Source organism: Streptomyces sp. NBC_00631, assembly GCF_045206895.1.
Lineage (GTDB): Bacteria > Actinomycetota > Actinomycetes > Streptomycetales > Streptomycetaceae > Streptomyces.
In genome coordinates this window covers 9,934,841-9,992,511 of the sequence record NZ_CP107734.1, presented here as the reverse complement: position 1 = coordinate 9,992,511, position 57,671 = coordinate 9,934,841, and the positions used below count along the sequence as shown (strand labels likewise).

The following is a 57,671-nucleotide window of genomic DNA, read 5'->3' as shown; positions in this document are numbered from 1 at the left end:
GGGCCTGGCTGACCGCGGCGCGCTACACGGACGAGGTGGACCGCATGCTGTGCGCCGCCGCCTGGAACGGGTGACCGGGCACGACGACGACCGGAGGCGGGCCGCCGCTCCCCCGTGCCGGCGGCCCGCGTGACCGGAGGCGTCCAGTCCGGTGCCGGTTCCGGTTGAAGCATGCGGCACCCGGCCGCCGCATGGGTATGCGTACAACTGCGTAGGGGCACGAGCGGAGAGGAACACGTGGTACACGAGCTGGACAGGGCCTACGAACGCCTCACCGGACTGGCCGTTGCCGCGCTCGGCGAACGCGAGCCCGAACGGCTCTGGCCGCTGCTCGCGGACGCGGTGACCGGTCTGTGCGGCGGGGAGACGCTGATCTACAAGCTGGACGACTGGAGCGAGAGCAAGGGCACGCTCGGCCTGTCGTCCGCCGCGGCGGACGCGTTGGGCCGGCTCGGCGACGAGGCGCTGGGGGTGTTGCGCTCGGGCTACCCGTTCGCCCACCACTACGCGGCCGGCCCCGGACGTACACCGGTCACGGCCCGTCGGCTCGCGGGCCGCGCCTGGCCGGTGAGCGAGACCGCGCGGGTGCTCGGTGCCGGACTCGACCTGGACCAGGTACTCGCGCTTCCGCTGCCCGGTACGGTCGCGCCGGTGACGGGCTGTCTGGTCTACCGCTCCGGCGCGGACTTCACCGACGACCAGGTGCGGATCGCCGAGCGCGCGCAACCGCTGCTGGCCGCCGTCGAGCAGCAGCGCCGGCTCCTGGAGCAGTGGCGCCGGCTGTCCGCGCGGGCCGGCGAGTCCCAGGAGAGCGCGGCGGACTGTGCGCTGACGCCTCGGGAACTCACCGTCCTCCTCCTGCTCACCGACGCCCTGACCGCCGACGCGATCGGCCGCCGGCTGGGCATCTCGGCGCGCACGGTGCACAAGCACGTCGAGAACATCTACCGCAAACTCGGCACCCGCGACCGTCTCAGCACGGTGCTGCGCGCCCAGCGGCTGGGACTGGTGCCGACGCCGGGTCAGGCGCCGGGCGGCGGAGGGCAGGTGGCCGGCGACCGGTAATCCCGTGGACAGCGTCTTCACCCCCGGGAACAGTGGCGGATCGTGACGACCAGTGAACTGTGGAGCCAGGCCGAAGCCGACCGCTACGACGGCGAGGCGAACGAGATGTCCTCGGCGGCGGTGCTCGGACCGGCCGTCGACTTCCTTGCCGAACTCGCCGGAGACGGACGGGCGTTGGAGTTCGCCATCGGCACGGGACGGGTCGGTGTCCCGCTCCGGGAGCGCGGCGTGCCCGTGGCGGGCATCGAGTTCTCCGAGCACATGGCGGCGGTCCTGCGGCGGAAGGCCGACGAGGAGACCCTGCCGGTCGTGATCGGGGACATGGCCACGGCCACCGTGCCCGGTGAGTTCGCCCTGGTCTATCTCGTCTACAACACGATCTCGAACCTGCTCACCCAGGACGAGCAGGTCGAGTGCTTCCGCAACGCGGCCCGGCATCTGCGGCCCGGCGGCCGGTTCCTGATCGAACTGGGGGTGCCGCCGTTGCGGCTGCTGCCGCCCGGCCAGGTCGCGGTGCCGTTCGACGTCTCGGCCGGGCACCTCGGCTTCGACACCTTCGATCTGGTCGAGCAGATCCTCGTCTCCCACCACCTCACCCGTGACGGCGAGGACGGCCGCTACCGCCGGGACGCCTCCCGCCACCGGTACGCGTGGCCCGCGGAGTTGGACCTGATGGCCCGGATCGCGGGCCTCGTGCTGGAGCGCCGGGTGGCCGACTGGGACGGCTCGCCCTTCACGCAGGACTCCACGAAGCACATCTCGGTATGGCGCAAACCGGCGTGAGGGGTCAGGACCGGTGTGCGTGAATCTCGCCGTGATCCGAGTCGGGCTCTCGTGATGTCGGTGCACCGGTTCATCAGTGACCACCAGCGAATGATCAGCCGTTCACCGGCGTCCACTGGATCCGTGTGCTGCACAGCGAGACCACCACAGCCGCCGCCGCGACGACCGCGAGGCCCCACACCAGGCTGCTCGAACTCGCCACCAATCCGATGATCGGCGGCCCGGCCAGCAGGCCCGTGGTGCCCATGGCCGCGACCAGTGCCAGCGCCTGCGAGCCCTGTTTCGCCGCGGCGACGTAGACGCACGGGGTCACCGCCGCACAGCCGAGTCCTACGCAGGCGAACCCGAAGAGCGCCGCCGCCACTCCCCCGCTGAGCAGGGCGAAGGCCAGCCCCGCGGCGGCGAGGGCGCTGCCGAGCAGAACGACACGGCCGTCGCCCCAGCGGCTGCGCCAGCCGTCGGCGAAGACGCGGGCCACCACCATCATGCCGGAGACCACGGCGATCCCCATCGGCGCCAACTCCGCGGATGCCTTGGCGACTTCGCGCAGGTAGAGGGCGGACCAGTCGTTCATGGCGCCCTCGGTCACGGTGCCGAAGGCCATGGCGCAGCACATCCAGAGCGTCATGCGGGAGGGAAGGCTCCATCCGGTGCGGCTCCCGTTCTGCTTCTCCTCCGCGGGAGCCTCGTCTTCGAGAAGGCCGGGGCGTGCCAGGGCGGCCAGCAGGACGAGGACGACGGCGGCCACGCAGAAGTGGGCCGCGACGGATGAGGTGGCCGCGTTCATGCCGGAGGCGAGCAGCGCGGCGAGCAGGGAGCCTGCGCTGAACGTCGCGTGCAGTCTGGCCATGGTGTTGCGCGCGTACCGGGTCTCCAGGGCCGTTCCCTGTGCGTTCATGGCCACGTTCAGGCATCCCACGCTCACCCCGTCGGCCACCATGACCAGCAGGGCGACCGGATAGTCCGGCGCGAACGCGAGCGCCAGGAGCAGCAGGGTCAGGCAGAGGGCGGACAGCAGTGCCAGCCGGGCGGAGCCCAGCCGTCTCATGGCCACCGGCACCAGGGGGAACGACGCCACGGCGCCGATGCCGGCCGCCATCAGCAGCACCCCCACCTCCGCCGCGGTCAGCCCGAGGTCCGCTTTGACGGCGGGGATCCGCGAGGCCCAGGTGGCGTACTGGAAGCCGAGGGAGCAGAACAGCGCGGCGATGGCCAGCCGGCTGCGCTGGAAGGGATCACGGACAGGGAACACGCAGATCAACTCGCTTCGTCGGCTCGGCCGTCGTACGGGACATGTAGCGGGCGTTCACGCCGTAACCGTCCGGGGAGATCCCGGGGTACGCGGTGAACCCGCGTGCCGACCAGAACGGTTCACTGCGGCCGACGGCGATCAGTGAGATCCGTTCGAATCCGCGTGCGGCGGCGGTCAGGGTGAGGTGGTCGAGGAGACGCTCGCCCAAGCCCCTGCCGCGCAGCCGCTCCGCGACGACGATGTCGTGCAGATGCAGGTTGCGTGACGGGGGCGAGGGCACCGAGGGCTCCTCCGCCCGTTCGAGATCCGGGTATCCGAAGGCCGGATACGGCAGTGCCAGCACGTATCCGGCCGGCTGGGGGCCGGCGTCCAGGACGAAACAGGTCTCCGGCGAGGCGTCCGCCCTGGAGCGCAGGGCCGCGCGCCCCTCCGAGAGGCCGAGGTCCGCATAGGCCCGGGACTCCATCGCGGCGATGGCGTCCCAGTCGGCGTCGGCGATGTGGCGTATGCGTATGCCGTCGCCGTTCACGGGTGTCCCCCGTCGATGCAGGTGTACGGGAGCGGGGCGAAGCCGTTGAAGCCCTGGGTGGTGTAGCTGAGCGCGTAGGCGCCGCTGGAGAGCACCCAGACGGGGTCGCCTGACGCCAGGTCCCGGGGGACGTGGACGAGGGCGTGCCCCTGGGGGTAGGCGTCGTCGCTGTCGCAGGTGGGACCCGCTACGACGGCGGGAACGTAGTCGGCATCGGGGTGGGTGGGGAAGACGAGGGGGTACTGAAGGGCGTCCATCTCGTAGAGGCCGTTGAACCTGCCGCAGCTCAGGTAGAGCCAGTGCTGCCGGTCGCCGTCGGGTCGGCGTCGCTCGGCCAGGCGGGCCACCTGGGCGCGGACGGCCCCGTGGTCGGCGACGAGGTGGCGCCCCGGCTCCATGACGAACGCGAGGTGTTCGCCGTGGACCTGTCTGAGGTGACGCATGCCCTCACGGATCACGGCGAAGATCTTGTCCAGCGGAGGGTCCAGGGGCAGGCCGTGCCGGTCGAGGTATCCCAGGGCGGGCAGGCCGCCGCCGAGATTGACGTGGTCCAGGGCGATGCCGCGCCGGCCCAGGGCGGTCAGGACGTCCGCCAGGCACTCGACGGCGCTGTGCCAGGCGTCGGCCGTCATCTGCTGGGAGCCGACGTGCACGGACAGTCCGGAGGGCGTCAGGCCCATGCCCCGGGCCGCCGCAAGGATCCGTACCGCGTCCGCGGGCGAGCAGCCGAACTTGTGGCTCAGTCCCCACAGCGCCCCGGCACCGCTCGTCGCCAGCCGGCAGAAGACGCGGGCTCCGGGTGCGTGGGCCGCGACGGCCGCCAGGTCCTCGACGCTGTCGGTCGCGAAGTCCCGGACGCCGAGGCGGTGTGCGTCGGCGATGTCCCGGTCGGACTTGACGGTGTTGCCGTAGTGCGTTCTGCCGACCGGCACACCTGCGCGCACCGCCTGCTCCAGTTCGCCGGGGCTCGCCCCGTCGACTCCCGCGCCCCTGCTCGCGAGGCAGGCGAGCACCTCGTCCACGGGGCAGGACTTCATGGCGAACCGGACGTCGACGCCCGGCAGTTCACGCAGGAGCGTGTCGTAGCCGCGCTGGATTCCGGCCAGGTCGAAGAAGATCCCGTCCTCGGTGGCACCCGCCAGGGCGGCGCGCAGGGGTGCGGAGAGGTGGGCCGTGGCCGCCGTCACGGTCGCTGCCCGGGCGTTCGGGGTACGTGGCTGCGGCGGGCCGCGTCGACCAGCGGCTCCCAGCTCTCCGTCAGCAGGGCGAAGTCCTCGATGTCGCCGCGTGCCTCGTCGAGGAGGCGTTCACGGCGTCGGCCGAGAAGGTCGGCGAACTCGGCGTACCGGCCACCGAGTTTTCGGTACGCGGTGTCGAGGACGTCCAGCCGGTGGACGTTCTCGCTCCGGTCGAGCCCCGCGCTCCGTCTCACCAGCCGGGCCACGGCGGATGCCCGCACCTGCCCCTGCGCGTCGAGCAACGATGTTCCCGCGCGGGCCATGTGGTCGTAGACGGAGTTGAAGTAGAGCATCGACAGCAGGAACTTGACGAAGCGCAGTTGGTAGGCCGTGAACCCGGAGTCGGTCCGGCGTTCGCCGGTGTAGAAGTTGACGATGTTCCGGTTGTGCAGGACGCCGGGCAGCGCGGCGTCGTGGACGAGGTGGATCAGGAAGTAGTCGCTGCCGATCGTGTCGGTCGCCGGCGGCAGGGGCACGTGTTCGTGCACGCCGTGGAAGGCGATGTTGCACATGTCCACGCGCATGGGGTCGACCACGGTCAGTGTGGAGTGGTCCGCGGTGAAGGCGTCGGTGCCGGCGCCGCGGAAGGACTCGTCGGCGAGGTGCCGCTTCTGCTCGGACGACCAGTCCATGGGAGCCCACAGACCGACCATGTCGTGGTACACGCCGGGGTCGACCCGGTGTATCTCGCCGATGTCCACGGAGAGTTCGCCGACGAAGGAGCTGCCGACCATGGCCACCCGCCGGTTCATGCGGTCGGCCGTGAGTGCGGTCTCGGTGACATGGCGGGCGGCGTCGGCCGCGGGCCTGCCGAGTGACAGCAGTTCGTGGTGGACGGGGAAGACGGGCTCGCCGCCGACGACCTGGTAGCGGCTGTCGGAGTCCCTGCGGTGCACGGACTCGCAGCCGAGCGCGGCGGCGAGGAGGAAGGCGCGGTTGGTGCAGGCGCCGTAGGAGAGCCCGGCCGGGAGCATCAGCTCCAGCAGGAGGTCGGGCTTCACGGCCGCGGACCGGTCGATCGCGCGCCGGAGGAAGTCCCGCTGCCGCGGCTCGTCGAGGTGGTGGACGACGATCCGCGGGTCGTCCGGTATCCGGCGCACGGTCTCGGCGTGTTCGGCGTAGGCCGGTGCGGCGCAGGAGTCCAGGATCAGCAGGTGCACCTCGGCGTCGAAGTGCCGGACGGCATAGGCCGCTTCCTCGGCCACGGCCGTGATCGTCGCCGCGCAGGGCCTGTTGGTCGGCAGGGTCAGGCAGATTCGGCGCATGTCTCTTCTCCGGCCGGCTGTTCCAGGTCCGCCCCGGTCCAGGAGGTGAGGCCCAGCAGCCTGGCGCCGAGTTCGTCGAGGGTGGCCCTCCCGTACCTCAGGGACTCGTGCCGGGTGGCGTCGCCCAGCAGCGTCGCGTTCCAGTCGGGCGTGGCGAGGGTCCGCCATGACTCGACCCGGGAGCGTCGCAGCGCATGGTGGGACTCCAGCGCCGGCATCATCGACAGGTACTGGACCGCGCGCACCGTCTGCTCGGAGGTGTTCGGCGCCACGCCGTGCGCCAGCAGCCCGTTGAAGATCAGCAGGTCGCCGGCCTCCAGCTCCGGTCGCACCACGGGGAACTCGGCACGGTCGATGCTGGGCCGGATCGGGTCGCGGTCCTCGGGCTGGAACGCCTTCCACTGGTCGAAACGCTTGAACAGCTCGGGGCAGCACTGGAAGCCGCCCAGCTCCGGCCTGGTGTCGGTCAGGGCGATGATCCCCTGGACCCGCTGCGGCGGTACGCCGAGCGTGGTGTCGACGTCCCAGTGCAGCTCGATGTCGAAGCCCTCCGCCGTGCCCGGGATCAGGGCCCGGTCACGGTTCTTGATGTTGGGCGGGTTCAGGTTGAGCCGGTCGAGCGTCACCCACAGCTCTTCGCAGTCCCAGACGTCGACGAACGCGTCGTAGACCCGGCGGGTCTGGCGGCTGTCCCAGATGAGCTGGTGGTGGTAGGCCTCGACGAAGCCGTAGATGTGCAGATCCCGGTCCAGGTCGGAGCGGTACTCGCGCTCCTCGTACCAGGTCTCCGGTCGCTCGGGGTCCAGTCCCTGGAACTCCCAGGCGAAGTCCAGCAGTCGGCCGGCCGCGGCGGCAGGGATGGCCTGCTTCACCACCACGTAGCCGTACGTCTGCCAGAAGGCGAGGTCCTCCTCGGAGAGGACTCGCAGCGGGCGGGTCTTGGTCAGGTCCCGCAGGGGTGTCTGGGCGAGGTAGGTCTCGCCGTCGGAGCTGAAGTAGGGGATGTCCGAGGGGGCTCGATGGAGATAACGGTCAGTCGTGGGCATACGGTGCTCCACACCTCGATCTCAGGTACCGGCGGCCCGACCGGGTCGCCAACTGCGCGGAGTGAGGGCCGGGGACCGTTTCGGCAGGGTCACTGCACCACGGGCCGCACCAGCCCCTCTTCGAACTCGCGTACCTCCAACTTGGACTAGACCAACTCATCCTGTCAAACACCCCAGTTGAGGGCGCGTTTCACCAACGGGGCGCCATCCAGGCCCACTTGACACGAGCGGTTAGCCTGACGGGGACGCATTGGTCTGTACCAACAGGAGGGCGCACGCTATGGTCTCCACCAAGCACAGCGAGGAGTTGCGACGACTGGCGCGCTCCGTCCTGCAGCCGGGATTCGTGGGCACCGAGGCCCCCGACTGGGTGCTTCGCGAGATCGGGGACGGGCTGGCATCGGTCGTGCTCTTCTCCCGCAACATCGTCACGCCCGGACAGGTCGCCCGCCTCACCGGTCGACTGCGCGCGGAGAACCCGGAGTTGATCATCGCGATCGACGAGGAGGCCGGGGACGTCACCCGGATCGAGTCGGCGACCGGCTCCACCCGGCCGGGCAACTTCGCACTCGGAACCGTCGACGACACCGAGCTCACCGAGTCCGTCGCCGCCGACCTGGGCCGCCAGCTGCGCGCGGCCGGTGTGAGCCTCGACTACGCACCGAGCGCGGACGTGAACTCCAACCCCGACAACCCGATCATCGGCGTCCGGTCCTTCGGCGTCGACGCCAAGGTGGTGGCACGGCACACCCACGCGTGGATCCGCGGACTGCAGTCGGCCGGTGTCGCCGCCTGCGCCAAGCACTTCCCCGGCCACGGCGACGTGACCGTGGACTCCCACCACGGGCTGCCCGTCTACGACGCCGACCGCGCCCTGATCGCCGAGCAGGCCCTGCCACCGTTCCGTGCCGCCCTCGACGCCGGTGTCCGCGCGGTGATGAGCGGCCACCTGCTGGTCCCCGCCTACGACCCCGACCTGCCCGCCACGCTGAGCCCGCGCATCCTGGACGAACTGCTCCGTCAGGAGCTGGGGTTCGACGGCGTCATCGTCACCGACGCCATCGAGATGGGTGCCGTGACCGGCCGCTACGGGATCGGCGGAGCCACGGTCAGGGCCGTCGCCGCCGGTGCCGACGCCGTCTGCGTCGGCGGCGAGAACGCAGAGGAGGCCACCACCGCCCTGCTCGTGAACGCCCTCGCGGACGCCGTCCTGGCAGGCGGCCTGCCGGAGGAGCGGCTCGCCGAAGCAAGCCTTCGCGTCAGGGAGTTCGCGGTGTGGTCGGCGGGTCTCACGCCGGCCGGCTCAGCCGTCTGGGACGCCGACGGCATCGGCTTCACGGCGGCCCGCCGCGCCATCCGGCTGACGGGAGCCGTACGGCACGCACTGCCCCTGGTCAACGCGCCGCACGTGGTGGAACTGGTGCCCACCACCAACCTGGCCATCGGCAAGGAGACCCCCTGGGGCGTGGCCGCCCCACTGGGCGAGCGGCTGCCCGGGACCACCTCCGTCCGGGTGAGCCGCGAGGAACTGCTGTCCCCGGCCGGCACGCTGGAGACGCGGGCGCTCGCGCCCGCCTCGGGACGGCCCCTGGTCGTGGTGGTGCGCGATGCCGCCCGGCACGCGTGGATGGCACAGGCCCTCACGGAACTCGTCGCCGCCCGCCCGGACGCGATCGTCGTGGAGATGGGCCTGCCGGGCACTGTCGTCCCCTCGGCCGCCCAGATCTTCACGCACGGCGCCACGGCCGCCTCCGGGGTGGCCGCCGCGGAGGTGCTCGCGGGTGCCCTTTAGCGCAGACCTGAGTGCAGCTTGGTACGGACCTGAGTGCAACGTCCGTACCCGCGCGCAACGTTGACGCTTCCGCTCACCTTCCCTACGTTCCGAGAGCGCTACGTTCCGAGAGCGCTCTCACATCGGCACCTCGAAGCAGGGAGTTCCCATGCCCTCCGCGCGCAGACCGAGAAGCCGCTCCCTGCGCCGTCTGGCGGCGGCGCTCGCTACGGCCCTGTTCACCGCCCTCCTGACCGTCTCGCCCCCGGCAGCGGCCGCCGGCACCACCGCGGCGGCCGTCATCTGCAACAAGTACTGCGACACCCGTGACCCCGCGCTCTCCCCGGGTGACCGCACACCGGTCACGGCGAGCATCTACTCCCGGTCGGTCGTCCTGCACTTCGACGACGCCGACGCCATGGGCTGGGCCTCCATCGACAACGGCAGTCCGGGCGACGAGGTGTGGCTCGACCGCTCCTTCGACGGCGGCCGCACCTGGAGCTCGGGCAGCAGGCTGGGTGACACCGGCGTGCCCACCGGTCAGCGCGGCTGGCGCACGCTCATGTACAACGTGGACGACTGGAACAACCTCGGCGTCGGCGCCCTGCGCGCCTGCGGAAAGGCCGGTGACCGCGCCGAGATCGCGTGCACCCCCTGGGCCCGCACCACCTGGAACGCGGGCGAGCCGCGCACCGCCGCGGCCACCGGCCTGATGGCCTTCTACGACTACGGAACCGGCCTGTTCGACACCACCGGCTGGTGGAACTCCGCGAACGCCCTGACCGCGGTCATCGACAACATCCGCGTGACGGGCATGGGCAGTTACCAGTACGCGATCGCCCGCACCTACGACCTCAACATCAACGCGCAGGGCGGTCAGTTCCGCAACGACTACATCGACGACACCGGCTGGTGGGGGCTCGCCTGGGTGGCCGCCTACGACCTGACCGGAGACAGCCGCTACCTGGACACGGCCCGCGCGGACGCCGACCACATGGCCGCCTACTGGGACGGCACCTGTGGCGGCGGAGTGTGGTGGAGCACGGCGAAGACGTACAAGAACGCGATCGCCAACTCCCTCTACATCCAGCTCAACGCGGCTCTCCACAACCGTGTCCAGGGCGACACGACGTACCTCGGCCGGGCCCGGGCCGGCTGGTCCTGGTTCCAGGCCACCGGCATGATCAACGGCTCGCACCTGGTCAACGACGGCATCGACCTGTCCACCTGCGGCAACAACGGGCAGGCCGTCTGGTCGTACAACCAGGGCGTCCTCCTCGGCGCCCTCGCCGAGCTGTACCGGGCCACTGGTGACGGCCAACTGCTCACCAGCGCACGGCAGATCGCCGACGCCGCGACCACGACCTCCCAGCTCCACACCTCCGACGGCATCCTGCGCGATCCGTGCGAGAGCGGTGACTGCGGAGGCGACGGGCCGTCCTTCAAGGGCGCGGCCGTGCGCGGCCTCGGCACGCTCAACTCGGTGCTGCCGGACCACCCTTACACCGCCTACCTCAAACGCCAGGCGGACCGCGCCTACGCGAGCGACCGCAACGACCTCGACCAGTACGGGCTGCACTGGTACGGACCGCTCGACCAGACGGACGCCGCCCGCCAGCAGAGTGCCGTCGATCTGCTGGACGCGGCGTCCTGACCGTCCGACGACGCTGTCCGGATCGCATCCGGTGTACCAACTCCCATGAGACCGCCCAAAGCATGGGCTTTCCCCCGCACGGACCTCGCGATCGAAGACGGCCGAAAGCCCCTGCGCAGCGAACACCTTCAGCCGGCGCCGTGCGCGTCGATCGCCTCGGCCGACGCACCGCGACCGAGGAGACACCACCCGGTCGCGGCCTTGACGGCCCCTCAGAGACCGGCACCGGCCGCCCCGGGACCCCGACGGAGTCAAGCCAAGTCGTCCAACAGGCGTGGAAACAGAACAGCACAAGGAAGGACGCCCTCTGGACACCCACGCCGACAAGTCTCAACATGGATAAGTAGACATCCGCCGTAACGTGAGCGCACCGCGTCCTCGGCGGTGGGGGGGAGGCGCAGAGGGGTCAGCCATGTCCCAGGTCTGTTGGACCTCAGGCCGGCCGCCCGGGCGGCTACGACCGCGCACCGCTGGCACCGATGGAAGGTTCGGCCGTGCCGTGAGTCGGTGATCTCCGGCCCCTCCGCCGACATCCTTCCTCAGAGAACTGCGTCCTGAATATTTGTTCCAACGGGGTGAATATCTTGAACCAGTCGTCAGCGGCACATGACGCATCGCATGATCCGAGGATCGAGAGAGTTCCCATATCCTCCCTTCTGCCCGGTGATTCCCCGCGCTCCGAGGGACAGGACCAGAAGCACATCGCCCGGTTAGCCGAGATCGAGGAGCCACTGCCACCGATCCTCGTCGAACGCCGCAGCATGCGGGTGATAGACGGGATTCATCGCCTTCTCGCCATGGTGCTGAGAGGGCAGGAGACGATCGAGGTCGAGTTCTTCGACGGCAGTACGGAGGACGCTTTCCTCCGCGGGGTCACGGCCAATGTGACGCATGGACTTCCGCTGTCGCACGCCGACCGGAAAGCGGCGGCCGCACGGATCGTCACATCGCACCCGCATATGTCCGATCGGGCCATCGCGCGGGCCTCGGGCCTCGGGGCCAAGACCGTCGCTGCCATCCGGCGCATGTCCAGTGACGCGGGGACCTGCGTGAACGCGCGGGTCGGGAGCGACGGCAAGGTGCGTCCGCTCAACAGCGCGGAGGGACGCCTCAAGGCCGCCGAAGTGCTGGCCGAACGCCCGGAAGCCTCGTTACGAGAGGTGGCGCGGCTGGCCGGAATATCCCCGGCGACGGTGAGTGATGTACGCAAACGCATCGCGCTCGGCGAACTGCCGGTCACCGTACGGGCCGACGCGCCCGCCCCGCACAAGGACACGGATACGCCCGCCCAGGAACCGGGCGTCCGAGGCAACCGGGGCCCGAGGCGGCTCGAACAGGTCGATCCCACCCCCGTGCTCAAGAAACTCCTGCGGGATCCCTCGCTGCGCCACAACGAAGAGGGACGGAACCTGCTGCGGCTGCTCCAGCAGAACGCGCTCGCCATGTCGTCGGAACTGACCGTCGTCGTACCGCCGCATTGCCGGGAACTGGTGGTGAAGCTGGCCCGGCAATACGCCGAGACCTGGTACGAGTTCGCCATGGAACTGGACAAGCGCACGCAGGACGCGTCCCGCCGGGAGGCGTGAGCCGCCCCTCTCATCACCACCATCACCACCGCCACCACCAGGCATGATCACGTACAGCGACGGGTCCGGGTGGGGCCTCGGTTGACTCCTGTGACGGCTAACCGCTATTCATGAGCTAGCCGTTAGGGGGACGCATGCAAGACGTGGTGCTGGCGATGCTCGCGAAGGAGCCGTCGCACGGATACCACCTGCGTGAGTGGCTGCGGCGGGCGCTCGGTCCGCTCGGAGAGTCGATGAACGCGGGCCAGATCTACGTGACCCTGGCCCGCCTGGAACGAGCGGGACTGGTCGTCCGCGAACGAACGGAAGGGCCGTCCGACCGGAAGGTGTACGCACTGACACCGGCCGGACAGCAGCGGGTGACCACCTGGCTGACCGAGGTGAGCTGGCCGAAGCAGGACCTGGCCGAGCTGCACCTCAAACTCGCGGCGGCGCGAGTCGCCCGGCTCGCCGATCCGGTGGAACTGGTGGCCGCGCACCGCCGCGAGTTACTGGGGCGCCTGCGGCAGGCACAGCGCGCGCTGCTGGCCGAGCCGGACGGCTCGGCCGCCGGCCTGCTGCTGGAGGGCGTCGCTCTGCGGCTGCAGGCGGATCTGCGGTGGCTGCGGGCCTGCGAGCAATTCTGGGCAAGGGTCGAGAACAAAGCTGAGGACGAATGAACCAGTTCCACGCGGTGCTGCAGGCCCGCGACCTGTTAAGGACCCATGGCCGGGGGGAGAGCCTGGTTCACGCGGTGGACGGCGTCGACCTGGACGTCCAGGCGGGCCAGATGCTGGCCGTCATGGGCCCCAGCGGCTGCGGCAAGTCCACCCTGCTGCACCTGCTGGGCGGCCTGGAGCGGCCCACCGACGGAGAGGTGTGGCTGGACGGCCGGCGCATCGACACCCTCAGTGAACGGGCCCTGGCCCAACTGCGCCGCAAGTCGGTGGGTTTCGTCTTCCAGGCCTTCCACCTGGTCGAGGAACTGTCGGCGGCGGAGAACGTGGAACTGCCCGTGCTGCTGGCCGGACGCTCGCTGCGCACGGCCCGCCGTCGCGCGGACCAGTTGCTGGAGCAGGTGGGGCTGGACGACCGTGCCCGGCATCTGCCCTGGCAACTGTCCGGCGGGCAGCGCCAGCGGGTGGCCATCGCCCGCGCCCTGGCCAACGAGCCACTGGTGCTGCTGGCCGACGAGCCGACCGGAAACCTGGACACCGCGGCCACCCTGGACGTGCTGCGGCTCTTCGAGGACCTGCGTGCCGCGGGCCAGACCCTCGTGATCGTCACGCACGACGAGCGGGTCGCGGCCACCGCGGACCGGCTCGTGTCGATGCGCGACGGCAGACTCGTCGACGACACCTGGATGGCGGACCGCAGGCAGCCGGTGGACGGCATGCACGGATGGGAGAGCTGACCGTCATGGGCCGCATCCTGCTCGTGTTCCGTCTCGTCTGGTCCGACGTGCGCCGCCATCCCGGCCAGGCCGCGATGCTTCTCCTCTCCCTCACGGTCGCCACCGGCATGCTGGCCCTGGGCGGGTCACTGGGCGGGGCGACCGAGGCCCTCTACCGCCACACCCGCGCCGCCACGGCCGGTCCGGACGTGGTGGCGGTCTCCCCCGACAACTCCGCGGCCACGGCCCGCACTCAGGACGCGTTGACCAGCGACCCCACGGTCGTCGCGCACAGCGGTCCGTACCTCCAGTACTACTCGAAGCTCTCGGCGAAGGGCTCCACCTCGCACGTGGTGGTGACCGGCGCCGACGCCGAACCGGGCAAGGTGGACCACCCCCTGGTCACCTCCGGCACCTGGGTACGCACCGGAGGTGTCGTGGTCGAACGCGGCTTCGCCATCGCGCTGGGCGTCCACGTCGGCGACCACGTCACCGTCGCCGGCCGCTCGATGCCGGTCGTCGGGACAGCCGTGAGCGCCGCCACCACCGTCTACCCGTTCGCACAGCTGACCGGTCCCGACGGCGGGCCTAGCGACTACAGCGGCCTGGTCTGGATGAGCAAACAGGACACCAAGGCCCTGGCCGGCAAGCATCTCTCGGTGTCCTCGCTCCTCTATCTGAAACTTCGCGACCCGGACGCGACCCAGGCGTTCGTGAACGCGCACCGCGGCCCCGCGGTGTACGCGAACTTCCAGAGCTGGCAGTTCATGATCGGCCAGGACGCCACGATCATCGAGGGCAGCCAGCCCATCCTGGTCATCGGCAGCTGGCTGCTGAGCTTCCTCGCCATCGCCGGCGTGGCCACCCTCGCCGCGGGACGCGCCGCCAAGCAGACCCGCCGCGTGGGACTGCTCAAGGCCGTCGGCGCCTCCCCCGGCCTCATCGCCGCCGTCCTGCTCACCGAATACGTGACGCTGGCGCTCCTCGCCGACGCCCTCGGTCTGCTGGCCGCGCGGTTCACCCAGCCCACCATCGTCAACCCCACCGCCAGTCTGCTCACCACCACCGCCGGACCGAGCACCGGCACCATCGTCCTCACGACTGTCGTCGCCCTGGGCGTGGCCGTCCTCACCACCCTCGGCCCGACCCTGCGGGCGCTGCGCACCGAGACGGTCGCCGCGCTGTCCGACACCGCACGCCAACCCGAGCACCGGGCCCGCCTGACCCGGCTGTCCGCGATGCTGCCGGTCCCGGTCCTGCTCGGGGTGCGCCTGATCGCCCGCCGGCCCGGCCGCGCTTTCCTGCAGGCGTGCAGCATCGCCACCACCGTCATCACGATCACAGCGCTGCTGATCATCTTCGTCCAGCGCCAGGTGAGCTACGGAATCGACTCGCCCCACCTGGGCAACCTGAAGGACGCCCAGAGCCGGCACATGATAGTCGTCGTGGCCGCCGCCCTGATGATCCTCGCCGGTGTGAACACGCTGACGACCACGTGGACCACGGCGCTGGAGGCCCGGCACACCATGGCCGTCGCCCGCACGCTCGGCGCCACCCCAGGGCAGGTCACGGCCGGGCTGTCCGCCGCGCAGCTCCTGCCCACCGTGCCCGGCGCCGTCGTCGGCATCCCGCTGGGGATCGCGTTCATCTGGCCCTTCAGTGCCGCGGGGACGGTCTACCCCCCGGCGTGGTGGCTGTTGGGCGCCGCACTCGCGGTGGTCGTGACCACGGCGGCGCTCACCGCCCTGCCTGCCCGCATCGCGGCCCGGCGATCCGTCGCGGAGACCCTCAGCGCGGAAATCACCTGAACCATCCGGCCCCCGGCCCACGCTCGGGCCGGGGGCCGGCCGGTCAGGGCGCTGTCCGGCGGATGGTGGCCAGCCAGGCATGAGCCTTCGTGCCGAACCTGGGGGCGATCGCGAAGGTCTCCGGGACGATGCCGGCCACCTCCCAGCCGTCGTCGAACGCCTGGCGCAGCTCGGCCTGTGTGATGCGCCGAGGGCCGAGCGCACCCGGCTGGCGGTCGCTGAAGCACATCAGATGGCATGTGCCGCCCGACTCCGTCACGGACGTGAGGCTGCTGACATACCGCCGGCGTTCCTCGTCGTCGAGGACATGGAACATCCCCACGTCGACCACCGTGTCGTAGGTCGTGCCGAGGCTGCCGAGATCGAGCACGTCACCAACCTCCAGGCGGACCTTCAGTCCGCGTTCGTCGGCCTTCCGGCGCGCCCTGCCGACAGCGGTCGCCGAGCAGTCGATCCCGGTGACGTCGGCACCGTGCAGGGCGGCCAGCAGTGTGTGCTCGCCGGTGCCGCAGCCCGCGTCGAGCACGCGTCCGGAGAGCAGGCCGCTCTCGGCGAGCCGGACGAACGCCTCCTGAGGACGCCCGGCCTCCCAGGGCGCCTGCTCCGATGCCTGATATATCGAGTCCCAGTCCGCCGACCGTGTCACCACGCCGCAACCTCCTTCGCTACCGCCCCGGTTCCTCCGAACCGGCGGCGTTGCCCAGGCCGAGCCAGTCCGAAATGCAGGCCCAGACCTGCGCCAGCGTTTCGGGACGAGCCATCTCTGTGTGCTTGCAGGAAACGAAGAACTCCGCTACCTCACCGGAGACATGGGGCTGCCAGGCGGCCGCGCTCGACGCTTCGTCCCCCTTGTCCTCGGTGGCGGTCACGAGCAGCATGTTTCCGTCGAAGCTGCCGATTTCATGCCCAAAACTCAACGTCGCGGCGTTCCGCAGCATGCGCAGGGCGCCGGGCCTGCGATTGTTCTCCTCCCCGGCGAACTCCGCCGCGGCGACGCCATCAGGATCGGTCCGCGTCTCTTCTCGGACCTGGCCGGCGGGTTCCGGGTCGCCCTTCTTGAACGGCACGGCGTCCATGGAGACCAGCGCGCCGACCTCATGGCCTGCCGCTCGCAACTGGACGGCGATCTCGTGGGCGATGATTCCGCCGAACGACCATCCCAGCAGGTGGTAGGGGCCGGATTCCTGCACCGACCGCATCTGCCTGATGTAGTCGGCCGCCATTTCCTTGACCGAGCCCGCCAGGTCGCCCGTGTCGTTCACGCCGCGGGCCTGGAGACCGTAGAGCGGATACTCTTCCGGCGCGTAATGGGTCAGCGGTATGTAGCACCAGCTGAGTCCGCCGGCCGGGTGGACGCAGAAGAACGGTGGTTTGGTCCCCGAGGGCCGAATCGGGAAGAGGACATCGAACTCGTTGCCCTCGTACGGCAGATCCATTCGGGTGACGAGCCCAGCGGGGGTCGGGGCCTCGAACACCGCGCGTACGGAGAGGTTGAATCCGTGCAGGCGTAGTCGCTGTGTCAGTGATATCGCCAGAAGCGAGTGCCCGCCGAGTTCGAAGAAGCTGTCGTCGGCGTTGACGCGGTCGACACCGAGAACGTCGGCGAAGACCTCGCACATGAGCTCTTCGGCCGCTGTCACCGGCGCACGGCCGCTGCCGACGGTTCCGTATTCCGGTGCGGGGAGTGCGGCGCGGTCGAGTTTGCCGTGGGCGGTCAGTGGCAGGTCGTCCAGGAGCACGACCGCGGCGGGCACCATGTACTCCGGCAACCGCTCAGCGGCGAACGCCCGCAACACACCCGGCAGACCACCAGACGCAGCCCCCTCGGCCGCCACCACATACGCCACCAGCCGCTTGTCCCCCGGCACATCCTCACGCGCCACCACCACCGCCCGGCCCACCCCCTCATGAGCCACCAACACCGCCTCGACCTCCCCCGGCTCCACCCGCCGCCCCCGCACCTTCACCTGATCATCCGCCCGACCCACAAAGACAAGCTCACCCCCAGCAGTCCACCGCACCAGATCACCCGTCCGATACATCCGCTCACCCACCCCACCGAACGGACACGCCACAAACCGCTCCGCCGTCAACCCCCCACGACCCAGATACCCCCGCGCCAACCCCACCCCCGCCACATACAACTCCCCCACCACACCCGGAGGCACCAACCCCAACCCACCATCCAGCACAAACACCCGCGTCCCGAACACCGGACCACCGATCGCCACCCGCCCAGCCGACACATCACACCGCCACAACGACACATCAACCGTCGTCTCCGTCGGCCCATACGAATTGAACATCACCCGCCCCGCCGACCACCGCTCCATCACCTCACGCGGACACTCCTCACCCGCAGCGATCACCACCACACCCGACCCCACACTCCCCTCATCCATCACCGCCAACACCGCCGGCGGCAACGTCACATGCGTCACCCCCTCCCGACCCAAAAACTCCGCCAACCCCTCACCCAACCGCTCCTCCTCCGGCACCACCACCAACACCGCCCCCGTCAACAACCCCATCGACCACTCCCACCCGAACGTGTCAAAACCCGGCGACGCAAACTGCCCCACCCGACACCCCGGACCCACCCCCAACAACCCCCGATGACCCGCCACCAAACTCCCAAACCCCCCATGAGACACCACCACACCCTTCGGCACCCCCGTCGACCCCGACGTATACAACACATACGCCGCCGAACCAGCCGACACCACCACCGACCCCACCCCACCCACATCCACACCCGCCAACTCCGCCACCACCACCGGATCATCCACACACACCACCGGCACACCCGAATCCCGCGGAACCACCCCCACCACACCAGAAACCGACACCACACACACCGGCCCCGCATCCGCCAGCATGAACGCGACCCGCTCCACCGGATACGACGGATCCACCAGCAAATACGCACCCCCCGCCTTCAACACCCCCAACAACGCCACAAACAGGTCAACCGACCGCTCCATCACGATCGCCACCACCGACTCAAGCCCCACCCCACGCCCCACCAACAACCCCGCCAACCGCGACGCCCGCTCATCCAACTCCCCATACGACAACTCCTCACCCCCACACACCACCGCCACCGCACCCGGAGCACGCCCCACCTGCTCAGCAAACAACTCCGCCACCGACACGCCCGAAACCAACTCCGTGTCATTCCACTCGGTGAGAATCTGCCGTCGCTCGCTCTCCGACAGCACCTCCACCTCGCTCAGCCCCACTCCGGCACCCTCGTCGCCCAGTGCCGTCACCAGCCCGTCCACCACGGTCCGCAGCAGACCGCACACCAAACCCGCATCCCCCGGCTCCACGACATCCACCGTCACCCCAAAACCAACCCCGAGATCATCAACCGCCACGGCCAACGGATAGTTGGTCCGTTCCAGGGTGAGGAGAGTTCTCATTCCGGCCAGACCACCGGCCGCGCCGCCGTTCCCGCGGCCCGTCGGCCGGCTCGTGTAGCGGTAGTTGAAGAGTGAGGTGAACAGGGGAGTCGAGGGCTGGACACCGCTGGCTTGCTGCGCCAGGGCCAAGGGGGCGTGTTCATGCACCAGCAGACCTGCCAGCTGGGACTGCATGGCCCTGATCGCGTCGACCGCGCCATGAGCCGCGGTGTCCAGCCGTACCGGCAGGGTGTTCATGAACGGGCCGGGGATCCGCTCCGCGCCCCGACCCGCGTTCATGCGGCCCAGCAGCACCGTCCCGAACACCACGTCCGTACGGCCGGACAGGCTCGCCAGCACCCGCGCCCACGCCACATGGAACAGCGTCGCCGGACTCACGCCGAGCCGGCTTGCCTGTTCCCGGATCCGCTCGGCCAGTCCGTCCTCCAGGGTCAGCCGCGCCGACCGCACTCCGGTTCCGTCGCCATGGGCGTCGGACAGGCCGAACGGCAGCGTCGGCTCCGTCACGTCACCCAGCAGACCCGCGAAGTACTCCTCGTGCTCCTGACGGGACACGCCCAGCCGGGCCTGTGCCACGAAGTCACGGAACGGCAAGGGCTCCGGCAACTCGTCACCGCGTCCGGCCATGAACGCGGCGACCTCACCGAGGACCACTTCCAGCGCGGTGTGGTCCTGGAGCAGGTGATGCACCTGCACCAACGCCAGCCACCGGTCGCCGCCCGGCTCCGCCGCCACATGCACCCGCAGCAACGGCGCCCGCCGAAGATCAAGCCATTCGCCCGCCACGGCCAGCAACCCGGCCACCGGATCAGCCTCGTTCGCCGGCAGCGTCACCTCCGTCACCGGGACGACCGCACGACGCCGCACCACCTGCACCGGCTCCGGCAACCCCTCCCACACCAACGCCGTCCGGTAGATGTCATGCCGGTCCACGACCCGCTGCAACGCCGACAGGAACCCGTCCAGCCGCTCACGACCGTCGAAGGCCACCACTGTCGGGACCAGGTACACGTCCGCCTCACCAGGACGGGCGAACAGATGGTGAAAGAAGATGCCTTCCTGTACGGGCGCCAGCGGATACACGTCCGCCACGTTCGCCGCGCCGCCCTCGACCGCCGCACAGACCAACTCCACCTGCGCGGGCGACAGATCAACGAGCGGGAGCATCTCCGGCGTGATCGCCTCCGCACCGTCCGGGATCCCGTTCGCCGGCACCTCCACCACACCACCGACGCCACCAGCCGCGGCCAGCGCCGCCGGAGTGGGCGACTCGAACAACACCCGCACCGACACCCCGAACCCGCGCTCACGCAACCGCTGCACCAACGACACCGCCAACAGCGAATGCCCACCCAACTCGAAGAAGTTGTCCTCCACCCCCACCCGCTCAAGACCCAGCACCTCGGCGAAGACCGCGCACACGAGTTCCTCAGCCACCGTGGCGGGCCCCCGACCACCAGCCGAGCCGTACTCCGGCTCCGGCAGAGCGGCCCGGTCCACCTTCCCGTTCACCATCAGCGGCAGTGCGTCCAGCACCATCACCGCCGACGGCACCATGTACTCCGGCAACCGCCGGCCCGCATACGCACGCAGCTCACCGGACAGGTCATCGTCCGCCCCGGTGACACCGTCGGGAACGACATAGGCGACCAGGCGCCTGTCGTTGAGGGCGTCCTCGCGGGCGACCACCAGTGCCTGCGACACCGCCGGATGCGTCGCCAAGGCGGACGCGACCTCACCCGGCTCGATCCGGAACCCCCGTACCTTCACCTGATCATCAGCGCGTCCCACGAAGACGAGCTGGCCCTCTGAGGTCCAGCGCGCCAGATCCCCGGTCCGGTACATCCGCTCACCCGGCCCACCGAACGGACACGCCACGAACCGCTCCGCCGTCAATCCCGTACGGCCGTGGTATCCCCGGGCCAGGCCTGTCCCCGCGATGTACAACTCCCCGGCCACACCGGGCGCCACCGGCTGCAAGAACCGGTCGAGGAGGTAGACGCGAGCGTTGTCGACGGGCCGGCCGATCGGGACACTGCCGCCCTCGGCTCCCGGAAGACCGGCGTGCCAGGAAGTCGTGTCGACGGTGGCCTCGGTGGGCCCGTACAGGTTGTGCACGGCCACGTCCAGCAGACCCGTGATCCGCTCGTACAACCCGCTCGACAGCGCCTCGCCACCGGAGAGCACCATCCGCAGGCTTCGGCAGTCCGCCGCCGCGGGCTCGGCCGCGAACGCCGTCAGCAGGGAAGGAACGAAGTGCGCGGCGGTGACCCGCTCACGCCGGATCAGATCCGCGAGGTAGGCCGGATCACGGTGTTCTCCCGGTGCGGCGACCACGAGTGCCGCCCCTGCCATCAGCGGCCACCACAGTTCCCACACCGAGGCGTCGAACCCGAACGGCGTCTTGTACAGCACGCGGTCCTGCGGCTCCAGGTCGAACTGCCGTTGCGCCCACATCAGGTGGTTGGCCAATCCGCCGTGTGTGACGACCACGCCCTTCGGCCGGCCCGTCGACCCCGACGTGTACATCACATACGCCGCATCCCCCGGCTCCGGCACCACCCCCACCGGTGCCATCGGCCTTTCAGCCACCTCCGTACCATCCACCACCACCGCAAGCCCGTCCGGCAACCGGTCCGCCAACCCCCCGCTCACCACCACACACACCGGCCCCGCATCACCCAACATGAACTCCAAACGCTCCGCCGGATACTCCGGATCCACCGGCAGATACGCGGCACCCGCCTTCCACACCCCCAGCAACGCCACCACCACATCCACCGACCGCTCCACCATCACCCCCACCACCGACTCACGCCCCACCCCACGCGCCACCAACACCCCAGCCAGCCGCGACGCCCGCTCGTCCAACTCCGCATACGTCACCTGCTCATCCCCATCCACCACCGCCACCGCATCCGGAGTCCGCACCACCTGCTCTCCGAAACGCACCGGCGCCACATCCGCCGCCCCCACCACACCCGTGTCGTTCCAACCCACCAGCACCCGGTTCCGCTCGCCCTGCGACAACACGTCGACCTCGTGAACCCGCAGGTGCGCGTTGGCCGCCACGGCCGTCAACGCCCGCACATACCGATCAGCGAACGCCTCCACAGTGGCCGGATCGAACAGATCCGCCGACCCGGTCAACGAACCCCGCACCCCGCCGGGACGGCCCTCCACCGTGACCTCGCCCAAGGTCACGTTCATGTCGAACCTCGCCGCCATCTCACCGGCAGTGAGCGGTGCGGCCCGCAGGTCGCCCAGGTCAAGGCTGGCGCCGGCGATGTTCTGCACAGTGAGCATCACCTGGAACAGCGGATGCCGTACCAGCGACCGGTCGGGGGCCAGCAGCTCCACCAGCCGCTCGAACGGCACCTCCTGGTGGTCGAGGGCCGCAAGGCTTGTTTCGCGCACCCGCTCCAGCAACTCGGCGAACGTCGGATCGCCCGAGACATCGGTCCGCAGTACCAGCGTGTTCACGAAGAACCCGACGAGGTCGTCCAGCGCCTGATCGGTCCGTCCGGCCACCGCAGTGCCGACCGGGATGTCCTCCCCCGCACCCAGCCGTGACAGCAGCACCGCCAGACCGGCCTGGAGCAGCATGAACATCGTCACGCCGTGCTCGCGAGCAAGTGCGGACAACTGCGCGTGCACCTCCGCGGGGATGTCGAGGGCGACGGTGTGACCGCGGTGGGAGACAGTGGTCGGACGAGGCCGGTCCAGAGGCAGGGCGAGTTCCGCGGGAGCCCCCGCCAGTGCCTCCCGCCAGTAACCGACCTGGCCGGCGAGCAGGCTGTCCGGGTCTTCTTCGCTGCCGAGCAGGTCCCGCTGCCACAGGGTGTAGTCCGCGTACTGCACCGGCAGCGGCTCCCACTCCGGCGCCCGGCCCTCACACCGCGCCGCGTACGCCCTGGACACGTCACGGGCCAGCGGACCCATCGACCAGCCGTCCCCTGCGATGTGATGCAACACCACCACCAGCACCGTCGAGTCCGAACCCATCCGGATCAACAGCGCACGGAGCGGAATCTCCACCGACAGGTCGAAGCCGTGCCGGGTCTCGACCGCCACCAGCTCGTCGGCCTCCTCCCGGCCGGCGGCCTCCGCGACCCGTACGATCTCTCCGATCTCGGCCACGTCACGCACCCGCTGGTACGGTTCGCCGTCGTCGCCGGGGAACACCGTGCGCAACACTTCATGCCGCGCGGCGACATCCGTCAGCGCCATCGTCAGCGCGGCGACGTTCACCTGGCCGTCCAGGCGCAGCACCACCGGCAGGTTGTACGTCGGACTCGGCCCCTCCAACTGCGCCAGAAACCACAACCGCCGCTGCGCGAACGACAACGGCACCCGCTCAGGCCGCTCCCGAGGCGCCAGACTCACCCGCGCCGACCCCGCACCACCGACCCGCACCGCCAACTCGGCCGGAGTCGGCGCCTCGAACAGCTCCCGCACGCCCAACTCGACACCGAACACCGACCGGGCCCGCGACACCAGTCGCGTCGCCAACAGCGAATGCCCACCGAGTTCGAAGAAGTTGTCCTCCGCCCCCACCTGTTCAAGGCCGAGGACCTCGGCGAAGACCCCACACATGAGCTCTTCGGCCACAGTGGCGGGCCCCCGCCCGCGGCCGGACCCCGAGTACTCCGGTGCGGGGAGTGCGGCGCGGTCGAGTTTGCCGTGGGCGGTCAGTGGCAGGTCGTCCAGGAGCACGACCGCGGCGGGCACCATGTACTCCGGCAACCGCTCAGCGGCGAACGCCCGCAACACACCCGGCAGACCACCAGACGCAGCCCCCTCGGCCGCCACCACATACGCCACCAGCCGCTTGTCCCCCGGCACATCCTCACGCGCCACCACCACCGCCCGGCCCACCCCCTCATGAGCCACCAACACCGCCTCGACCTCCCCCGGCTCCACCCGCCGCCCCCGCACCTTCACCTGATCATCCGCCCGACCCACAAAGACAAGCTCACCCCCAGCAGTCCACCGCACCAGATCACCCGTCCGATACATCCGCTCACCCACCCCACCGAACGGACACGCCACAAACCGCTCCGCCGTCAACCCCCCACGACCCAGATACCCCCGCGCCAACCCCACCCCCGCCACATACAACTCCCCCACCACACCCGGAGGCACCAACCCCAACCCACCATCCAGCACAAACACCCGCGTCCCGAACACCGGACCACCGATCGCCACCCGCCCAGCCGACACATCACACCGCCACAACGACACATCAACCGTCGTCTCCGTCGGCCCATACGAATTGAACATCACCCGCCCCGCCGACCACCGCTCCATCACCTCACGCGGACACTCCTCACCCGCAGCAATCACCACCACACCCGACCCCACACTCCCCTCATCCATCACCGCCAACACCGCCGGCGGCAACGTCACATGCGTCACCCCCTCCCGACCCAAAAACTCCGCCAACCCCTCACCCAACCGCTCCTCCTCCGGCACCACCACCAACACCGCCCCCGTCAACAACCCCATCGACCACTCCCACCCGAACGTGTCAAAACCCGGCGACGCAAACTGCCCCACCCGACACCCCGGACCCACCCCCAACAACCCCCGATGACCCGCCACCAAACTCCCAAACCCCCCATGAGACACCACCACACCCTTCGGCACCCCCGTCGACCCCGACGTATACAACACATACGCCGCCGAACCAGCCGACACCACCACCGACCCCACCCCACCCACATCCACACCCGCCAACTCCGCCACCACCACCGGATCATCCACACACACCACCGGCACACCCACCGGAAGACCCCCCGCGCCCGCCCGCGTCGTCACCACACACACCGGCCCCGCATCCGCCAGCATGAACGCGACCCGCTCCACCGGATACGACGGATCCACCAGCAAATACGCACCCCCCGCCTTCAACACCCCCAACAACGCCACAAACAGGTCAACCGACCGCTCCATCACGATCGCCACCACCGACTCAAGCCCCACCCCACGCCCCACCAACAACCCCGCCAACCGCGACGCCCGCTCATCCAACTCCCCATACGACAACTCCTCACCCCCACACACCACCGCCACCGCACCCGGAGCACGCCCCACCTGCTCAGCAAACAACTCCGCCACCGATGCCCCGGACCCCGGACCCCCATCACCCCACTCGGTCAGCACCCGCCCACGCTCGCCCTCCGGCAACACACCCATCCCGGCCAACGGCGCCCCAGCCGCCTCAGCGCCCAGTGCCGTCACCAGCCCCTCCACCACGGTCCGCAGCAGACCGCACACCAACCCCGCATCCCCCGGCTCCACGACATCCACCGTCACCCCAAAACCAACCCCCAGATCATCAACCGCCACAGCCAACGGGTAATTGGTGCGTTCCTGGGCCAGGAACATCCGCATCCCCTGACCTCCGACCGGCCTGTCGGTGTCCCTGGTGCGCCCGCTGTGGCGGTAGTTGAACAGGGAGGTGAACAGCGGAGCCGGCGCGGGTACACCGCTGGCCTTCTGCGCGAGCACCAGCGGCGCGTGCTCATGCACCAGCAGACCTGCCAGCTGGGACTGCATGGCCCTGACCGCGTCGACCGCGCCATGAGCCGCGGTGTCCAGCCGTACCGGCAGGGTGTTCATGAACGGGCCGGGGATCCGCTCCGCGCCCCGACCCGCGTTCATGCGGCCCAGCAGCACCGTCCCGAACACCACGTCCGTACGGCCGGACAGACTCGCCAGCACCCGCGCCCACGCCACATGGAACAACGTCGCCGGACTCACTCCCAGCCCACGGGCCACCTCACGCACCTGCTCCGCGAGACCGTCCTCCAGGGTCAACCGAGCCTGCTTCAGGCCGGTACCGTCACCATGGGCGTCGGACAGGCCGAACGGCAGCGTCGGCTCCGTCACATCACCCAGCAGACCCGCGAAGTACTCCTCGTGCTCCTGACGGGACACGCCCAGCCGCGCCTGCGCCACGAAGTCACGGAACGGCAGCGGCACCGGCAACTCGTCCCCACGCCCCGCCATCAGCGCCGCGACCTCACCCATCACCACTTCCAGCCCGGTGTGGTCCTGGAGCAGGTGATGCACCTGCACCAACGCCAGCCACCGGCCACTTCCCGGCTCCGCCGCCACATGCACCCGCAGCAACGGCGCCCGCCGAAGATCAAGCCACTCGCCCGCCACGGCCAGCAACCCGGCCACCGGATCCGCCCCGTTCGCCGGCAGCGTCACCTCCGTCACCGGGACGACCGCACGACGCCGCACCACCTGCACCGGCTCCGGCAACCCCTCCCACACCACGCCTGTCCGGTAGATGTCATGCCGGTCCACGACCCGCTGCAACGCCGACAGGAACCCGTCCAGCCGCGCACGCCCGTCGAACGCAAGCGTCATCGGCGCCAGGTACACATCCGCAGTGCCAGGCCCGGCCATCAGGTGGTGGAAGAAGATGCCCTCCTGCAACGGGGCCAGCGGATACACGTCCGCCACGTTCGCCGCCCCACCCTCCACCGCCGCACACACCAACTCCACCTGCGCGGGCGACAGATCCACCAACGGCAGCATCTCCGGCGCGATCACCTCCGCACCCTCCGGGATCCCGTTCGCCGGCACCTCCACCACACCACCGACACCACCACCACCACCCGCCACCGCCAACCGCTCCGGCGTAGGCGCCTCGAACAACGCCCGCACCGACACCCCCACCCCCCGCTCACGCAACCGCTGCACCAACGACACCGCCAACAGCGAATGCCCACCCAACTCGAAGAAGTTGTCCTCCACCCCCACCCGCTCAAGACCCAGCACCTCAGCAAACGCCTCGCAGACGATCTCCTCAGCCACTGTGACAGGACCCCGACCGCCACCAGCCGAGCCGTACTCCGGCGCCGGCAGAGCGGCCCGGTCCACCTTCCCGTTCACCGACAACGGCACCGCGTCCAGCACCACCACCGCCGACGGCACCATGTACTCCGGCAACCGATCAGCGGCGAACGCCCGCACCCCCGCAGGCAGACCGTCGGCAGCAGCCCCCTCGGCCGCCACCACGTACGCCACCAACTGCCTGCCGCCAACATCCTCACGAGCCACCACCACCGCCTGTCCCACCTGCGGATGAGCAGCCACCACCGCCTCGACCTCGCCCGGCTCCACCCGGAACCCCCGCACCTTCACCTGATCATCCACGCGCCCAACGAACACCAGCTCACCATCCGCGGACCAGCGCGCCAGATCCCCCGTCCGGTACATCCGCTCACCCGGCCCACCGAACGGACACGCCACAAACCGCTCCGCCGTCAACGCCGGACGACCCAGATACCCCCGCGCCAGACCCGCCCCGGCCACATACAGCTCCCCCGCCACTCCCGGCGGAACCGGCCGCAGCCACCGGTCCAACACATACGTGCGCATGTTCGCCACGGGCCTGCCGACCGGCGGTGCGACAACGGGATCGCCCTCCACCGAGGTGGTGGTGACCATGACCGTCGCCTCGGTCGGCCCGTACGTGTTGACCAGGTGCCGACCGTCCGCCCACACCCGCGCCAGCTCGGCGGTGAGCAACTCGCCGCCCACCAGCACACGTCGCAGGGAAGCCACCGCGTCCGGGTCCATGACTGCCAGCAGCGAGGGAACCACACTCGCCACCGACACCTCCGCCCTGTTCACTGCGTCCGCCAGCAGCACGGGGTCCCCGCGTTCCGCCGTGGTCGCCACCATCAGCCGCCCGCCGGACGCCAGTGTCACGGCCATGTCCAACACCGAGCCGTCAAAGCCGAACGACGCGAACTGGAGCATCCCCGTCCCGGGCCCGACCCCGGCCACCGGACCCAGGGCCGCCACCAGATGCACCACGGCGGTGTGAGAGACCACCACGCCCTTCGGCCGTCCCGTCGAGCCCGACGTGTACATCACGTACGCCGCCGCATCCGGCCGTCCCGGCAGCGGCTCCTTGGCGGGTTCCGCCGCCTGCCCGAGCTCGTCCACCCGCAGTACCGGTGCGGAGATCTCCGGCGGCAGCGTCTCCGCCAGGTCGCTGGTGGTCACCACGCACGCGGGCCCCGCGTCCGCCAGTATCGCCGCCACCCGCCCTGCCGGGAGCGACGGATCAGCGAACAGATAGGCGCCTCCCGCCTTCCACACCCCTACCATCGCGGCCACCACGTCCGCCGACCGCCGCATCACCAGGGCCACCAGCGACTCGGCGCCGACGCCCAGTTCGGTCAGCGCCGCCGCCAGCCGCGATGCCCGCTCGTCGATCTCCGCGTACGTCAACTGCTCATCCCCGCAGATCACCGCCACCGCACCTGGATCAGCAGCCACCCGCTGGGCGAACAACACCGGCCAGGTCACCTCCGCGACCGGCACCGCAGTGTCGTTCCAGTCCGTCACCACCTGCTGCCGTTCGGCAGCCGACAGTACCGGCACCCGGCTGACCCGCACCTGAACGTCGGTGGCAACGGCCTCCAGTACCCGTGCCAGTCGCTCGGTGAGCAGGGTGACCGTCTCCGCGTCGAACAGGTCCGCCGCCCCGGTCACCGACCCCCGCAGCCCCAGCTGACGGCCCTCGTCGTCGACCACCTCACTGACCGTCACATCCAGATCGAACTTCGCCGGCGCCGGGCCGGCGGCCATCGGCGCCACCTGGAGGCCGGGCAGCTCCAGGCTGGCCTGCCCCAGGTTCTGGACGGTGAGCATGACCTGGAACAGCGGGTGGCGAGAGAGCGACCGGTCCGGGGCCAGCAGTTCCACCAGCCGCTCGAACGGCACATCCTGATGCTCCACAGCGGCCAGGCTGGTCTCCCGCACCCGCTCCAGCAGCCCCGCGAAGGTGGGGTCACCCGACACATCGGTGCGCAGCGCGAGTGTGTTGACGAAGAACCCCACGAGGTCTTCCAGCGCCTGGTCCGTGCGGCCCGCCACCGCCGTACCGATCGGGATGTCCTCACCCGCGCCCAGCCGGGACAGCAGTACCGCCAGCGCCGCCTGCACCACCATGAACAGCGTGACACCCTGCTCACGCGCCAACGCGACCAGCCGCGCATGCACCTCGGCAGGAACATCGAGAGCCACCGTGTGACCCCGGTGCGACGCCACCACCGGACGCGGCCGGTCCACCGGCAGCTCCAGCTCCTGCGGAGTCTCCGCGAGCGACTTCCGCCAGTACGTCACCTGCCGGGACAGGACGCTCCCGGGGTCGCCCTCGCTGCCGAGCAGCCCGTGCTGCCAGAGGGTGTAGTCGGCGTACTGGAACGGCAGTTGCTCCCATCCCGGCTCACGCCCTTCACACCGCGCCGTATACGCCACGGACAAGTCACGGCCCAGCGGCCCCATCGACCAGCCGTCCCCCGCGATGTGATGCAACACCACCACGAGCACATGCGCGTCCGGGCCGGTCTCGATCAGCAGAGCCCGCAGCGGGGTCTCCACCGCCAGGTCGAACCCGTACCTCGTCTCGGCCGCCACCAGAGCCGCCACGTCGTCCTCGGTGGCGGAAGTGACCAGGCGCATGGTCTCCGCCAGCGCGCCCATGTCGAGCACACGCTGGCACGGCTCCCCGTCCGGCGCAGGGAATACGGTCCGCAGCACCTCGTGCCGCTCCACCACGTCACGCAGGGCCGCCCGCAGCGCCCCGGTGTCCAGCCGCCCGGTCAGGCGGAGCACGATCGGCATGTTGTACGTGGAGCTGGAGCCGTCCAGCTGGGCCAGGAACCACAACCGCCGCTGCGCGAACGACAGCGGCATCCGATCGGGCCGCTCCGCGTGCCGTACCAGGCCTGCGCGCGAAGGACCCGCGGCGCCGATCCGCACCGCCAGACCCGCCGGCGTCGGAGCCTCGAAGAGGGCCCGCACGCTCAACTCGACGTCGAACACCGAACGCACCCTCGACACCAACCGCATGGCAAGCAGCGAATGGCCGCCCAGTTCGAAGAAGTTCCCGTCCACGCCCACACGGTCCACGCCCAGCACGTCGGCGAAGGCCCCGCACATGATCTCTTCGACGACGGTCGCGGGCGCACGCCCGCCATCGGTCCTCGCGTACACCGGCAGCGGCAGTGCGGCCCGGTCCACCTTCTCGTTCGCCGACAGCGGCAACGCGTCCAGCACCACCACAGCGGACGGGACCAGGTATTCCGGCAGCCGCTGCTCCGCGTAGGCCCGCAGATCCGCGGTCAGGAGCCGATCCTCCGCAGCGACGTCTCCGCCCTCGGGCACCACGTAGGCGACGAGGCGCTTGTCGCCGGGGGTGTCCTCACGGGCGATGACGACAGCCTGGGCGACACCGGGATGGGCGGCCAGGGCCTGCTCGACCTCAGCGGGCTCGACCCGGAACCCCCGGATCTTCACCTGCTCGTCCGCGCGTCCCACGAAGACGAGCTCACCGCCCGCGGTCCAGCGGGCCAGATCCCCCGTCCGGTACATCCGCTCACCAGGAGCCCCGAACGGACACGCCACAAAACGCTCCGCCGTCAGGGCCGACTGGGCCTGATAACCCCGGGCCAGACCAGCCCCCGCCACATACAACTCCCCCGCAACCCCGGGCGGCACCGGCCGCAGATACCCATCGAGCACATACGTACGGGTGTTGTCCAACGGCCGCCCGATCGGCAGCACCGCAGGTATCCCCTCACCCTGTCCGGTCACGCACTGCGTGGCACACAACGTGATCTCCGTCGGACCGTACAAATGCCGCACCACCACACCCGGACACGCCTCCAACACCTTCGCCACCGACCCCGCCGGCACCACATCCCCACCCGTCAGCACCTCACGCAACCCGCCAAAACACCCCGGATCCTCATCCGCCAACACCCGCAACAACCCCGCCGTCACATGCACATGACTCAACTCATGCACAGCAACCAACGACCGAATCGCCTCACCGTCGAGGTCACCGGCCGGAGCCAGCACCACCGTCCCACCACGCCCCAACGTCACCCACAACTCAAACACCGACGCATCAAACGCATACGGCGCATACCCCAACACCCGCCCCAGCTCCGTCCAGCACCCATCCGAGACCAGCGCCACCACATCCCGCTGAGACACCACCACACCCTTCGGCGCCCCCGTCGACCCCGACGTATACATCACATACGCCGCCACATCCGCAGACACCGGCACCGGCACCGGCACCGGCAGCACCCCCGCACCCACCACACCCGGATCATCCACACACACCACCGGCACACCCAACTCCGGCCCCACGCCGGAAGCCGCCACCACACACACCGGCCCCGCATCCGCCACCATGAACGCCACCCGCTCCCCCGGATACGACGGATCAACCGGCAGATACGCAGCACCCGCCTTCCACACCCCCAACAACGCCACCACCAAGTCAACAGACCGCTCCAACATCACCGCGACCACGGACTCAGGCCCCACCCCACGAGACACCAGCACCCCAGCGAACCTCGACGCCCGCTCATCCAACTCAGCGAACGACACCTCCTCATCCCCACACACCACCGCCACCCCACCCGGATCCACAGCCACCCGCCCCGCGAACAACACCGGCCAGGTCACATCAGGAACAGCCACCCCCGTGTCGTTCCAACCCACCACCACCCGACCACGCTCCACCTCCGACAACACCTCAACCCCACCCACCCGCACCAACGGATCCGCCACCAACGCCGACAACACCCGTACGTACCGCTGGGCGAGCTTCTCGACACTCTCCGGATCGAACAGGTCCGCCGACCCTGTTACCGACCCCCGCACTCCCAGCGGACGGCCGTCATCGTCGTAGACCTCGCCCAAGTTCACTTCGATGTCGAACTTGGCCGCGGCCAGACCGGCGGCCATCGGCGCCACCGTGAGGCCGGGCATTTCCAGCTGTGCTCGGCCGAGATTCTGAACGGTGAGCATGACCTGGAACAGCGGGTGCCGGGACATCGAACGATCCGGAGCCAGCGACTCCACCAACCGCTCGAACGGCACATCCTGATGCTCCAGAGCCGCCAGACCCGCCTCCCGCACCCGACCCAGCAACTCCGCGAACGTCGGATCACCCGACACATCAGTACGCAACACCAACGTGTTCACGAAGAACCCGACCAGATCATCCAACGCCTGATCCGTCCGCCCCGCCACCGCCGTACCCACCGGAACGTCCTCACCCGCACCCAACCTCGACAACAACACCGCCAACGCCGCCTGCACCACCATGAACACCGTCACACCCTGCTCACGCGCCAACACCACCAGCCGAGCATGCACCTCCGCAGGCACATCCACCGCCACCACATGCCCCCGATGCGACGCCACCACCGGACGCGCCCGATCCACCGGCAGCACAAGCTCCTGCGGAGCCCCCGCCAACGCCTCCCGCCAGTACGCCACCTGCCCAGCCAGGACGCTCTCCGGATCCTCCTCACCACCCAGCAACTCCCGCTGCCACAACGTGTAGTCCGCGTACTGCACCGGCAACGACGACCACCCCGGCTCGTGTCCCGCACATCGAGCCGCGTACGCCCGGGAGATGTCACAGGCCAACGGCCCCATCGACCAACCGTCACCCGCCACGTGATGCAACACCACCACCAACACACCCGCATCCGCACCGGTCTCGATCAACAGAGCCCGCAACGGAACCTCGACCGCCAGGTCGAACCCATAACCGACCTCAGCCGCCACCAGACCCGCAACCTCACCCTCGCCGGCCCGCACGACGCGCAGCACCTCACCCACCTCACCAGGCGCCACCACACACTGGAACGGCTCACCCCCATCAACAGGAAACACCGTACGCAACACCTCATGCCGCCCCACCACATCGGACAACGCCCGCCCCAAGGCCACAACGTCGACCCGACCACCCAGCCGCAGTACCACCGGCATGTTGTACGTCGGACTCGGCCCCTCCAACTGCGCCAGGAACCACAACCGCCGCTGCGCGAACGACAACGGCACCCGCTCAGGCCGCTCCCGAGGCGCCAACCCCACCCGCGCCGGACCCGCACCAGTGACCCGCGCCACCAACTCCCCCGGCGTCGGCGACTCGAACAGCGCGCGGACACCCAGCTCGACGCCGAACACCGACCGCACCCGCGAGACCAAGCGGGCAGCCAAGAGTGAATGCCCGCCCAGCTCGAAGAAGTTGCCGTCCGCACTGACGTGATCCACACCGAGTACGTCGGCGAACGCCCCGCACATGAGCTCCTCGGCCACCGTGGCAGGACCCCGCCCACCATCGGCCGCCGCATATTCCGGCGCCGGCAACGCGGCCCGGTCCACCTTCCCGTTCACCGTCAACGGCAGTGTCTCCAGGACCACGACCGCGGCGGGCACCATGTACTCCGGCAGCCGCTCAGCCGCGAAGGCGCGCAGTTCACCGGGCAGGTCGACGACGCTGGTGCCGTGCTCCGGCACGACGTAGGCCACCAGGCGCAGGGTCTCGGGGATGTCCTCCCGGACGACGACGGTGACCCGGGCGGCCCAGGGGCAGGCGGCCAGCACGGCCTCGACCTCACCCGGTTCGACGCGGAAGCCCCGTAGCTTCACCTGGTCGTCCGCCCGCCCGGCGAAGGTGAGCCGGCCGTCGGCGGTCCAGCGTCCCAGGTCCCCCGTCCGGTACATCCGCTCGCCCGGACCGCTGTACGGGCACGCCACGAACCGCTCCGCCGTGAGCGCGAACCGGCCCTGGTATCCGCGCGCCAGTTGTGCCCCGGCCACATACACCTCTCCCACCACTCCCGGCGGCACCGGCCGCAACGAAGCGTCGAGGAGGTACATCCGGGTGTTGGCCAGGGGCCGGCCGATCGGCGGGAGGCCGGGCCGAGCCGGATCCACCGGTGTGGTGGTGACCATGACCGTTGCCTCGGTCGGTCCGTAGGTGTTGACCAGTTCCCTGCCGTCCGACCACTCCCGGGCCAGCTCCCCGGTGAGCAGTTCCCCGCCCACCAGGACCCGCCTCAGCCCGTCCAGGGCTCGCGCGTCCAGGGCGGACAGCAGTGACGGGACGACGCTCGCCACGGCCACCTTAGACCGGTTCACCAGTTCGGCGAGGAGTCGAGGGTCGGCCCGCTCCGCCGCGGTCGCCACTACCAGCCGCCCACCCGATGCCAGCGCCACCGCCAGGTCCAGCACCGATCCGTCGAAACCGAACGACGCGAACTGCAGCATGCCCACACCCGGGCCGGCCCCGGCCACCGGGCCGAGGCCCGCCACCAGGTTCACCAGACTGCGCTGGCTCACCACCACGGCCTTCGGCAGTCCCGAAGAGCCGGATGTGTACATCACGTACGCCGCGTTGGCCCCCTGTGCGACCTGCGGGGGCTTCATCCGCGCGGTGTCCCTGTCCATCGCGCCGGTCACCGGCAGGTCGTCCAGACACACCACCGGCACGCCCGGTTCCGTGGGCAGCACATCGGTGCGCGCGGTCCCGGTCACCACGCACGCCACTGCCGCATCCGTCAGCATGAACGCCACCCGCTCGGCCGGCAGGCCCGGCTCGGCGAACAGATAGGCGCCCCCCGCCTTCCACACGCCCAGCACGGACACCACCACGTCCACCGAGCGGTCCATCACCACCGCCACCACCGACTCAGGGCCAACGCCCAGCCCCGTCAGGACCTCAGCCAGCCGTGCGGCCCGTTCGTCCAGTTCGGCGTATGTCAGCTCCGCCGCCCCGCACACCACTGCCACCGCATCCGGCGCGGCCGCCACCCGCTCCGCGAACAGCTCCGGCCATGTGACGTCCGCGACCGGCACCGCCGTGTCGTTCCAGTCCGCCACCATCAGCGCCCGGCTGGACGAGGAGAGAACCTCGACCTCACGCAGCGGAGTCTCAGGGGCGTCCTCCAGGGCCCCGACGAGTTCCGCGATCACGGTGTGCAGCGCGTCCAGCACCGTTCGCGGCTCCCCCGGCGCCACCGCTTCCGCGGTCAGCCGGAAGTCCGAGCCGCTGTCGTCGACCGCCACAGCGAGGGGGTAGTTGGTGCGCTCCTGCACGAACAGCACGCCCAAGCCCGGGTTCTCGCTGTCGGGCACGCGAGGGGCGTTGCCCGGCCGTCGGTTGTGACGGTAGTTGAAGAGCGAGGTGAACAGGGGGCCGGGCGCGGGGACACCGCTGGCTTTCTGGGCCAACGTCAGGGGCGCGTGCTCGTGGGCCAGCAGACTGGCCAGCTGGGCCTGCATGGCCTTGACCGCGCCCGCCGCGTCCAGGGCCGAGACGTCCAACCGTACCGGCAGCGTGTTCATGAAGGGCCCGGGGATGCGGTCCGCGCCCGTCCCCGAGTTCATACGGCCCAGCAGCACCGTCCCGAACACCACGTCCGTACGGCCGGACAGGCTGGCCAGCGCCCTTGCCCACGCCACGTGGAACAGCGTCGCGGGGCTCACCCCGAGTCGACGCGCCTGCCCCCGCACCCTCCGCGCGAGGGCGTCCTCGACCATCAGGTGCTCCTGCTCCGCTCCGGTCCCGTCGCCCCGGACGTCGGACAGGCCGAACGGCAGCGTCGGCTCCGTGACATCGGCGAGCAGCCCGGTGAAGTACTCCTCGTGCTCCTGACGCGAGACCCCGAGGCGGGCCTGGGCCACGAAGTCACGGAACGGCAGCGGCGCCGGCAGGTCGTCACCGCGTCCGGCCATGAACGCGGCGACCTCACCCATCACCACCTCCAGTGCCGTGTGGTCCTGGAGCAGGTGATGCACCTGCACCAGCACCAGCCACCGGTCACTGCCCGGCTCCGCCGCCACATGCACCCGCAGCAACGGCGCCCGACGGACGTCCATCCACGAACCCGCCGCCGTCAGCAGTTCGGCCGCAGCGTCCCCGTCACCCGGCAGAACCACCTCCGTCACCGGCAGGACGGCACGGCGGCACACCACCTGCACCGGCTCGGGCAGCCCCTCCCACACGACCCCGGTCCGGTAGATGTCGTGCCGGTCCATCACGTGCTGCAACGCCGACAGCAGACCGTCCACTCGCAGGCGAGTGTCCAGGGCCATGGCGAAGGAGAAGAGATACGGATCCGCGTCGCCCGATGCCGTGAGCAGGTGATGGAAGAAGATCCCTTCCTGCAGCGGGGCGAGCGGATACATGTCCGCCACGTTCGCCGCCCCACCCTCCACCGCCGCGCAGACCGACTCCACCTGCGCCGGGGTCAGGTCCAGCAACGGCAGCATCTCGGGGGTGATGTGCCGCGCCCCGTCCGGGATCCCGTTCGGCGGCACCTCTGTCACCGGAGCGCCGCTCGAAGCGGCCACCCCCGCCGGGGTGGGCGTCGCGAACAGTGTCCGTACCGAAACGCCCAGTCCCCGCTCACGCAGCCGCTGCACCAGCGACACCACCAGCAGGGAGTGGCCGCCGAGTTCGAAGAAGTTGTCCTCGGCCCCGACCCGCTCCAGGCCCAGCACCTCGGCGAACGCCTGGCACACGATCTCCTCGGCCACGGTCGCCGGTCCACGCGTGCCCTCGCCGGCCGTGGACTGCGGCGCCGGCAGCGCGGTTCGGTCCACCTTCCCGTTCACCGTCAACGGCATTTCGCTGAGTACCACCACAGTGGACGGCACCATGTAGCCCGGCAGTCGCTCGCCCGCGTGCGCCCGCAACTCCACCGCCAGAGCGGCGTCATCACCGTCGGCCGCCGACACCACGTAGGCGACGAGCCGCTGGTCACCGGGTGTGTCCTCACGAGCGATCACGACAACGTGAACGACCCCCGGATACGCCAGCAACACGGCCTCGACCTCCGCCGGCTCGATCCGGAACCCCCTAACCTTCACCTGATCATCCGCCCGCCCGGCGAAGACCAACTGACCATCAGCCGTCCACCGCGCCAGATCCCCCGTCCGATACATCCGCCCACCCGGAGCCCCGAACGGACACGCCACAAACCGCTCCGCCGTCAACCCCCGACGACCCCGATACCCCCGCGCCAACTGCACCCCAGCCACATACAACTCACCCACCACACCCGGCGCCACCGGCCGCAACCACCCGTCCAACACAAACACCGACACCCCAGGAACCGGACGACCCACCGGAACCGACTCCGACACCACCTCCCCCACACCCACCTCGAACACACAACACCCCACCACCGCCTCCGTCGGCCCATACTCATTGACAACAACCGTCCCCGGCGCCCGATCCAGCCACGACCTCACCACCCCACCACCCAAAGCCTCCCCACCCACAACCACCCGAGCCCCCAACCCCGCCAACCTCCCAGCCGACACCTGCTCCCCAAGCAACGGAAGATGAGCCGGAACCACCTTCACCAACGAAAACCCCCCACCCTCCTCCAACAAACCCGCCAGACCCTCCACACCACCACGCCCACCGAACACCACCGCCGCCCCCGACACCAACGGCAACAACACACTCGTCAACGTCAGATCAAAACCGAACGACGAATGCACCGGCACCCGACCACCCACACCCACCCCATACCGCTCAACCGCCCACCCCACATAACCCGCCACACCCCCATGAGAAACCTCAACACCCTTCGGCACCCCCGTCGAACCCGACGTATACATCACATACGCCAAATCATCACCACCCACCTCCACCCCCACAGCCACCGCAACCTCCGAAGCCACCGCAACCTCCGGATCATCCGCACACACCACACCCACCCCAGCCGGCAACAACCCCACCAACCCAGCCAACGACTCCCCATCACCCACCACCACACCCACACCACTGTCCACCACCATGAACACCAACCGCTCCACCGGAACCCCCGGATCCAACGGCACCCACGCCGCCCCCACCCGCCACACCGCCAACAAACCCACCACCAACCCCACACCCAACTCCCCACACAACCCCACCACCGACCCCACACCCACACCCCGACCCACCAACACACCAGCCAACCGAGACACCCGCTCATCCAACTCCCCAAACGTCACCTCCCCCTCCCCACACACCACCGCCAACCCACCCGGATCCACAGCCACCCGCCCCGCAAACAACACCGGCACCACAACACCCGAACCCACAACACCCACCCCACTCCACTCCACCAACACCCGCTCCCGCTCACCCCCCGACAACACATCCACCTCATGCACCCGCACACCCGGATCCACAGCCACCGCCCCCAACACCCGCACCAAACGACCAGCAACCCCCTCCACCGACGCCACATCAAACACATCCGCCGCACCCGTGACCACCCCTCGCAGCCCTGCGGGGCGGCCGTCCCGGAAAACCTCGCCCAGGGTGATCTCAAGGTCGAACTTCGCCGACTCCTGTTGGGTGGAAAGCACCCTGACGGCCAGGCCGGGCAGCTTCAGAGCGGCGCCGGCATTGTTCTGCACGGTGAGCATGACCTGGAACAACGGGTGCCGGGCCAAGGACCGGTCCGGGGCGAGGATTTCGACCAGGCGCTCGAAGGGGAGGTCCTGGTGGTCGAGCGCCTGCAGGCTGTCTTCGCGTACCCGGGCCAGCAGGTCCTCGAAGGAAGGGTCGCCGGACAGATCGGTCCGCAGGACAAGGGTGTTGACGAAGAACCCGACAAGGTCGTCCAGGGCCTGGTCCGTCCGGCCCGCCACCGCCGTACCGATCGGGATGTCCTCACCCGCGCCCAGCCGGGACAACACCACCGCCAGCGCCGCCTGCACCACCATGAACATGCTGGCACCGCTGGTACGGCAGATCGCCACCAGCCGTTCGTGGATGTCTGCTGGGATGTCAAGTGTCGTCGCGTGGCCTCGGTGCGAGGGCACCGGTGGGCGCGGGCGGTCCGTAGGGAGTGTGAGTTCCTGGGGTGCCCCGGCCAGCATCTGCCGCCAGTACGACACCTGGCGGGTCAGCAGGCTCTGCGGATCGTCCTCGTCACCGAGCAGCTCCCGCTGCCAGAGGGCGTAGTCGGCGTACTGCACCGGCAGCGGTTCCCAGCCCGGCTCACGCCCCGCACGCCGCGCCGCGTACGCCTGGGAGAGATCACGGGCCAGCGGACCCATCGACCAGCCGTCCCCCGCGATGTGATGCAGCACCAGCACCAGCACATACACGTCCGGACCGGTCTCGACCAGCAGGGCCCGCAACGGGATCTCCGCCGCCAAGTCGAACCGGTGCCGGGTCTCGGCGGCCACCAGATCCGCCGCCTCCGCCTCCGTGGCAGCCACGGCGGTGCGCAGTACCTGCCCCGCGTCGCTCAGCGACAGCACCCGCTGGTACGGCTCTCCGTCACGGGCCGGGAAGACGGTGCGGAGCACCTCGTGCCGAGCGATGACGTCCGTCAGTGCCCTGCCCAGCGCCTCGGTGTCGATCTGCCCTGACAGACCTACTGCCACCGGCAGGTTGTAGGTCGCACTCGGCCCGTCCAGCTGCGCCAGGAACCACAACCGGCGCTGGGCGAACGACAGCGGAATCATTCGGCTTCCCTCTCTTTCCGCATGGGGCGCAATGCCGGCCGGACGGGTTTCCGTTCACTTCCCAGCCGGGCCGCCAAGGCCGCCGGACTGGGCGCCTCGTACAGTGTTCGGACCCCCACCTCGACGCCGAGGGCGGCCCGGACCTGGGACACGAGGCGAGTGGCCAGCAGGGAGTGACCACCAAGGTCGAAGAAGTCGTCGTCCGCCCCGACCCGCTCCAGGCCCAGCACCTCCGCGAACGCCTCGCACAGCAGGCGCTCCTCAGGAGTGGCCGGCTCCCGCCCGGCACCCGCGGCCGCCCGTCGCGGCTCAGGAAGGGCGGCACGGTCGAGCTTGCCGTTGACGGTCAACGGCAGCTCCGGCAAGGACACGAACACAGCGGGGACCATGTAGCCGGGCAACCGCCCCGCGGCGTAGGCCCGCAGGTCGGCGAACAGCTCCTCCTCTGCCTCGTGGGACGCGTTCCCGTCTCCGTCGCCGGGGACGACATAGGCGACCAGTCGGTGGCCGCCGGGCAGGTCGTCGCGGGTCGTCACCACGGCCTGGGCGACATCGGGATGAGCGGTCAGGACGGCCTCGACCTCACCCGGCTCGATCCGGAAACCGCGAACCTTCACCTGTCCGTCCGCACGCCCCACGAAGACGACCTGACCGTCGGCCGTCCAGCGGACCAGGTCCCCCGTCCGGTACATCCGCTCGCCAGGACTTCCGAACGGACAGGCCACGAAGCGCTCCGCCGTCAACCCCGTACGGCCGTGGTAGCCGCGGGCCAGCCCCACCCCCGCGATGTACAACTCCCCGACCGCGCCTGGTGGCACCGGCTGCAACCACCCATCCAGCACGAACACCCGCATGTTCCAGATCGGCGTTCCGATCGGAACGGCTCCTGACTCGCCCGTCCACGCCCCAGCCGTACATTCGACCGAGGCCTCCGTCGGCCCGTAGAAGTTGTACAACTCGGCACCGCACACCCGGGCGAACCGCTCGGCCGACGCGCCCGACAGTGCCTCACCCGAGCACACCACCCGCCGTAAGGTTCCCCATGCGGCGGGATCGCCGCCTTCCACAAAGGCGTCCAGCATCGAGGGCACGAAGTGAGCCGTCGTGACCCCTTCCGCGCGGATCAGCTCGGACAGGTACGCCGGGTCGCCATGCCCCCCGGGGCGCGCCAACACCAGTCGAGCACCCGACAGTAGTGGTGAGAACAGTTCCCACACCGACACGTCGAAGCTCACCGACGTCTTCTGCAACACCACATCATCCGCACCCAACCCGAACCGGTCCTGCATCCACAACAACCGGTTCACAATCCCCGCATGCGACACCACCACACCCTTCGGCACCCCCGTCGACCCCGACGTATACATCACATACGCCGCCCCACCAGAACCACCAGAACACACCCGCCCCACCACCGGCACACCAACACCCCCACCACCCTCACCACCCTCCACACCGGAAGCCGTCACCACACATACCGGCCCCGCATCCGCCACCATGAACGCAACCCGCTCCCGCGGATACGAAGGATCAATCGGCAGATACGCAGCACCCGCCTTCAACACCCCCAGCAACGCCACCACCAAATCAACCGACCGTTCCAACATCACCCCCACCACGGACTCGGGCCCCACCCCACGCTCCACCAGCACCCCCGCCAACCGCGACGCCCGCTCATCCAACTCCGCAAACGTCACCCGCTCCTCACCACACACCACCGCCACCACACCCGGAGACCGCACCACCTGCGCCTCGAACAACTCCGCCAACGTCACCCCCGGCACCACCACACCCGTCTCGTTCCACCCCTCCACCACCCGCTCACGCACCTCACCGGGCAATATTCCAACCTCACCCAACGGCGTCCCGGCCGCCCCCTCCAACACCGCCACCAAACCCTCAACCGCCACCTCCAACAACCCACACACCAACTCCGGATCACCCGGAGCAACAGCATCCACACTCAACCCGAACCCCAACCCGGCATCATCCACGGACACCGTCACCGGATAGTTGGTCCTGTCCGAGCTGAACAGCATCTGCATAGGGCGCTGCCCGCCCCCACCCTTTTTGTCGGCCGCTACCTCGTGACCGGACGTCCCGGCGGCCCGGCGGGGGCGGTCGCTGTGCCGGTAGTTGAGCAGGGAAGTGAAGAGGGGTGCCTGCGGTGGGACGCTGCTGGCCTTCTGGGCCAGTGCAAGGGGTGCGTGTTCGTGGGCCAGGAGGCCGGCCAGCTGGGACTGCATGGCCTTGACCGCGCCGGCCGCGTCCAGGGCCGAGACGTCCAACCGTACCGGCAGAGTGTTCATGAACGGCCCCGGAACCCGCTCCGCGCCCGCACCCGCGTTCATGCGGCCCAGCAGCACCGTCCCGAACACCACGTCCGTACGGCCGGACAGACTCGCCAGCACCCGCGCCCACGCCACGTGGAACAACGTCGCCGGACTCACCCCGAGCCGACGCGCCGATTCCCGCAACCGCCGCGCCACGCCGTCGTCCACGGCCAGTCGTGCCCGCCGCACACCGGAACCATCACCATGGGCGTCCAACAGGCCGAACGGCAGCGTCGGTTCCGTGACATCACCCAGAAGACCGGTGAAGTACTCCTCGTGCTTCTCCCGGGGAACCCCGAGGCGGGCCTGGGCCACGAAGTCACGGAACGGCAGCGGCGCCGGCAGGTCGTCACCGCGTCCGGCCATGAACGCGGCGACCTCACCCATCACCACCTCCAGTGCCGTGTGGTCCTGGAGCAGGTGATGCACCTGCACCAACGCCAGCCATCGGTCGCCGCCCGGCTCCGCCGCCACATGCACCCGCAGCAACGGCGCCAGCCGCAGATCCATCCACGAGCCGGCCGCGTCGAGCAGGTGCGCGGCTGCTTCCTGCCCGCGCACACCCTCCGGCACCGTTGTTTCCGTGACGGGGACGACCGCACGGCGCCACACCACCTGCACCGGCTCAGGCAGCCCCTCCCACACAAGGGCTGTCCGGTGAATGTCGTGCCGGTCCACCACCCGCTGGAGTGCCGTCACGAAGGCGTCCAACCGCTCGCGACCGTCAAAGGCCAGCACCGTCGGGGTCAGATACACATCCGCCTCGCCGGGCCTGGCAAGAAGGTGGTGGAAGAAGATGCCTTCCTGCAGCGGGGCGAGCGGATAGACGTCCGCCACGTTTCCGGCGCCGCCTGTCACCGCCTCACAGATCAAGCCGATCTGTGAACGCGTGAGCTCCACCAACGGCAGCATCTCCGGTCGGATCACCTGGGTGTCCTGGGGGATCCTGTTCGGCGGCACTTCCACGTCCGCGACGGCTCCGGCCACGGCCAGGGCCGCCGGAGTCGGTGCCTCGAACAGGGTCCGGACCGACACCCCGAACCCCCGGTCCCGCAGCAGCTGCAGCAATGACACCGCCAGCAGGGAGTGGCCGCCGAGTTCGAAGAAGTTGTCCTCGGCCCCGACCCGCTCCAGGCCCAGCACCTCGGCGAACGCCTGGCACACGATCTCCTCGGCCACGGTCGCCGGTCCACGCGTGCCCTCGCCGGCCGTGGACTGCGGCGCCGGCAGCGCGGTTCGGTCCACCTTCCCGTTCACCGTCAACGGCACCGCGTCCAGCATCACGACCGCCGACGGCACCATGTACTCCGGCAACCGCTGCCCGGCAAAGGCACGCAGTTCCGCGGGCAGGGGGCGATCCGCCGTAGCGGTGTCTGCGCTTTCGGGCACCACGTAGGCGACGAGCCGCTGGTCACCGGGTGTGTCCTCACGAGCGATCACGACAACGTGAACGACCCCCGGATACGCCAGCAACACGGCCTCGACCTCCGCCGGCTCGATCCGGAACCCCCTAACCTTCACCTGATCATCCGCCCGCCCGGCGAAGACCAACTGACCATCAGCCGTCCACCGCGCCAGATCCCCCGTCCGATACATCCGCCCACCCGGAGCCCCGAACGGACACGCCACAAACCGCTCCGCCGTCAACCCCCGACGACCCCGATACCCCCGCGCCAACTGCACCCCAGCCACATACAACTCACCCACCACACCCGGCGCCACCGGCCGCAACCACCCGTCCAACACAAACACCGACACCCCAGGAACCGGACGACCCACCGGAACCGACTCCGACACCACCTCCCCCACACCCACCTCGAACACACAACACCCCACCACCGCCTCCGTCGGCCCATACTCATTGACAACAACCGTCCCCGGCGCCCGATCCAGCCACGACCTCACCACCCCACCACCCAAAGCCTCCCCACCCACAACCACCCGAGCCCCCAACCCCGCCAACCTCCCAGCCGACACCTGCTCCCCAAGCAACGGAAGATGAGCCGGAACCACCTTCACCAACGAAAACCCCCCACCCTCCTCCAACAAACCCGCCAGACCCTCCACACCACCACGCCCACCGAACACCACCGCCGCCCCCGACACCAACGGCAACAACACACTCGTCAACGTCAGATCAAAACCGAACGACGAATGCACCGGCACCCGACCACCCACACCCACCCCATACCGCTCAACCGCCCACCCCACATAACCCGCCACACCCCCATGAGAAACCTCAACACCCTTCGGCACCCCCGTCGAACCCGACGTATACATCACATACGCCAAATCATCACCACCCACCTCCACCCCCACAGCCACCGCAACCTCCGAAGCCACCGCAACCTCCGGATCATCCGCACACACCACACCCACCCCAGCCGGCAACAACCCCACCAACCCAGCCAACGACTCCCCATCACCCACCACCACACCCACACCACTGTCCACCACCATGAACACCAACCGCTCCACCGGAACCCCCGGATCCAACGGCACCCACGCCGCCCCCACCCGCCACACCGCCAACAAACCCACCACCAACCCCACACCCAACTCCCCACACAACCCCACCACCGACCCCACACCCACACCCCGACCCACCAACACACCAGCCAACCGAGACACCCGCTCATCCAACTCCCCAAACGTCACCTCCCCCTCCCCACACACCACCGCCACCCCACCCGGATCCACAGCCACCCGCCCCGCAAACAACACCGGCACCACAACACCCGAACCCACAACACCCACCCCACTCCACTCCACCAACACCCGCTCCCGCTCACCCCCCGACAACACATCCACCTCATGCACCCGCACACCCGGATCCACAGCCACCGCCCCCAACACCCGCACCAAACGACCAGCAACCCCCTCCACCGACGCCACATCAAACACATCCGCCGCACCCGTGATCGACCCGGACAACCCGTTGGCCCGACCGCCCCCGCCCGGGGCCTCGCCCAAGGTGACATCCAGGTCGAACTTGGCCGGCATCTCACCGGCCGCCATCGGCCTCACCTGTACGCCGGGCAGGTGCAGAGCCGCCGTGGCGTTGTTCTGCCAGGTGAACATGGTCTGGAACAGCGGATGCCTGGCCAGGGAGCGGCCCGGCGCCAGCAGCTCCACCAGCCGCTCGAACGGCACGTCCTGGTGTTCCAGGGCGGCCAGGCTGGATTCCCGTACCCGTGTGAGCACGTCGGTGAAGGAAGGGTCGCCGGACAGATCGGTCCGCAGGACAAGGGTGTTGACGAAGAACCCGACAAGGTCGTCCAAGGCCTGGTCCGTCCGGCCCGCCACCGCCGTACCGATCGGGATGTCCTCACCCGCGCCCAGCCGGAACAACACCACCGCCAGCGCCGCCTGCACCACCATGAACAGCGTGACACCCTGCTCACGCGCCAACGCGACCAGCCGCGCATGCACCTCGGCAGGAACATCGAGAGCCACCGTGTGACCCCGGTGCGACGCCACCACCGGACGCGGCCGGTCCGTGGGCAGCACGAGCTCCTCCGGAGCCCCCGCCAGCGTCTCCCGCCAGTAACCGACCTGGCCCGCCAGCACGCTGTCCGGGTCCTCTTCCGCACCCAGCAGCTCCCGCTGCCACAGGGTGTAGTCGGCGTACTGCACCGGCAGCGGTTCCCAGCCCGGCTCACGCCCCGCGCACCGCGCCGCATACGCCTGGGAGAGATCACGGGCCAGCGGACCCATCGACCAGCCGTCCCCCGCGATGTGATGCAGCACCAGCACCAGCACATACACGTCCGGACCGGTCTCGACCAGCAGAGCCCGCAACGGGATCTCCGCCGCCAGCTCAAATGCGCGTCCCGTCTCGGCCGCCACCAGATCCGCCACCTGCTCCTCTGCGGCCTGTGCGACCTGCAGCACCTCACCCACCTCAGCAGGCGTCAGCACCTGCTGGAACGGCTCTCCGTCCACGACGGGGAACACCGTGCGCAACACCTCGTGGCGGGCGACCAGGTCCGACAGCGCCGCTCCCAGCGCATCGACGTCGACTCGCCCGCTCAGGCGCAACGCCGCCCGGATGTGGTAAGTCGGGCTCGCCCCCTCCAGCTGCGCCAGGAACCACAACCGGCGCTGGGCGAACGACAACGGCACCCGTTCAGGCCGCTCCCACGGCGCCAAGCCCACCCAGGCGGGAGCGGTGGCGTTGATCCGCGCCGCCAGAGCGGCCGGCGTCGGCTCCTCGAACAACATCCGGACACCTGCGTCGACCCCGAAAACGGTCCGGACCCGGGACACCAGCCTCGTCGCCAGCAGCGAATGGCCACCCAGTTCGAAGAAGTCGTCCTCCACCCCCACCTGTTCCAGGCCCAGGACGTCGGCGAAGAGGTGGCAGAGGATCTCCTCGTCGGCGGTGGCGGGCCTGCGGCTGCTCCCTGTCGAGCTGTACTCCGGCGCGGGCAGGGCGGCCCGGTCCACCTTCCCGTTCGCGGTGATCGGCAGCTCGTCGAGCACCACGACGGCTGACGGCACCATGTACTCCGGCAGGAGCCGCCCCATGAAGGTGACGGGATCCGCGGGCAGGTGGGATTCCGCCGCGGAGCCGTCTCCGGCTTCGGGCACCACATGGTCGGGAACCACATAGGCAGTGAGGCGTTTGTCCCCAGGAGTGTCCTCCCGCACGACGACCACCGCCTGGGCGATGCCCGGGCAGCCGGACAGCACAGCCTCGACCTCACCCGGTTCGACGCGGAACCCGCGGATCTTCACCTGCTCGTCGGCCCGTCCGGCAAAGACCAGCTGGCCGTCGGCCGTCCAGCGCGCCAGATCCCCGGTCCGGTACATGCGCTCGCCGGGCGCGCCGAACGGGCAGGCGACAAAACGCTCGGCCGTCAGCCCCGGCCGACCGTGGTAACCCCGCGCCAGGCCCGCCCCCGCCAGGTACAGCTCACCCACCACCCCACGCGGCACCGGCCGCAGGCCACCGTCGAGAAGACAGACACGGGTGTTGTCCATCGGCCGGCCGAGCGGCGGCGTCTCCGGAACCGCCGGGCCGCCCTCGACGGCGTACTGGGTCACACAGAACGTCGTCTCCGTCGGCCCGTACACGGGCCGTACCGTCAGTCCCGGACAGGCCTCAAGCACCGCCGTCATCGTCTGCGACGGAACCACATCGCCTCCGGTGAGCACCTCCCGCAGGCCGCTGAAGCACTCAGGGTCCTCCTGTGCCAGGACCCTCAGCAGTCCGGCCGGCACCCAGGCATGGCTGAGCCCATGCGCACCGACCAGCGCTCGGACCAGCCCGCCGTCCAGTTCGCCCGCCGGAGCCAGCACGACCGTGCCGCCCCGCGCCAAGGTCACCCACAACTCGAAGACCGACGCGTCGAACGCGTACGGCGCATGGCCGAGGACCCGTGTCGGCACCGACTCCTCCCAGCACCGGTCCATCGCCCGTGCCACCACGTCCCGCTGGGAGACCACCACGCCCTTCGGCCGCCCCGTCGATCCCGACGTGTACATCACGTACGCCGCGGCGTCGGGCCGGCCCGGCCCCGCCACCGCCGCCGGCCCAGCCACCACCGCTGGTTCCGCCACCCCTGCTGGTCCGGCCGTCACCGCCTGCTCGGCCACGCCCGGGTCGTCGACACACACCACAGGCACATCCAGTGCCCGCGGCAGTATCCCGGCGAGCCCCCTGGTGGTCACCGCACACACCGGCCCGCCGTCGGCCAGCATGAGCCCGACCCGCTCGGTGGGATACGACGGATCGACGGGCAGATAGGCGCCTTCTGCCTTCCACACCGCCAGCAACGCCACCACCAGGTCGAGCGACCGCTCCAGCATCACCGCGACCACCGACTCCGCGCCCACCCCGTGCGCGGCCAGTACACCTGCCAGGCGGGCCGCTCGCGCGTCCAGCTCGGCGTACGTCAAGCGGTCGTCCCCTTGGACCACCGCCACGGCATCGGGGCTGCTGGTCACCCACTGGTCGATCAGCTGGGGCAGCGTCGTGTCGACGGTCTCGGTGGCCGTGTCGTTCCAGCCCGCCAGGAGGTGCGCACGCTCGGCATCGGGCAGGACCTCGATCCTGGACAAGGGCCTTTCGGGTGCGGCCTCCAGGGCGGCAACCAGATTCTCAAGAGCGGTGTGCAGCGACGCGCACACCGGCCCCGGGTCCACCTGAGCGATCACGTCGACCGTCAGCTCGAAGCCGGTTCCCAGGTCGTCCACCGCGAGCACCAGCGGGTAGTTGGTTCGGTCCTGGACGAACAGGAGCGCGGTACCGTCCGTGCGGGCCCGCCTCTCGTCGGCGCTGACCGCCGCCCTGCGGCTGTGACGGTAGTTGAAGAGCGAGGTGAACAGCGGAGCGGAAGGTGCGACGCCGCTGGCCTGCTGCGCGAGTGACAGGGGAGCGTGCTCGTGCACCAGCAGGCCGGCGAGCTGGGACCGCATCGCCTTCACCGCGTCCAGCGCGCTCAGGTTCGCGACGTCCATCCGTACCGGCAAGGTGTTCATGAAGGGACCGGGTATCCGCTCCGCACCCCGCCCCGCGTTCATGCGGCCCAGCAGCACCGTCCCGAACACCACGTCCGTACGCCCGGACAGACTCGCCAGCACCCGCGCCCACGCCACGTGGAACAACGTCGCCGGACTCGTCCCCAGCTCTCGCGCCCGCTCCCGCACCCGCTCCGCCAGACCGTCGTCCACGGCCAGCCGTCCCTGCTCCAGATCGGTGCCATCGCCGCGGGTGTCGGTGAGACCGAACGGCAACGTCGCCTCGGTGACGTCCCCCAGGAGGGCCGCGAAGTACTCCTCGTGCTCCTGACGGGACACACCCAGCCGGGCCTGCGCCACGAAGTCACGGAACGGCAGTGGAGCCGGCAGTTCGTCGCCGCGTCCGGCCAGGAACGCGGCGACCTCGCCCAGGACCACGTCCGCCGCCGTGTGGTCCTGCAGCAGGTGATGCACCTGCAGCAGCGCCAGCCACCGCCCACTTCCGGGCTCCGCCGCCACGTGCACCCGCAGCAACGGCGCCCGCCGCAGATCCATCCACGCCCCGGCCACAGCCAGCAACCGGGCCACCGGATCAGCCTCGTTGGCCGGCAGCGTCACCTCCGTCACCGGTACGACCGCACGACGCCGCACCACCTGCACCGGCTCCGGCAACCCCTCCCACACCAACGCCGTCCGGTAGATGTCATGCCGGTCGACCACCCACTGCAACGCCCCGAGGAACTTGTCCAATCGTGCGCGGGAGTCGAACGCCATCACCATCGGCACGAGATACACGTCGGGGGTACCGGGCTCGGCGAGCAGGTGGTGGAAGAAGATGCCCTCCTGCAACGGCGCCAGCGGATACACGTCCGCCACGTTCGCCGCCCCACCCTCCACCGCCGCACACACCAACTCCACCTGCGCGGGCGACAGATCAACGAGCGGGAGCATCTCCGGCGCGATCGCCTCCGCACCCTCCGGGATGCCGTTCGCCGGCACCTCCACCTCGGCACCCGCCCCGGCCACCGCCAACGCCGCCGGAGTGGGCGACTCGAACAACACCCGCACCGACACCCCCACCCCCCGCTCACGCAACCGCTGCACCAACGACACCGCCAACAGCGAATGCCCACCCAACTCGAAGAAGTTGTCCTCCACCCCCACCCGCTCAAGGCGCAGGACCTCCGCGAACGCCTCGCAGACGATCTCCTCAGCCACCGTGACAGGACCCCGTCCACCAGCGGCCGCCCCGTACTCCGGTGCGGGCAAGGCGGCCCGGTCCACCTTGCCGTTCACCGTCAGCGGCAGCTCGTCCAGCACCACCACCGCCGACGGCACCATGTACTCCGGCAACCGCCCGGCAGCGAACACCCGCAGGGCGCCACCTGCCACACCATCGCCGTCGGCCACCACATAGGCGACCAGCCGGCCATCGCCGGGAGCGTCCGCACGTGCGACGGCCACTGCCCGGGTGACCGTGGGATGTGCGGCCAGAACAGCCTCGACCTCGCCCGGCTCAACTCGGAAACCCCGGACCTTCACCTGCTGGTCCGTGCGCCCCACGAAGACGAGCTCACCGTCCGCGGTCCAGCGCGCCAGGTCACCGGTGCGGTACATCCGCTCGCCAGGAGCCCCGAACGGACAGGCCACAAAACGCTCGGCCGTCAGCGCCACCTGTCCCACGTACCCACGGGCCAGACCGACGCCCGCCACATACAACTCCCCCGCCACTCCTTGCGGAACGGGCTGCAGGAACCGGTCGAGAACGTGGACACGGGTGTTGTCGATGGGGCGGCCGATAGGGACACTCGGCCCTTCCCGCCCAGGCCCTGACCGCCGGAAGGTGGTGTCGATGGTGGTCTCGGTCAGCCCGTACAGATTGTGCAACCCCGCGCCCAGCAGATCTGTCACCCGCTCGTGCAGGTCACCCCGCAGTACCTCACCACCGCTGAACACCATCCGCAGGCTGCCGCAGCCGGCCGCCCCCGGTTCGGCAGCGAAGGCCGCCAGCAGCGAGGGGACAAACTGTGCGACCGTGACCCGTTCGCGCTGGATCAGCCGTGCCAGGTACGCCGGATCGCGATGCCCCTGGGGTGCGGCGACCACGAGCACCGCACCGGCTGTCAGTGGCCACCACACTTCCCACACCGAGGCGTCGAACCCGAACGGCGTCTTGTGCAGCACCCGGTCTCCCGGTTCCAGACCGAACTCCCGCTGCATCCACGCCATATGGTTGGCCAGCGCTCCGTGTGTGACCACCACACCCTTCGGCCGCCCGGTGGACCCCGACGTGTACATCACATAAGCAGCGCTCCCGCCGTACGGCACCGGGCGCTCCGCCCCGTCCGGGTCACCGCCCGCGCCCCGCTGGGACCACTCCGGCGCATCCACGGTCAGTACCGGGACGGCTGCCCCTTCCGGAAGGGCACCGGCCAGATCACTCGTGGTCAGCACACATGCCGGGCAGGCAGCAGAGAGCATGAACGCCACCCGGTCACGGGGATGGCCGGGATCCACTGGGAGGTAGGCGGCACCGGCCTTCCATATAGCCAGCAGCGCCACCGCCAGGTCTACCGACCGCTCCAACACCACCGCCACGACCGCTTCCCGGCCCACGCCACGACCGGTCAGCTCCCGCGCCAGCCTGCTCGCCCGTTCGTCCAGCTCCGCATACGTGATCTGCTCATCCCCACACACCACGGCCGGCGCGTGAGGAGTACGGACCACCCACTCCTCGACCAGTTCGAGCACCGTGCCGTTCACTGGTTTGGTGGCGGTGTCGTTCCAGCCGTTCACCATCTGCTCGCGCTGGGCGCTCGGCAGAATTCCGACCTCGTGCACCGGGCTGTCCGGCGCCTCCTTCAGCGCCGTGATCAACCCTTCAAGAGCAGTGTGCAACGAAGCACAGACCACGTCCGGATCTCCCGGAGCAACCACATCAGCGGTCAGAACGAAGCTCGTGCCGTTGTCGTCCACGGCCACAGCGAGCGGATAGTTCGTGAGCTCCTGGTTGTGGACCAACTCGACACCCGCCAGGCCGTGTCGCACACGGTCAGCCGGCCGGTCACCGGACCGACGGCTCCGGCGGTAGTTGAAGAGAGCGGTGAACAGCGGGGCAGGGGCGGGGACGTTTCCGGCCTTCTGGGCGAGTGACAGGGGGGCGTGCTCGTGCATCAGCAGGTCCGCCAGTTGCGTACGCATCGCCTTCACGGCGCCCAGCGCACTCAGGGTCGCGACGTCCACTCGTACCGGCAGGGTGTTCATGAACGGCCCCGGCACCCGCTCGGCATCCTCCCCCGCGTTCATCCGGCCCAGCAGCACCGTCCCGAACACCACATCCGTACGCCCGGACAGGCTCGCCAACACACGGGCCCACGCCACATGGAACAACGTCGCCGGACTCACCCCGAGCCGACGCGCCTGCTCCCGCACCCGCTCCGCCAGGCCGTCGTCCACCGACTGCCGGATCCGCCGCACCCCGGTGCCGTCGCCGCGGGCGTCCGCCAGTCCGAACGGCAGCGTCGGTTCCGTGACATCGCCGAGCAGGCCGGCGAAGAACTCCTCATGCTCCGCACGCGACACGCCCAGCCGGGCCTGGGCCACGAAGTCACGGAACGGCACCGGCGCCGGCAGTTCGTCACCGCATCCTGACATGAACGCGGCGACCTCACCGAGGACCACTTCCAACGCGGTGTGGTCCTGGAGCAGGTGATGCACCTGCACCAACGCCAGCCACCTGTCACTTCCCGGCTCCGCCGCCACATGCACCCGCACCAACGGCGCCGACCGCAGATCCATCCACGCACCGGCCGCCGCCAGCAGTTCCACCACGGGATCGGCCCCGCTCGTCGGCAGCGTCACCTCGGTCACCGGTACGACCGCACGACGCCGCACCACCTGCACCGGCTCCGGCAACCCCTCCCACACCAACGCCGTCCGGTAGATGTCATGCCGGTCCACGACCCGCTGCAACGCCGACAGGAACCCGTCCAGCCGCTCACGACCGTCGAACGCAAGCGTCATCGGCACGAGATACACGTCTGCGTCGCCAGGCTCGGCGAGCAGATGATGGAAGAAGATGCCCTCCTGCAGCGGGGCCAGCGGATACACGTCCGCCACGTTCGCCGCGCCGCCCTCCACCGCCGCACACACCAACTCCACCTGCTCAGGCGACAGATCCACCAACGGCAGCATCTCCGGCGCGATCACCTCCGCACCCTCCGGGATCCCGTTCGCCGGCACCTCCGCACCCTCCGGGATCCCGTTCGCCGGCACCTCCACCACACCACCGACACCGTCACCGGCCATCGCCAACGCAGCCGGCGTAGGCGCCTCGAACAACGCCCGCACCGACACCCCCACCCCCCGCTCACGCAACCGCTGCACCAACGACACCGCCAACAGCGAATGCCCACCCAACTCGAAGAAGTTGTCCTCGGCGCCGACCCGCTCCAGGCCCAGCACCTCAGCAAACACCTGACAGACGATCTCTTCCGAGACTGTGACAGGGCCCCGACCGCTACCAGCCGAGCCGTACTCCGGTGCCGGCAACGCGGCCCGGTCCACCTTCCCGTTCACCGTCAACGGCAGCTCATCCACGATCACCACCACCGACGGCACCATGTACTCCGGCAGCCGCCCGGCAACAAACCCCCGCAGCACCTCCCCCACCACACCATCGCCCGCGGACACCACATACCCGACGAGGCGCTTGTCACCAGTGCTGTCCTCACAGACAACGACCACGGCCTGAGCCACGCCGGAATGAGCCGCCAGCACCGCCTCGACCTCCGCAGGCTCGACCCGGAACCCCCGGACCTTCACCTGCTCGTCCGCCCGCCCCACAAAGACGAGCTCACCGCCCGCGGTCCAACGGACCAGATCCCCCGTCCGGTACATCCGCTCACCCGGCCCACCGAACGGACACGCCACAAAACGCTCCGCCGTCAGGGCCGACTGGGCCTGATAACCACGGGCCAGACCAGCCCCCGCCACATACAACTCCCCCGCAACCCCGGCGGCACCGGCCGCAGATACCCATCGAGCACATACGTACGGGTATTGTCCAACGGCCGCCCGATCGGCAGCACCGCCGACACCGCCCGGGCATCCGCCGCCACACATTGCGTGGCACACAACGTGATCTCCGTCGGACCGTACAAATGCCGCACCACCACACCCGGACACGCCTCCAACACCTTCGCCACCGACCCCGCCGGCACCACATCCCCACCCGTCAACACCTCACGCAACCCGCCAAAACACCCCGGATCCTCATCCGCCAACACCCGCAACAACCCCGCCGTCACATGCACATGACTCACCCCATGCACAGCAACCAACGACCGAATCGCCTCACCGTCGAGGTCACCGGCCGGAGCCAGCACCACCGTCCCACCACGCCCCAACGTCACCCACAACTCAAACACCGACGCATCAAACGCATACGGCGCATACCCCAACACCCGCCCCAGCTCCGTCCAGCACCCATCCGAGACCAGCGCCACCACATCCCGCTGAGACACCACCACACCCTTCGGCACCCCCGTCGACCCCGACGTATACATCACATACGCCGCCACATCCGCAGACACCGGCACCGGCACCGGCAGCACCCCCGCACCCACCACACCCGGATCATCCACACACACCACCGGCACACCCAACTCCCGCCCCACGCCGGAAGCCGCCACCACACACACCGGCCCCGCATCCGCCACCATGAAAGCAACCCGCTCCCCCGGATACGACGGATCGACCGGCAGATACGCAGCACCCGCCTTCCACACCCCCAACAACGCCACCACCAAGTCAACAGACCGCTCCAACATCACCCCCACCACGGACTCAGGCCCCACCCCACGAGACACCAGCACCCCAGCGAACCGCGACGCCCGCTCATCCAACTCTGCGAACGACACCTCCTCATCCCCACACACCACCGCCACCCCACCCGGATCCACAGCCACCCGCCCCGCGAACAACACCGGCCAGGTCACATCAGGAACAGCCACCCCCGTGTCGTTCCAACCCACCACCACCCGACCACGCTCCACCTCCGACAACACCTCAACCCCACCCACCCGCACCAACGGATCCGCCGCCACCACCGACAACACCCGCACCAACCGCTCAGCAAACAACCCCACCGAATCCACATCAAACAGATCCGCCGACCCGATCACCGACCCCCGCAACCCCACCGGCCGACCCACACCATCAGTCACCTCACTCAACGTCACTTCCAGGTCGAACCGGGAAGGCAACCCCTGCGTCGCGGTTCCATCGGCGTTGAGCATGCCTTCAGCACGCAGGCCTGGCAGTTTCATGGTGGCCTGGCCCAGGTGCTGCACGCTGAGCATGACCTGGAACAGCGGATGGCGAGACAGTGACCGGTCCGGGGCCAGCGACTCCACGAGCCGCTCGAACGGCACATCCTGATGCTCAAGGGCAGCGAGGCTGGTCTCGCGCACCCGCTGCAGAAGATCGAGGAAGGTCGGGTCACCCGACAGATCGGCTCGGAGCACCAGCGTGTTGACGAAAAAGCCAACCAGATCGTGCAGTGCGGGATCGGTCCGGCCGGCCACCGCCGTACCGATCGGGATGTCCTCACCCGCGCCCAACCGCGACAGCAGCACCGCCAACGCGGCCTGTACCACCATGAACAACGTGACACCCTGCTCACGCGCCAACGCAGCAAGCTGGGCATGCACATCGGCAGGCACATCGAGAGCCACCGTGTGGCCCCGGTGCGACGCCATCACCGGACGCGGCCGGTCCACCGGAAGGGCGAGCTCCTGTGGTGCCCCGGCCAGCGCTTTCCGCCAGTACGCCACCTGCCGGGCCAGGACGCTGCCAGGGTCCTCGGCGCTGCCCAGCAGCTCCCGCTGCCAGAGGGTGTAGTCCGCGTACTGGACCGGCAGCTGCTGCCACCCCGGCTCGTGTCCTGCACATCGCGCCGCGTACGCCCGGGAGATGTCACGGGCCAAGGGCCCCATCGACCAACCGTCACCCGCGACGTGATGCAACACCACCACCAGCACATGCACATCCGGACCGGTCTCGACAAGCAGAGCCCGCAACGGGATCTCGGCCGCGAGGTCGAATCCATGCCCGACCTCAGCCGCCACCAGACCCGCGGCCTCATCCTCGGTCGCACGCGTGACCCGCAGCACCTCACCCACCTCGCCAGGCGCCAGCACGTGCTGGAACGGCTCCCCGTCGCGGGCGGGCAGCACGGTGCGCAGTACCTCGTGCCGGACAGCGACATCACTGAGCGCCGTCCGCAGCGCCGCGACGTCCAGCTCTCCATCCAGACGCAGCACCACAGGCAAGTTGTAGATCGGGCTCGGCCCCTCCAACTGCGCCAGGAACCACAACCGCCGCTGTGCGAACGACAGAGGGATCATCGGCTTTCACCTTCCCTGCGCATGGGCCGTAGGACAGGTCGCTCAGGTTTCCGCTCAGTTCTCAGTCGTGTCGCCAGGGCCGCCGGAGTCGGTGCCTCGAACAGGGCTCGCACTCCTACCTCGATCCCGAGGCGCAGCTGGATCTGGGAGACGAGCCGGACGGCCAGGAGTGAATGTCCGCCCAGGTCGAAGAAGCTGTCGTCCGCGCCGACGTGTTCCAGGCCGAATACGTCGGTGAAGATCTCACAGAGGATGCGCTCATCCTCTGTGGAGGGTTCCCGGCTGACCCGGGCGGACTGGGGGCCGGGGGCCGGCAGGGCTGACCGGTCAAGTTTTCCGTTCGCAGTCAGGGGCAGCTCGTTCAGCACCACTACGGCTGACGGCACCATGTATTCCGGCAACCGCCGACCGGCGAACACCCGCAGTTCGGTGGGCAGGTTCGTATCCGACCCGCCAGGGTTGCCGTCCGGGGTGACGTAGGCGACGAGGCGTTGGTCGCCCGTCGCATCGGTACGAGCGACGACCACGGCCTGGGCGACGTCGGGATGAGCGGTCAGGACGGCCTCGACCTCACCCGGCTCGATCCGGAACCCACGCACCTTCACCTGACCATCCGCACGCCCCACAAACGCCAACTCACCATCAACAGTCCACCGAACCAGATCCCCCGTCCGATACATCCGCTCACCCACCCCACCGAACGGACACGCCACAAACCGCTCCGCCGTCAACCCCGTACGGCCGTGGTAACCACGCGCCAGCCCCACCCCCGCGATATACAACTCCCCCACCACACCCGGAGGCACCGGCCGCAACCACCCATCCAGCACAAACACCCGCGTATTCCAGATCGGCCCACCAATCAACACACCACCCGACCCACCCCCAAACACCCACGCCGTCGAATCAACCGACACCTCCGTCGGCCCATACAAGTTATGCAACTCCGCACCACACACCCGCACAAACCGCTCCGCCAACCCCCCCGACAACGCCTCACCCGAACACACCACCCGCCGCAACGACCCCCACCCAGCCGGATCACCACCCTCCACAAACACCTCCAGCATCGACGGCACAAAATGAACCGTCGTCACCCCCTCCGCACGAATCACCTCCGACAGATACACCGGATCCCCCTGCCCACCCGGCCGCGCCAACACCAACCGCGCACCCGACACCAACGGCCAGAACAACTCCCACACCGACACATCAAAACTCACCGACGTCTTCTGCAACACCACATCATCCGCACCCAACCCGAACCGGTCCTGCATCCACAACAACCGGTTCACAATCCCCGCATGCGACACCACCACACCCTTCGGCACCCCCGTCGACCCCGACGTATACATCACATACGCCGCCCCACCAGAACCACCAGAACACACCCGCCCCACCACCGGCACACCAACACCCCCACCACCCCCACCACCCTCCACACCGGAAGCCGTCACCACACACACCGGCCCCGCATCCGCCACCATGAACGCAACCCGCTCCCGCGGATACGAAGGATCAATCGGCAGATACGCAGCACCCGCCTTCAACACCCCCAACAACGCCACCACCAAATCAACCGACCGCTCCAACATCACCCCCACCACAGACTCCGGCCCCACCCCACGCTCCACCAGCACCCCCGCCAACCGCGACGCCCGCTCATCCAACTCCGCAAACGTCACCCGCTCCTCACCACACACCACCGCCACCACACCCGGAGACCGCACCACCTGCGCCTCGAACAACTCCGCCAACGTCACCCCCGGCACCACCACACCCGTCTCGTTCCACCCCTCCACCACCCGCTCACGCACCTCACCGGGCAATATTCCAACCTCACCCAACGGCGTCCCGGCCGCCCCCTCCAACACCGCCACCAAACCCTCAACCGCCACCTCCAACAACCCACACACCAACTCCGGATCACCCGGAGCAACAGCATCCACACTCAACCCGAACCCCAACCCGGCATCATCCACGGACACCGTCACCGGATAGTTGGTCAAGTCCTCACCCGACAGGACCCTTATGCCGGCCAGTTCACCGGTCCGGTTCGTCGACGAACGTGCGCCGTCGCTGTGCCGGTAGTTGAAGAGAGCGGTGAACAGAGGTACCGGCGGGGGAACGCTGCTGGCTTTCTGTGCCACGGCCAAGGGCGTGTGCTCGTGCACCAGCAGGCCGGCGAGCTGTGACCGCATCGCCTTCACCGCGTCCAGCGCGCTCAGGTTCGCGACGTCCATCCGTACCGGCAGGGTGTTCATGAAGGGACCCGGCACCCGCTCGGCGCCCGCCCCCGCGTTCATCCGGCCCAACAGCACCGTCCCGAACACCACGTCCGT

19 protein-coding genes (2 of these 19 running past the window's edge) are annotated in these 57,671 nt (G+C 69.5%); 9 read left to right on the top strand and 10 right to left on the bottom strand.

Annotated elements, in window-relative coordinates; translation table 11 throughout:
* The 3 genes from OHB00_RS44960 to OHB00_RS44950 all read left to right on the top strand — a co-directional run.
* On the top strand, positions 1 to 74 hold the final stretch of the coding sequence (locus tag OHB00_RS44960) for a hypothetical protein (protein ID WP_406443902.1). It extends 1,873 nt beyond the left edge of the window; 74 of the gene's 1,947 nt are visible here — the last part of the coding sequence; its start codon lies beyond the left edge, outside the window; the stop codon is at positions 72 to 74.
* A 163-nt stretch (positions 75 to 237) separates the two neighbouring features.
* Positions 238 to 1,065 (top strand): LuxR C-terminal-related transcriptional regulator, encoded by an 828-nt coding sequence (locus OHB00_RS44955; RefSeq protein WP_406443901.1) that lies wholly within the window; start codon positions 238 to 240, stop codon positions 1,063 to 1,065.
* A 42-nt stretch (positions 1,066 to 1,107) separates the two neighbouring features.
* Positions 1,108 to 1,848, top strand: coding sequence for a class I SAM-dependent DNA methyltransferase (locus tag OHB00_RS44950; RefSeq protein ID WP_406443899.1), 741 nt, complete (start codon positions 1,108 to 1,110; stop codon positions 1,846 to 1,848).
* Positions 1,849 to 1,942: 94 nt separating this feature from the next.
* Here OHB00_RS44950 and OHB00_RS44945 read toward each other — a convergent pair whose 3' ends face one another.
* The 5 genes from OHB00_RS44945 to OHB00_RS44925 are packed head-to-tail and all read right to left on the bottom strand — an operon-like array spanning position 1,943 to position 7,178.
* Positions 1,943 to 3,100, bottom strand: coding sequence for an MFS transporter (locus OHB00_RS44945; protein WP_406443898.1), 1,158 nt, complete (start codon positions 3,098 to 3,100; stop codon positions 1,943 to 1,945).
* Positions 3,084 to 3,566, bottom strand: a complete 483-nt coding sequence (locus OHB00_RS44940) for a GNAT family N-acetyltransferase (protein ID WP_406446279.1) — start codon at positions 3,564 to 3,566, stop codon at positions 3,084 to 3,086. The genes OHB00_RS44945 and OHB00_RS44940 overlap by 17 nt, the downstream gene beginning before the upstream one ends.
* Positions 3,567 to 3,625: 59 nt before the next feature.
* Positions 3,626 to 4,816 carry a type III PLP-dependent enzyme gene (locus OHB00_RS44935; protein WP_406443896.1) on the bottom strand — a complete coding sequence of 397 codons (1,191 nt, stop codon included), beginning with the start codon at positions 4,814 to 4,816 and terminating at the stop codon, positions 3,626 to 3,628.
* Positions 4,813 to 6,132: a DUF6271 family protein gene (locus tag OHB00_RS44930; protein ID WP_406443894.1), complete on the bottom strand. Its 1,320-nt coding sequence runs from the start codon at positions 6,130 to 6,132 to the stop codon at positions 4,813 to 4,815. Before OHB00_RS44930 ends, OHB00_RS44935 begins: the two co-directional genes overlap by 4 nt.
* Positions 6,114 to 7,178, bottom strand: a complete 1,065-nt coding sequence (locus tag OHB00_RS44925; protein WP_406443892.1) for a phytanoyl-CoA dioxygenase family protein — start codon at positions 7,176 to 7,178, stop codon at positions 6,114 to 6,116. The genes OHB00_RS44930 and OHB00_RS44925 overlap by 19 nt, the downstream gene beginning before the upstream one ends.
* 280 nt (positions 7,179 to 7,458) lie before the next feature.
* On the opposite strand from OHB00_RS44925, the gene OHB00_RS44920 reads away from it, so the two are divergent.
* The 6 genes from OHB00_RS44920 to OHB00_RS44895 all read left to right on the top strand — a co-directional run bounded on the left by OHB00_RS44920 (position 7,459) and on the right by OHB00_RS44895 (position 15,369).
* On the top strand, positions 7,459 to 8,970 hold the full coding sequence (locus OHB00_RS44920) for a glycoside hydrolase family 3 protein (RefSeq protein WP_406443890.1): 1,512 nt from the start codon (positions 7,459 to 7,461) through the stop codon (positions 8,968 to 8,970).
* 148 nt (positions 8,971 to 9,118) lie between these two features.
* Positions 9,119 to 10,603 carry a glycoside hydrolase family 76 protein gene (locus OHB00_RS44915; RefSeq protein ID WP_406443888.1) on the top strand — a complete coding sequence of 495 codons (1,485 nt, stop codon included), beginning with the start codon at positions 9,119 to 9,121 and terminating at the stop codon, positions 10,601 to 10,603.
* 584 nt (positions 10,604 to 11,187) lie between these two features.
* Positions 11,188 to 12,189, top strand: coding sequence for a transcriptional regulator (locus tag OHB00_RS44910; protein WP_406443886.1), 1,002 nt, complete (start codon positions 11,188 to 11,190; stop codon positions 12,187 to 12,189).
* A 134-nt stretch (positions 12,190 to 12,323) separates the two neighbouring features.
* Positions 12,324 to 12,848, top strand: a complete 525-nt coding sequence (locus OHB00_RS44905; protein WP_406443884.1) for a helix-turn-helix transcriptional regulator — start codon at positions 12,324 to 12,326, stop codon at positions 12,846 to 12,848.
* The gene (locus OHB00_RS44900; protein ID WP_406443882.1) at positions 12,845 to 13,582 is read left to right on the top strand and encodes an ABC transporter ATP-binding protein; all 738 of its coding nucleotides are present in this window, start codon (positions 12,845 to 12,847) and stop codon (positions 13,580 to 13,582) included. Before OHB00_RS44905 ends, OHB00_RS44900 begins: the two co-directional genes overlap by 4 nt.
* Positions 13,570 to 15,369 (top strand): FtsX-like permease family protein, encoded by a 1,800-nt coding sequence (locus OHB00_RS44895; RefSeq protein ID WP_406443880.1) that lies wholly within the window; start codon positions 13,570 to 13,572, stop codon positions 15,367 to 15,369. Before OHB00_RS44900 ends, OHB00_RS44895 begins: the two co-directional genes overlap by 13 nt.
* 43 nt (positions 15,370 to 15,412) lie before the next feature.
* Here OHB00_RS44895 and OHB00_RS44890 read toward each other — a convergent pair whose 3' ends face one another.
* The 5 genes in view from OHB00_RS44890 to OHB00_RS44870 are tightly spaced (at most 16 nt apart) and all read right to left on the bottom strand, a layout consistent with a single transcriptional unit that may run on beyond the window.
* Entirely contained in the window at positions 15,413 to 16,018 is a 606-nt protein-coding gene (locus OHB00_RS44890) for a class I SAM-dependent methyltransferase (RefSeq protein ID WP_406443878.1), read from the bottom strand.
* Positions 16,019 to 16,034: 16 nt separating this feature from the next.
* A complete protein-coding gene (locus tag OHB00_RS44885; protein ID WP_406443876.1) occupies positions 16,035 to 39,122 on the bottom strand; it encodes a non-ribosomal peptide synthase/polyketide synthase in 23,088 nt (7,695 codons plus the stop codon).
* The gene (locus tag OHB00_RS44880; RefSeq protein ID WP_406443874.1) at positions 39,119 to 52,915 is read right to left on the bottom strand and encodes an amino acid adenylation domain-containing protein; all 13,797 of its coding nucleotides are present in this window, start codon (positions 52,913 to 52,915) and stop codon (positions 39,119 to 39,121) included. The genes OHB00_RS44885 and OHB00_RS44880 overlap by 4 nt, the downstream gene beginning before the upstream one ends.
* Complete coding sequence (locus tag OHB00_RS44875) at positions 52,867 to 55,329, bottom strand: non-ribosomal peptide synthetase (protein ID WP_406443872.1); 2,463 nt, start codon at positions 55,327 to 55,329, stop codon at positions 52,867 to 52,869. The genes OHB00_RS44880 and OHB00_RS44875 overlap by 49 nt, the downstream gene beginning before the upstream one ends.
* Positions 55,326 to 57,671: the final stretch of a non-ribosomal peptide synthase/polyketide synthase gene (locus tag OHB00_RS44870; protein ID WP_406443870.1), read on the bottom strand. 32,955 nt of this gene lie beyond the right edge of the window; the window shows 2,346 of its 35,301 coding nt (coding positions 32,956-35,301); the start codon falls outside the window, past its right edge; its stop codon occupies positions 55,326 to 55,328. Before OHB00_RS44870 ends, OHB00_RS44875 begins: the two co-directional genes overlap by 4 nt.

Bases quoted from the DNA above. Each gene is read 5' to 3' on its own strand.
- OHB00_RS44940 (WP_406446279.1), bottom strand. From the start codon at position 3,566: ATGGAGTCCCGGGCCTATGCGGACCTCGGCCTCTCGGAGGGGCGCGCG.
- OHB00_RS44875 (WP_406443872.1), bottom strand. From the start codon at position 55,329: ATGATCCCTCTGTCGTTCGCACAGCGGCGGTTGTGGTTCCTGGCGCAG.
- OHB00_RS44905 (WP_406443884.1), top strand. From the start codon at position 12,324: ATGCAAGACGTGGTGCTGGCGATGCTCGCGAAGGAGCCGTCGCACGGA.
- OHB00_RS44920 (WP_406443890.1), top strand. From the start codon at position 7,459: ATGGTCTCCACCAAGCACAGCGAGGAGTTGCGACGACTGGCGCGCTCC.
- OHB00_RS44930 (WP_406443894.1), bottom strand. From the start codon at position 6,132: ATGCGCCGAATCTGCCTGACCCTGCCGACCAACAGGCCCTGCGCGGCG.
- OHB00_RS44895 (WP_406443880.1), top strand. From the start codon at position 13,570: ATGGGAGAGCTGACCGTCATGGGCCGCATCCTGCTCGTGTTCCGTCTC.
- OHB00_RS44885 (WP_406443876.1), bottom strand. From the start codon at position 39,122: ATGATTCCGCTGTCGTTCGCCCAGCGCCGGTTGTGGTTCCTGGCGCAG.
- OHB00_RS44925 (WP_406443892.1), bottom strand. From the start codon at position 7,178: ATGCCCACGACTGACCGTTATCTCCATCGAGCCCCCTCGGACATCCCC.
- OHB00_RS44900 (WP_406443882.1), top strand. From the start codon at position 12,845: ATGAACCAGTTCCACGCGGTGCTGCAGGCCCGCGACCTGTTAAGGACC.
- OHB00_RS44915 (WP_406443888.1), top strand. From the start codon at position 9,119: ATGCCCTCCGCGCGCAGACCGAGAAGCCGCTCCCTGCGCCGTCTGGCG.